Source organism: Pseudomonas sp. P7548, assembly GCF_013386585.1.
Classification (GTDB): domain Bacteria; phylum Pseudomonadota; class Gammaproteobacteria; order Pseudomonadales; family Pseudomonadaceae; genus Aquipseudomonas.
Window position 1 is genome coordinate 55,046 of record NZ_JACARO010000090.1, and the last position, 41,329, is coordinate 96,374.

Below are 41,329 nucleotides of genomic sequence, written 5' to 3' on the forward strand. Positions count from 1 at the left end.
GGCGTTGAAGAATTCACCGGTGCGTTGGCAGTAGGCCTTGATCAGGTCCAGGCTGCGGCGCGACAACGGGTTGGCATAGAGGTTGAAACGGTGAGTGGCGGTGACAGGCAGCGTAAAGCTGGCCTCGGGCAGTTCGGTAATGGCGTTGTGGCTTAGGTTGATGGCCATCGGGCGGTCCTGGGTCAACAAGCCCGGAGGAACTTCTCGCAGGCCGGTGCCTTGCAGCGAAATATCCTTCAAGTGGGCCAGGCGCTGAAAGTCCACCACCAGGCCCAGAGGGTTGTAGGACAGGTCCAGGTGCTCCAGGCGCGTCATCCCCGCGAGTGCATTCCTGCTGGTCTGCGACAGTGTGATGCCGCAGCGCGTCAGGCCCAGGTGCGTGAGCTTGGGCAGGTCGAACACCGAGGCGGGAATGTCCCCCAGCTGTGCGTTCTGGATACTGAGAATGTCCAGTGCAGTGAAGCTCTTGAGAAAGGCCTCCGGCTGCATGGGGGCGCCGTTGCCTTCAAGGCTCAGGTAACCGATGTGGTTGAACTGTGCGCTCAGTGTCGGCAGGTCGCCGGCCAGGGCTGCGGGCAAGTTCAAGGCATGGATCAAGCGCGTATCCTGGGGTGTTTCCCGGCGCCAGCTGTTTTCCAGCACGCGGTGCAGCGACTGACGCCTGGCGTGTTCCAGCCCGGAGAGTCCCGGAGCACTCGACCAGCCTGTCAATTCGCTCTGCAAGGTCTTCAGCTCGTCTGCCAGCCGTGCCAGTTCGCGCCGCCCGGCTTCGATGTCGCCCGGCAGGCTGAAGATGAATTGATTGAGGGCATCATGACTGAGCGAGGGATACAGCAGGCGCGCGTCTCGTTGGTCAACCTCGGCAGCGTCGGCCTCCCAGTGGATGCCATGCTGTTGGTAATAGGCTTTGATGCGCTCCAGTGTGGGCTGCGTAAGCGGGTTACCCGAAAGGTCGAAGCGTTGGCTGGCCGCAGGTGGCAGTTCAAACAGGCTCGGCGGCAGATCGCGCAGTTGGTTGCCGCTCAAAAAGACAGTCTCCAGGTCGGGCAGGTTGAGCAGGCCCACGGGCATGTGCTCAATGCCCGTCTCGGACAGGTCCAGGTCTTGCAGGTCACGCATGGCTTGAAGGTCTGGCACTTGCCCCAAGGGGTTCTGATGCAGGTTGAGCCCCTGCAGGTCGCTCAGGGCGGCCAGGCGCGCGGCGCTGGCGGTGCTGAGAGTGATACGGCAGTTATCCAGGCTCACGATGCGCAGATGAGGCAGGTTGTTGATTGAGGGCGGGAGGTCGCCGAGGGGGATGTCCCTGATTTCGAGGTGGCGCAGGCTTGGAAAGGCCTCGATAAAACGCGCAACCCCCAACGTGCCGTCGGCGCCGATCAACGTCAGGGAGGAGACGTGTATCAGCGGGTGATCGAGCGTCGGCAGTTCGCCGAGGATCGGCCACCTCAAACGCAGCGTGAAGCCGTCGCGCGCCGGGTCCTCGTAGTAGTTGTCAGCCTCGGTTTCCCGACGCCAGCAGCGCCGCAGTTGCTCGGCGATATGCGCGCGGTTTTGTCGCTCATAACGACGCCGGCTCGGGCTCAGCGGTGTGCCAGTGTCGGGATGTTGCGAGGGCAGGGTGCGTTGCCAGGTGGCCAGCGACGTGTCCAGGTCCTGATATTCGGTTTCCAGCAAGGCGAGTGCCGCGCTGGCGTCGCCGGGAGGCGCGGGCAATTGGTCGATCAACTGCTGGGCTTGTTGCTCGTTCAGAATCGGAAACAGGCTGCGAGCGCGTTGCAACGGCGTCGCAGGCTGGGCCGGGGCAGCAGGTTCTGCGGTGTAGCCCTCGGTGTTGCCGAGCAGGCGCAGGGTTTCGAGGCGCACAGGGCGCGATTGAGGGGTGTCCATCTGGGCACGTACCACTTCGCGTGGCAGCGGCTGGTGTGCCAGGCGTCTTCGCAGCTCGGGGCCGTCATGGATGTCGATGTTCAACGCCTGGCGTTGCTTATCAGGCAGGGCGTGGAGGATCGCGCTGTACAGGTCGGTTTCCCCGGATAAGGTTTGGCTGCCGTCATGGGGCACGTACAGGCCGGAACCCAGGCGCACCAGTGTGCGACGGATCGGGGCATCAGCCGGGCCGATGCTGTTCCACAAGGCCCCTTCGTGGCGGTGGTGGCGTGCGTCCAGCCGGACTTGATCCGACCAGCCAGGTTGCAGCCGCAGGGAGTTGAGGATCAGCCGATCGCTGTCGACACTGCGTTGTGAGGTGAGATACAGGCCCTCATAGGCCCGATTGAGGCGCACCTCATCCAGGGCTGCCTGGGCCAGCTCCGCCAGGCGCGCAGGCGTGCGGCGCTGGTCGAGGGTTTCGAGTTCGGCGCCGCTGGCATCGCCTGCCAGTCGCTGCGCTACGCTGGCGGGCAGGCCGGCCGTGGTGTGCTGAATCTGCCGCGCGTCAGGTGTTGGCGCAGAGGGCAGGGCCCCATAGCGGGAGTCGAACAAGGCCGCACGTTGGTGTTCGGCCCTTTGCGCCAGTGTTTGACGCAGTTGCCGGCTGCGAACGTCCAGGCTCAACTGCGGGTCGCCGATGCGTTCGTCGAATTGAACGCGTAGTTCATCCGGGGTGAGGCTCTGGAGGATGGTCTTGAGCAAGTCGCCGTTTTTCAACTGCGCTTCATGGATTTGCACCCGGGGTTTGCGCGTGTCACCAAAGGACCAGGTGACCTGGCCCCGGCTGTCAAGAAAGAGCAGTGACTTGTCTTGCGGCCAGTTGCCGTAAGTGGTCAGCAGTTGCAATGTGTCCTGGGGGTCGATGCTGCCGTATACCGCCGGGTCGTCGCTGCGCAAGCTGTCGATCAGGCGTGTGAGGTCACGGTCTATGCGCAGGCGTGCAAGGCTGTCGTCCAGTAAGGGCGGCAGGGGCAGGCTGTTGACGTGCACCTTGCGCAGGGCGTCTTCCTGTACGCCACTGATGCCCAGGGCCTGTTCACGGTCTACCTGGCTCAACCCCTCGGCCTTGTGGCCCAGGCGCTGCAGCAGGGTGCTGCGGTCCCATTGCAGGGGGCGCTCCAGTTCGGTGTGCCAGATGCCTGCGCCGTTATGCCGAACCAGGGGTTGATAGGCCTCTGGGCGTGTGGGGTGTTTGAGGCGGTAGTGCGTACTGTGTTCAACCGGTTCCACGGCGTACAGCTTGTCATCCAGGGGCAGGATCAATTCGCCACGCACGGTGTGCAAACCGTGTTCGTTGATACCCAGGCGAGGTGGCAAGCTGAGGTCGCGTTGATAGGCGCTGAGGTCGGGTTTCCAGTAACGGCTGTTGCCGTTGGCGAGGGTCACCGGTTTGAAGCGGTCGATGAACGCCACCACCTGTGTCGGTAGCACCTTGCGCAGTTCGGCGATGCCGATCGTGCTGCCCACGCCGAAGGCACCCAGTTCCACCAGGGATTGCAGCACACCCATCAAGTGGGTGAAGGCCTCCCGCGTAGTGTTTTCTGCCCAGTCGATGACGCCCTCGAATACCTCGTCGAGCAGTTGATAGGCCATATAGCCCAGCATCAACTCTCCCAGTCCCGGAATAAACGGGGCGACTATCAGTAAGGCTGCGTTGAGGATGGACGACGCGACATTGACGAACGAGTCCCACAGCGCCCAGCGGGCATTGCGGTCGACGTCGGCCGTCGACACGGCCTGGGTTCGCGCATCGTTGAGAATCTGGTTGAGCCTTTGCTGATAGGCGTGTTGCCACGGCTCACCCTGGATCACGTCTGCGGCAAAGCGCAGCCTGGGGGCATCGGTCGGCTGATTGCGCCACGGCGCCAGGTTGCTGCCACGCTCGGGCGGGTGCCAGGTGACTCGGCCCAGGCGCTGGCTCAGGTCGGCAAAAAAGCGCCCACGCTGGTCATGGGCGACGAAACGGCTGAAAAAAGCCTGGTAATCGGTGCTGCGCAACTGCTGCGTGAGGGCCTGCTTGAACGCCAGTGGCGATGCATATTCCTTGAGCGGATGCTGCGGGTCGTCCGGTATATAGGCCAGCAGGCGCTGCACGGAGCGGATGTGTTCCAGGTCGGGGGCGAGCAGCAGGATGCCGGTCAGCGGCACGTCCATCATCGTTAAAGCGTGGCAGCGCAGCGCCAGGTTACCCAGCTTCAGCGTGGGGCGCCCTTCCAGCAGTTCTTGCACCTGCTGTGCAAAGTCGTCACCGATGTCGCCCCGCGCACGGGCCAGTTGCAGGGCCCCCCGCAAGGCCGCTTTCTGGCTGACGGTTACCTTGTGCTCAAGCACCGCTGCGCTGACAGGTTCGTCGAGGCCCAGTTGCTCGCGCAAATAGCGTTGGTAGCGCGCGCCGATATCCAGTTCGCGGCACAGGCGGGTGAAGGTGCTCACACTGATTTTTTCGCGGATCCCGGGCAGCGTGTCGAACTGGCCGGTATCGGAGGGTGTGGTGATGAACGTCGAGGCGGGTTCGAAGGCGCCTTCAAGGGTTTCGTCGTGTTCGAAGTTATGCAAGGCCGCGTCCAGCAACGACACGGTCCAGGTGCGCGCAGCCCCGGAAGGGATCGAAAACCAGGGGACGTGCTGGGGGATGTACAGGCGCAGAAACACGGTTTCACTGTTGAGGTTCAGGCCGTGGCGCGTTTTCAGGGCCTGTTCAAGTACCTGACGGGCAAAGTCCTTGGGACCTTTGACGTGTTTGAGTGCGTCATCCACTGCATTTTGAGCGTTCCAGTGCTCCGCGTTCAGGCGCTTGAGCGCGGCGTTGGCGGGCAATGGCCGGGGTTGGGCGCGGGCCAGGGCGTGCTGTTTGGCGCTGGAGGCCTTGCCTATCCAGCTTGGGATGGCGTTTCGGAGAAGCTGGTAGTGGCTGTCGGGCTGGCGGGAGGAGGAGGGTGTGCTCATGCTCAATCTCTGATGGCAGGAAAGCACATCAGTAGATCAGCGTGTTTCACCCCGTCGGCTCTAGATAGTTAGTTTAAACTGCGCCATTGCGATGGTATTTGTCGCATTGGCGTAAACCCGCCAAAATCGCGGGTTGGCGCTATAAGAAGTTGTCGCTTGGCGACAAGGCTGCACTGAAAACTGTCCTTACAATCCCTGCATCGCCCGCCAGTTCCAGGCAGGCGTTCCTCTTCAGGAGACTCCGATGTCCGTTGAGCAAGCCCCGGTGCAACGTGCCGATTTCGACCAGGTCATGGTGCCTAACTACGCACCTGCCGCCTTCATCCCCGTGCGTGGCGAAGGTTCTCGTGTATGGGACCAGGCGGGGCGCGAGCTGATCGACTTTGCCGGCGGCATCGCGGTCAACGTGTTGGGCCACGCCCATCCGGCGCTGGTCGGCGCGCTGACCGAACAGGCCAACAAGCTGTGGCACGTCTCCAACGTCTTCACCAATGAGCCGGCCCTGCGCCTGGCCCACAAGCTGATCGACGCCACCTTTGCCGAGCGCGTGTTCTTCTGCAACTCCGGCGCCGAGGCCAACGAGGCCGCGTTCAAGCTGGCCCGTCGCGTTGCGTTCGACCGCTTCGGTACCGAGAAGTACGAGATCATCGCCGCGCTGAACAGCTTCCACGGCCGTACCCTGTTCACCGTCAACGTCGGTGGCCAGTCCAAGTACTCCGATGGTTTCGGCCCTAAAATCACCGGCATCACCCACGTTCCTTATAACGACCTGGCGGCGCTCAAAGCCGCTGTGTCGGACAAGACCTGCGCCGTGGTGCTGGAGCCGATCCAGGGCGAAGGCGGCGTGCTGCCGGCCGAACTGGCTTACCTGCAAGGCGCCCGTGAACTGTGTGATGCCAACAACGCGCTGCTGGTGTTCGACGAAGTGCAGACCGGCATGGGCCGCAGCGGCCACCTGTTCGCCTACCAGCATTACGGCGTAGTGCCAGACATCCTCACCAGCGCCAAGAGCCTGGGCGGCGGTTTCCCGATTGCGGCCATGCTCACCCGTGAAGACCTGGCCAAGCACCTGGTGGTCGGCACCCACGGCACCACCTACGGCGGCAACCCGCTGGCGTGCGCGGTGGCAGAAGCGGTGATCGACGTGATCAACACCCCTGAGGTATTGGCCGGCGTGAACGCCAAGCACGACCTGTTCAAGGCGCGCCTGGAACAGATCGGCAAGCAATACGGCATCTTCACCGAAGTGCGCGGCATGGGCCTGCTGCTCGGTTGCGTGCTGAGCGATGCGTACAAGGGCAAGGCCAAGGACGTGTTCAACGCGGCCGAGAAAGAAAACCTGATGATCCTGCAAGCCGGCCCGGACGTGGTGCGTTTTGCACCAAGCCTGGTGGTGGAAGAGGCGGACATCAAGGAAGGCCTGGACCGTTTTGAACGTGCTGTAAAAGCGCTGACGCAAGCTTGATACACCGTTTGGCGTCCGAACGATCGGGCGCCGAACACACATTCAAAAGGCCGGACTGGATCAAATGTGGGAGCCGCTTGTGTGGCGAGGGAGCAAGCTCCCTCGCCACACAAGCCCGCTCCGAATCAGAATCTGTCCGGCATTTTTTCCTCTGCAAGTTTTCGAGTTAAGGAGTGACACCATGCTGGTGATGCGCCCCGCGCAAATGGCTGATCTGGGCGAGGTACAGCGTCTGGCTGCGGACAGCCCGATTGGTGTCACCTCCTTGCCGGACGATGTGGAACGCCTCAGCGACAAGATCGCCGCCAGCGAAGCGTCCTTCGCGGCCGAGGTGAGTTTCAACGGTGAAGAAAGCTATTTCTTCGTGCTCGAAGACACCGAGAGCGGCAAGCTCGCCGGCTGCTCGGCCATCGTCGCTTCGGCCGGTTATTCCGAGCCGTTCTACAGCTTTCGTAATGAGACCTTCGTGCACGCCTCCCGCGAGCTGAAGATCCACAACAAGATCCACGTGCTTTCCCAATGCCACGACCTCACCGGCAACAGCCTGCTCACCAGTTTCTACGTGGTGCCCGAGCTGGTCGGTTCGCCGTGGTCGGAACTCAATTCCCGTGGCCGCCTGCTGTTCGTCGCCAGCCACCCCGAGCGCTTTGCCGACTCGGTGGTGACCGAGATCGTCGGCTACAGCGACGAGAACGGTGACTCGCCGTTCTGGGACGCCATCGGCCGCAATTTCTTCGACCTCAACTACGCCGCCGCCGAGCGCCTGTGTGGGCTGAAAAGCCGTACCTTCCTCGCCGAGCTGATGCCGCATTACCCGATCTACGTGCCGCTGCTGCCGGACGAAGCCCAGGAAGCCATGGGCCAGGTGCACCCGCGTGCGCAGATCACCTTCGACATCCTGATGCGCGAAGGCTTCGAGACCGACCACTACATCGACATCTTCGACGGTGGCCCGACATTGCACGCACGGGTCTCGGGCATTCGCTCCATCGCTCAGAGCCGCGTGGTGCCGGTGAAGATCGGCGAGATGGTCAAGGGTGCCGGCCGCCAGTACCTGGTGAGCAACGGGCAGTTGCAGGATTACCGCGCGGTGATGCTGGAGCTGGACTACGCGCCGGGCAAGCCAGTGACCCTGGACCTGGCCGCCGCCGAGGCCCTGGGTGTTGGCGAAGGCGCGAGTGTGCGCCTGGTCGCGGTTTAAAGAATTGAGTGTCGCGGGTGGCTGCCAGGCAGCGGCCCGTCTGAGGAGATAGCATGATCGTTCGTCCCGTACGCAGCAGCGATTTACCGGCCCTGATTGATCTGGCGCGCAGCACTGGCACCGGCCTCACCACCTTGCCGGCCAACGAAGAGCGCCTGACACACCGGGTTGGCTGGGCGGAAAAAACCTTTCGCGGCGACGCCGGGCGTGGCGATGCCGACTACCTGTTCGTGCTGGAAAACGACGAAGGCCGCGTAGTGGGCATTTCCGCCATCGCCGGTGCCGTCGGCCTGCGTGAGCCCTGGTACAACTTCCGGGTGGGCCTGACCGTCAGCGCCTCCCAGGAACTGAATATCTACCGCGAGATTCCGACGCTGTTTTTGGCCAACGACCTCACCGGCAACTCCGAGCTGTGTTCGTTGTTCCTGCACGCCGATTACCGCACCGGCCTCAACGGCCGCATGCTGGCCAAGGCACGCCTGCTGTTCATCGCCGAATTCCCGCAGCTGTTTGGCAACAAGATCATCGCCGAGATGCGCGGTGTGTCCAACGACGCGGGGCGTTCACCGTTCTGGGAAAGCTTGGGCCGTCACTTCTTCAAGATGGAGTTCAGCCAGGCCGACTACCTCACCGGTGTGGGCAACAAGGCGTTTATCGCCGAGTTGATGCCGAAGTTTCCGCTGTACAGCTGCTTCCTGTCCGAAGACGCGCGCAACGTGATCGGCAAGGTGCATCCGGACACCGAGCCGGCGCTGAGCATGCTCAAGAGCGAAGGTTTCAGCTACCAGGGCTATGTCGATATCTTCGACGCCGGCCCGGCCGTGGAGTGTGAAACCACCAAGATCCGTGCGGTGCGCGACAGCCAGTCGCTGGTGTTGGCCATCGGCACGCCGGGGGATGACGCCACGCCGTTCCTCATCCACAACCGCAAACGCGAAGAGTGCCGTATTACCGCCGCACCGGCCCGCCTGGCAGCGGGCACTTTGGTGGTCGATCCGCTGACCGCCAAGCGCCTGCAACTGGTGGTGGGTGATCAAGTGCGTGCCGTACCGTTGTCCGCTGCTCGGGAGTCCAAGTAATGAATTCGCTGTATATCGCAGGTAGCTGGCTGGCTGGCCAGGGTGAACTGTTCGAATCGCGCAACCCGGTGACCCAGCAGGTGCTGTGGGCGGGCAATGGCGCCACGGCCGAGCAGGTTGAATCCGCCGTGCAGGCCGCGCGCCAGGCATTCCCGGCCTGGGCCAGGCGCCCGTTGGAAGAACGCATCAGTGTGCTGGAAACCTTCGCTGCTACCCTGAAACAACGCGCCGATGAAATCGCCCATTGCATCGGTGAAGAGACCGGCAAGCCGCTGTGGGAGTCGGCCACCGAAGTCACCAGCATGGCCAACAAGATCGCCATCTCGGTGCAAAGCTACCGCGAGCGTACCGGCGAGAAGAGCGGCCCCCTGGCCGACGCCACTGCCGTATTGCGCCACAAGCCCCACGGCGTGGTGGCGGTGTTTGGCCCCTACAACTTCCCGGGTCACTTGCCCAACGGGCACATCGTGCCGGCGTTGCTGGCGGGTAACACCGTGCTGTTCAAGCCCAGCGAGCTGACCCCCAAGGTTGCCGAACTGACCGTGCAATGCTGGATCGAAGCCGGTTTGCCAGCGGGTGTGTTGAACCTGCTGCAGGGCGCGCGGGAAACCGGTATCGCCCTGGCGGCCAACCCGGGTATCGACGGGTTGTTCTTCACCGGTTCCAGCCGTACCGGCAACCATCTGCACCAGCAGTTCTCGGGGCGTCCGGACAAGATCCTGGCCCTGGAGATGGGCGGCAACAACCCGCTGGTGGTGGATGAAGTGGCTGACGTGGATGCGGCGGTCTATACCATCATCCAGTCGGCGTTCATCTCGGCAGGCCAGCGTTGCACCTGTGCGCGCCGCCTGCTGGTGCCGGAAGGCGCGTGGGGCGATGCGCTGCTGGCGCGCCTGGTGGCGGTCAGCTCGACCATTGCAGTGGGCTCGTTTGACCAGCAACCCGCGCCGTTCATGGGCTCGGTGATTTCCCTCGCGGCAGCCAAGGCACTGATGGAAGCCCAGGAATTGATGTTGGCCAACGGCGCGGTCGCGTTGCTGGAAATGACCCAGCCCCAGGATCAGGCGGCGTTGCTGACCCCAGGCATCATTGACGTGACCGGCGTGACCGAGCGTGAAGACGAAGAGCTGTTCGGCCCGCTGCTGCAAGTGATCCGCTACACGGGTTTCGAAGCGGCGATTGCCGAGGCCAACAACACGCAATACGGCCTGGCGGCGGGCTTGTTGTCGGACTCCGAGGCGCGCTACCAGCAGTTCTGGCTGGAAAGCCGGGCGGGGATCGTCAACTGGAACAAACAGCTGACCGGCGCCGCCAGTACCGCGCCGTTTGGTGGGGTAGGGGCCTCGGGCAACCACCGCGCCAGTGCGTATTACGCGGCGGATTATTGCGCGTACCCGGTGGCGTCGTTAGAAACCCCAACCTTGGCGGTGCCAGCAACCCTGACCCCTGGCATTACGCTGATCTAAAGGTGGGGCTGATTTGTGTGGGAGCAGGCTTGCCTGCGATTGCATCACCCTGGTCCAACTGACGGACCGAGGTGTCTGCATCGCCGGCAAGCCAGCTCCTACAGTTGATTGGGTTTACAGATAGAGAGTTGCGGTGATTTAAGCGTCGCAGCTGATGCCTATAAAAACAGATGTTCGTGGAGCCTCGCCGATGAAATCCTATGAAGTCAATTTTGACGGTCTAGTGGGGCCGACCCATAACTATGGCGGTTTGTCCTTCGGCAACGTCGCGTCCCAGAGCAACAGCCAGCAGCATTCCAACCCCAAGGAAGCGGCGTTGCAGGGCCTGCAGAAAATGAAAGCCCTGATGGACATGGGCTTTGTGCAAGGCGTATTGGCGCCCCAGGAACGTCCTGATGTGGCCGCCTTGCGCAGCCTCGGTTTCAGCGGCAGCGACGCCCAGGTGATCCAGCAGGCCGCCAAGCAAGCCATGCCGCTGCTGGTGGCGAGCTGCTCGGCGTCGAGCATGTGGGTGGCCAACGCCGCCACGGTCAGCCCGAGCGCCGACACCTTTGACGGCCGCGTGCATTTCACCGCCGCCAACCTCAACTGCAAATACCACCGCAGCATCGAGCACCCGACCACCAGCCGCGTGCTGGGCGCGATGTTCGCCGATGGGAAGCACTTCGCCCATCACGCCGCCTTGCCGGCCGTGGCGCAGTTTGGTGACGAAGGCGCCGCCAACCACACGCGTTTCTGCCGTGAGTACGGCGAGGCGGGCGTTGAGTTTTTCGTGTTCGGCCGCAGTGCGTTCGATCCGCGCTACCCGGCGCCGCAGAAGTACCCGGCGCGCCAGACCCTTGAAGCGTCCCAGGCCGTTGCACGCCTGCACGGGCTCAAGGACGACGGCGTGGTCTACGCCCAGCAGAACCCGGCGGTGATCGATGCCGGCGTGTTCCACAACGACGTGATCGCGGTGGGCAACGGCGAAGTGCTGTTCTATCACGAGGACGCGTTCCTCAATACCGAACAGATGCTGGGCGAACTGCACGCCAAGTTGGGCAAGCTGGGCGGCAACTTCCAGTCCGTTTGCGTGCCGCGCGCCCAGGTCAGCGTCGAGGACGCCGTGCGTTCGTACCTGTTCAACAGCCAGTTGCTCAGCCGTGCCGACGGCTCGATGCTGTTGATCGTGCCGGAAGAATGCCGCGCCAACGAGCGCGTCTGGCAGTACTTGCAGGGCCTGACCGCTTCCGGTGGGCTGATCCGCGAAGTGAAGGTGTTCGACCTCAAGCAAAGCATGCAGAACGGCGGCGGCCCGGCGTGCCTGCGCTTGCGCGTGGCGTTGAATGAAACGGAACTGGCGGCGGTGAATCCAGGCGTTATCATGACGGCGCCATTGTACGAAACACTGACCCAGTGGGTAGGCAAGCATTACCGTGACAGCCTGCGCGAAAGCGACCTGGCTGACCCGCAGTTACTGCTTGAATGCCGGACGGCACTGGATGAACTGACGCAAATCCTTAAACTGGGCTCGGTTTATCCTTTCCAGATCAATTAACGCCATACGGCTGAGAACTATAGTTATGACCACCGACACCCTGAAGCTGATCCTTGAAGACACCGACGGCACCCAGCTGGAAACTTCCTGCACCCGCGTCGCCGTGGTGTGGCAGGGCAAGGAGATCTGGATCCAGCACGACGGCCGTGGCCAACTGCTGATCGGCGTGGACGTGGAAGAAGGCGACGCCGAGTACGCCAACCTGCTGATGCGCCCGCTGGCCACCAACCTGATGAGCCTGCAACTGGAAATGGAACCGGCCGACGTTGAAGGTGACGACGATCACGTCCACGGTCCAGGCTGCAACCACTAAGGAAGCTGCTTATGCTCGCCCTCGGCAAACTGCTTGAACTGACCCTCGCCGGTCGTGAACCGGCGCAAAAAATTCAACTGACTGTCGACGGCGTGCAGATGCGCTGGCTCAGCGAGGGCGCGCTTGAAGTACGCCCGCCGCAGGGCCGCGACAACGGCAGCGACCTGCTGCTGTCGTCTGGCATCCATGGCAACGAAACCGCGCCGATCGAACTGCTCGACCGCCTGTTGCATGGCATTGCCCGTGGGGAGATCAAGCCCCGCAACCGCATCCTGTTCCTGTTCGGCAACCCCGAGGCCATGCGTCGCGGCGAGCGTTACCTGGAACTGGACGTCAACCGGCTGTTCAACGGCCGTCACGAACAAAACATCGGCCCGGAGGCCATGCGCGCCGCCGAGCTGGAGCAACTGGCCCGCACCTTCTTCAGCCTGCCGGGCCGTTCGCGCCTGCATTACGACCTGCACACGGCGATTCGTGGTTCGAAGATCGAACAGTTTGCGCTGTACCCGTGGAAGGACGGGCGCCAGCATTCACGCCGCGAACTGGAACGCCTGCGTGCCGCCGGCATGGAAGCGGTGTTGTTGCAGAACAAGACCTCGATCACCTTTACCGCATTCACCTACGAGCAACTGGAGGCCGAAGCCTTCACCCTGGAATTGGGCAAGGCGCGGCCGTTCGGGCAGAACCAGGGCGTGGACGTGTCCCGCCTGGAAACCCGCTTGAAGCAGATCATCGAAGGCACCGAACCTGAGGTGTCCAGCCTGGATGGCCTGCAACTGTTTGCCGTGTCCCGTGAAGTCATCAAGCACAGCGATGCTTTCCTGATGCACTTGCCGGCGGATGTGGAAAACTTCTCTCCGCTGGCCAAGGGGTATCTGCTGGCGGAGGACGTGGCCAAGACCCGCTGGGTGATCGAGGAGGAAGGCGCGCGGATCATCTTCCCCAACCCGAAGGTCAAGAATGGCCTGCGGGCAGGGATTCTGATTGTGCCTTGCTCGGATGCGGCGCTGGGCTAGTCGCCTTTCTTGCTCGAAAAGTAGCTGCTGCGCAGCGGCAGTCCGAACTCCTTGCGAATGCCATTTTCGGTGAAGGCTTCGGGGTTTGTCTGTGTGGGCGGCGTCGCAGGGTTGAAGTCGAAGTCAAAAGGCTCCATGGCAATGGGCAGGCCCACGGCCTGACGCTCTCGGTTGGGCGTCTGTACGGTTTTGCTCCCTTCTGTTTCTGCGGTCTCGCCAGGGACTGCGGTGCCGGTCACAGCGTTGTAGGCGTGACACAGCTCGTGATACAGCCCGATGATCGGCAGCAGACCTGACGGGCTGAAGTTCGGGTTGTATTTCACCAACCCCCCGTAGGCCGGGGTGCCAGGTTGGCCGTTGCGAAGGACGGGTTCCTCTGTTGTGGAGGACAGCGTGAACGACGCGTTCGCCATTTCAAAGAACTCAATTCGCACCGGTTGCCCGCCCTTTTGTGCCGCAGTATCCAGCGCCAGCAACAGCTGTTGCCCATTGGGTGAGAGGCGAAACAGTGCAAGGTCTGCCTCTACGCGCGCGATGAAATCCGCCGTGCCCTCGACCCGTACGCCGGTTTTACCGGCGTCACTGGCAGCCACCAGCGTGTGATTGACGGCATTGGGATCGTCAGGCATCAGCACCGCCATGATCTGTTCGACACTGGGTAAAGGCAGGGTGTTGAGTTTTTCCAGCATCCACTCACGGCGTTGAGCATTGCTGATGGCGACCATTTTCGTATCCGGCTGGCTGTATACCGTGTCGATCGGTTTTAGCCGACTGACAAGGTCATGCCCCTGGCCGGGGTAGATGACATGGGTGCCAGTGCCGGCATTGATGGCGTCGTTGCCGTCACCCCCACTGAGAATGTTATGCCCGCTGCCGCCGGTGATGACATCATCGCCGGGGCCGCCGTCGATGAAGTTCAACCCGCTGCCTGCTTGAACACGGTCGTCGCCCAGGCCGGCATAAACCCGGGTGTTCTCAGCGCTGGAAATGTGGATGCTGTCATCGCCGCTGCCGGCGTCCAGGTTGCAGATGCCCGAGGTGACTTTAACGGTATCGTTACCCTCGCCGGTCAAGAGGGTAGTATGCCGACCGCCGACATTCAGGTAGTCATCTCCGGAACCTGAGTTGATAACGACGGGGTTTTCTATGCCATCGTCCAGGTGCAACGTGTCTGCGCCCTCACGGGTAGTGAGGATGAGGGTCTGTTGTCTGGATGAAGGGATGATCCGGTAGAGCGTGTTGGCCACATGGAGATGTAACTGATCGCCCTCGGTGGTGAGCCAGAGCGAGTTTTGCTCGGCCTTGAAGGTAAACCGCAGCAGGTCGTCCAGCGGGGGCTTGCGGTTAAGCGTGCGCAACCTGACGCGCACGACGTTCAGGTGATTGTCCTGGTAGACCATTTTTTCCGACGATAAAGGCAGGATGGGCTCCAGTCCCAGGTCGTTGAGGGACGGGCAGCCACCGTATATGGCATAGGTGTCGCTGGGGGTGTCAGGCACAAAGTGGGGGCGAGTCATGGTTGTGCAGGCCTCATGTGAGTGGCAGGCTGGGGATCAGCCGGTGGCTCACTAGACCGCATCTACCTGGAACGTCGGTGGTAGATGCTTCAATGAAAACGCCCCGGTCACGGGGGTGAGCGGGGCGTTTTTGACGCGGCCTGGATTCAGACCGCCAGCTTCTGCTCGCTGCGGCGGATTGCACGTACCTTGTGCAGGGTATCGGCACAGGTGCGGGCGGCTTCCTGGCCCTTGTGCACGAAGTGATCGAAGAAGAAGGTGTGGTGTTCGCTGCCCGCGTGGAAGTGGTGCGGGGTCAGGGACACCGAGAACACCGGTACTTCCGTTTCCAGCTGCACTTGCATCAGGCCGCTGACCACCGATTGGGCGACGAATTCGTGGCGGTAGATGCCGCCGTCCACCACCAGCGCGGCGGCGACGATGCCGGCGTAACGACCGGTCTTGGCCAGCAGCTTGGCGTGCAGGGGCATTTCAAAGGCGCCGCCGACTTCGAAGAAATCGATGTCCGATTCCTGGTAGCCCTGGGCGATCATTTCGGCGAGGAAGCCTTTGCGCGATTGGTCGACAATATCCTTGTGCCAGCAGGCCTGGATAAACGCGACGCGCTCGCCGTGGTGGTGCTTGATTTTGCTGTCGATTGCGGTGGGTTGCATGTTCTGACTCCTGTTTAAGAAAAAAACAGGGCGTTATGAATCGAATGGGATTTAAGGGTACGGACAGCTTCGTCATGCAAGCATGAGGTCGGCGCGCGGCCCTTAGGTGCCAATCCCGTTCTCTCTTCATCCGGACTATGACCGTCGGCCCCGGGATCACACCGGGTCTGCTGACCTTGTCGCCGTCCTGCGTGAGCAGTTCGAGGCGCCAAGCGCTCGCGGGCTATGCACATTGCGTGCAATTACCGCCGGTGGGGAATTGCACCCCGCCCTGAGAACGTTGCCGCCAGAACCCTGGCGGCGGAGAGTTTTTAACACGGTTTTTCAAAAACTGCACCACCGCTGTATCGATAAGCTATATCGGTTTGTTTGGTTGGTATTCGATTGAAGGGGTTTGGGGCTTGATATTCCGTGGCTTTGCCCGCAGTAATCTGTTTCAAAAGGAACTTACTCATCCCTCAGAGGCTTGTTTCATGTCTGTGATCGACCTGCGCAGCGACACCGTGACCCAACCCACCCCCGGCATGCGGGACGCCATGGCCAATGCGGCCAGCGGTGATGACGTGTACGGCGAAGACCCCAGCGTCAACCATCTGGAAGCCGAACTGGCCAAACGCCTGGGGTTTGCTGCCGCGTTGTTCGTGCCCACCGGCACCATGAGCAACCTGTTGGCGTTGATGGCGCACTGTGAGCGTGGCGAGGAATACATCGTCGGCCAGCAGGCCCACACCTACAAGTACGAAGGTGGCGGCGCGGCGGTGCTCGGTTCGATCCAGCCCCAGCCACTGGAAGTGCAGGCGGACGGCTCGCTGGACCTGGACCAGGTGCTGGCGGCGATCAAGCCTGATGACTTCCACTTTGCCCGCACGCGTCTGCTGGCGCTGGAAAACACCATGCAAGGCAAGGTGTTGCCGCTGGAGTACCTGGCGAAGGCGCGGGCGTTTACCCGTGAACACGGCCTGGCCCTGCATTTGGATGGCGCGCGGCTCTACAACGCGGCGGTCAAGCTGGGCGTGGATGCGCGGGAAATTGCCCGGCATTTCGATTCGGTGTCGGTGTGCCTGTCCAAGGGCCTCGGCGCGCCGATTGGTTCGGTGCTGTGCGGCTCCACGGCGTTGATCGCCAAGGCGCGTCGCCTGCGCAAGATGGTCGGCGGTGGCATGCGTCAGGCCGGTTCGCTGGCGGCAGCGGGGCTGTATGCCCTGGATCATCAGGTGCAGCGTCTGGCCGAGGACCACGCCAACGCCCAATGGCTAGGGGATGAACTGCGCAAGGCCGGTTTTGAGGTCGAGCCGGTGCAGACCAACATGGTCTACGTGCAGATCGGCGACCGGGCGCAGGCCCTGAAGGCGTTTGCCGCCGAGCGCGGCATCACGTTGAGCGCCGCACCGCGCCTGCGCATGGTCACGCATCTGGACGTGAGCCGGGCGCAGATGGAGCAGGTGCTGCAGACATTTGTCGAGTTTTCCCGAAAATGACAGTGCAGACCGTCTAATTGACTGTTTCTATCGCATAAACACGCTGTACCACCGGCAAAGGGCCGATATAATGCGGCCCTTTGCCGTCGCTCCGTCTGATGATGTTGCGCACTGGCCTTTGGCCGCAGCCTCCGTGGAAGAACCTAATGAAAAGCGCAGAAATCCGTGAAGCCTTCCTTCGCTTCTTCGAAGAGCAAGGTCACACCCGTGTAGCCTCCAGCTCCTTGATCCCAGGCAATGACCCCACCCTGCTGTTCACCAACGCGGGCATGAACCAGTTCAAGGACTGCTTCCTGGGTCAGGAAAAACGTGCCTACACCCGTGCTGTCAGCAGCCAGAAGTGCGTGCGCGCCGGTGGTAAGCACAACGACCTGGAGAACGTCGGCTACACCGCCCGTCACCACACCTTTTTCGAAATGCTCGGCAACTTCAGCTTTGGCGACTATTTCAAGCAGGACGCGATCAACTTCGCCTGGACCTTCCTCACCGGCGTGCTGAAGCTGCCGAAGGAAAAACTCTGGGTGACCGTCTACGCCAGCGATGACGAAGCCTACGACATCTGGACAAAGCAGGTTGGCGTACCGGCCGAGCGTATGGTGCGCATTGGCGATAATAAAGGCGCGCCGTACGCGTCCGACAACTTCTGGACCATGGGCGACACCGGCCCGTGCGGCCCTTGCACCGAGATCTTCTACGACCACGGCGCCGACATCTGGGGCGGCCCTCCGGGCTCGCCGGAAGAAGACGGCGACCGTTACATCGAGATCTGGAACAACGTGTTCATGCAGTTCAACCGCACCGCCGATGGCGTGCTGCATCCACTGCCAGCGCCGTCGGTGGACACCGGCATGGGCCTGGAGCGGATCAGTGCGGTGATGCAGCACGTGCATTCCAACTACGAAATCGACCTGTTCCAGAGCCTGCTGGCCGCGGCTGCCAAGGCCATCGGTTGCGCCAACGAAGAGCAGGCTTCGCTCAAGGTGGTGGCTGACCACATCCGTTCCTGCGGTTTCCTGATTGCCGACGGCGTGCTGCCGTCCAACGAAGGTCGTGGTTATGTGCTGCGCCGCATCATCCGTCGCGCCTGCCGCCACGGTAACAAGCTGGGTGCCAACGGCAGCTTCTTCTACCAGATCGTCGCGGCCCTGGTGGCCGAGATGGGCGACGCGTTCCCTGAGCTGACCCAGAACCAGGCGCACATCGAGCGCGTGTTGAAGGCCGAGGAAGAGCAGTTCGCCAAGACCCTGGAGCAGGGCCTGAAAATCCTCGAGCAGGACCTTGCCGGCCTGCAGGGCACCGTGGTGCCGGGCGACGTGGTGTTCAAGCTCTACGACACCTATGGTTTCCCGATGGACCTGACCGGCGACATCGCCCGTGAGCGCAACCTGACCCTCGACGAGGAAGGTTTCGAGCGCGAGATGGAAGCCCAGCGCGTGCGCGCACGTTCGGCCAGCTCGTTCGGCCTGGACTACAACAGCCTGGTCAAAGTTGACGTGGCCACCGAGTTCACCGGCTACACCGCCACCCAAGCCTCGGCCAAAGTGGTTGCCCTCTATAAAGAAGGCCAGTCGGTCGACGTCTTGAATGAAGGTGACGACGGTGTTGTGGTGCTGGACCAGACCCCGTTCTACGCCGAATCCGGTGGCCAGATCGGCGACTGCGGCTTCCTCAAGGCTGCTTCCGGCCGTTTTGACGTGCGCGACACCACCAAGACCGGTGGTGCGTTCCTGCATCACGGCGTGCTGGCTTCGGGCAGCCTGACCGTAGGTTCGCCGGTAGACGCGCATGTGGACGCGGACGTGCGTCACGCCACGTCGCTGAACCACTCGGCCACTCACTTGCTGCACGCTGCACTGCGCCAGGTACTGGGCGAGCACGTTCAGCAGAAAGGTTCGTTGGTGGACAGCCAGCGCCTGCGTTTCGACTTCAGCCACTTTGAAGCGATCAAGCCTGAGCAGATCAAGGCGCTGGAAGACATCGTCAACGCCGAGATCCGCAAGAACACCGCAGTGGAAACCGAAGAGACCGATATCGAGACCGCCAAGGCCAAGGGCGCCATGGCGCTGTTCGGCGAGAAGTACGGCGACAGCGTGCGCGTGCTGAGCATGGGCGGCGATTTCTCGGTGGAACTGTGTGGCGGTATCCACGCCAACCGTACCGGCGATATTGCCTTGCTCAAGATCATCAGCGAAGGCGGCGTGGCCTCCGGTGTACGTCGTATTGAAGCGGTGACCGGTGCTGCGGCCCTGGCCTACCTCAATGCGGCCGAAGAACAACTCAAGGAAGCGGCCAGCCTGGTCAAGGGCAGCCGCGACAACCTGATCGACAAACTGTCCGCTGTGCTGGAGCGCAACCGTGCGCTGGAGAAACAGCTGGAACAGTTGCAAGCCAAGGCAGCCAGTGCGGCGGGTGACGATTTGTCTGCTACCGCGCTGGACGTCAAGGGTGTGAAAGTCCTGGCTGCGCGCCTGGATGGCCAGGACGGCAAGGCGTTGTTGGCCTTGGTCGATCAGTTGAAGAACAAGCTCGGCCGCGCAGTGATCCTGCTCGGCGGTGTCCATGAGGATAAGGTCGTTCTGGTTGCCGGTGTAACCAAGGACCTGACTGGCCAACTCAAGGCCGGTGATTTGATGAAGCAAGCCGCTGCGGCAGTGGGCGGGAAGGGCGGTGGTCGTCCGGACATGGCGCAAGGCGGTGGTGTAGACGCAGGCTCCCTGGACGCGGCCCTGGCCCTGACCGTGCCGTTTGTCGAGGCAGGCATTTAAGGCACTGTTAATGAGCCTATGGTCTAGTCATGGGCTCGCTGCGGTGCTGGAAGATTTGTTTATTGGGCGCCCCTTTACGGGCTGAGGCGGCTTAGAAATGGCTTTGATCGTACAGAAATTTGGAGGCACCTCGGTCGGCTCTGTCGAAAGAATCGAGCAGGTCGCCGACAAGGTTAAGAAATTCCGCGATGCCGGCGACGACCTGGTGGTGGTGCTGTCGGCCATGAGCGGTGAGACCAATCGCCTGATCGACCTGGCCAAGGCAATCAGCGGTGATCAACAGCCGCTGCCGCGTGAGCTGGATGTGATCGTGTCGACCGGTGAGCAGGTGACCATTGCCCTGTTGGCCATGGCGCTGAACAAGCGTGGCGTGCCCGCGGTGTCCTACACTGGCAGCCAGGTACGTATCCTGACCGACAGTGCGCACACCAAGGCGCGCATCCTGCAGATCGACGATCAGAAGATTCGTGCGGACCTGAAGGAAGGTCGAGTGGTCGTTGTCGCCGGTTTCCAGGGCGTTGACGAGCAAGGCAATATCACCACCCTCGGGCGTGGCGGTTCGGACACCACTGGCGTAGCGTTGGCAGCGGCCCTGAAGGCCGATGAATGCCAGATCTACACCGATGTCGACGGCGTCTACACCACTGACCCGCGTGTGGTGTCCGTGGCCCAGCGCCTGGACAAGATCACCTTTGAAGAGATGCTGGAAATGGCCAGCCTCGGTTCCAAGGTGCTGCAGATTCGCGCGGTGGAGTTCGCCGGCAAGTACAACGTTCCGCTGCGCGTATTGCACAGCTTCAAAGAGGGTCCGGGCACCCTCATTACTATTGATGAAGAGGAATCCATGGAACAGCCGATCATTTCCGGCATCGCTTTCAACCGCGATGAAGCCAAGCTGACGATCCGTGGCGTGCCAGACACCCCGGGCGTGGCCTTCAAGATCCTGGGCCCTATCAGTGGCGCGAACATTGAAGTCGACATGATCGTGCAGAACGTTTCGCACGATAACACCACCGATTTCACTTTCACCGTGCACCGCAACGAGTACGATGCGGCGGAGCGGATCCTGCAGAACACCGCGCGCGAGATCGGCGCACGTGAAGTGGTCGGCGACACCAAGATTGCCAAGGTGTCGATCGTGGGTGTGGGCATGCGTTCCCATGCCGGCGTTGCCAGCCGCATGTTCGAGGCCCTGGCCAAGGAAAGCATCAACATCCAGATGATCTCCACGTCTGAGATCAAGGTCTCGGTGGTGATCGAAGAGAAGTATCTGGAGTTGGCTGTGCGCGCCTTGCACACCGCTTTTGAGCTCGACGCTCCGGCCCGACAGGGCGAGTGATGCAGTGCCAGGAAGGCGCGGTTTACCGCGCCTTTCCTTTTTTTGTGGGGCGCATGTTCTTTTGCGTGGGCTCGACAATACTTAGGCGGGTAGGGCTATGACCTTTTTGGTTGTAGGTCGAAGGCCTTTTTTTTGCAGACTGTTGTTCCTGAACTGAAATGCGTGAGGAGAAAGGTATGCTGATTCTGACTCGTCGGTGCGCAGAAAGCCTGATTATCGGTGATGGCGAAATCACCGTGACCGTGCTCGGCGTCAAAGGCAATCAAGTACGTATCGGGGTTAATGCTCCGAAAGAGGTAGCGGTCCACCGCGAGGAAATCTACCTGCGGATCAAGAAAGAGAAGGACGAAGAACCAAGCCTTTAATTTTTATCGTTTTTTATGTTTGCAAACGGGGATGAACGTGGTTAATATACGCCCCGTGTTGCGGAGAGCTGGCCGAGTGGCCGAAGGCGCTCCCCTGCTAAGGGAGTACACCTCAAAAGGGTGTCGGGGGTTCGAATCCCCCGTTCTCCGCCATTATTTGCTTAGTACGTTGCAATCTGGTTTTTTCGCTAAGTTGTTGAAATTAAACGAAAAAATAGCTTTACATAGAGATTGAACGGCCTATAATGCGCGGCAACAAATGCACTCGTAGCTCAGCTGGATAGAGTACTCGGCTACGAACCGAGCGGTCACAGGTTCGAATCCTGTCGAGTGCACCATTTAAGAGTTAGTTGCAGCGATGCAGGTAGCTTGGCTTCAACCAGTTGTGATCTGGTCTAAAAACACAAACTGCACTCGTAGCTCAGCTGGATAGAGTACTCGGCTACGAACCGAGCGGTCACAGGTTCGAATCCTGTCGAGTGCACCATACAAACAAAAAGCCCGCCGAGTGCGGGCTTTTTGCCGTCTGGGGTTTGTGTAGGATTTCATCTTTTTCTCCTGCCTTCATGTGTTTTCCTTCTCCGCTACGTCGTCGCAGTTCATAGATGCAGCCGATGCTCAGCTTTGGCTCGCAAGCGCTTGTTCTTTCCAGTTTTTTGACGTTAAAAGCGCGCGCAGCGTGTATCATTGCGCCCGTCAGCCCCGCCGGGGCTTGTGGAATACCTCCATGGACTTACCCAGTAGTTACTCAGTACCCCGCTTTACCAATCATGAATTGACTGATTGATCCTTCCGGCGTGCCCCGCTGCTGGGAGTGGAGTTCGCCTATGACCGAAGTAGAAGTAAAGAAAACACAAGAAAGCCTGCAGGATCGTCTGGCTCAAGTCATCGAGCTGCTGCAGCGCCAGCGCGTGGTCGAAGACCTCACGCACCGCCAGGAAGGTCCGAACCACGACCGCGTCGAAAACCTGGTCCATCGGCAAAACCTCGTCGAGCTGCAACGCAAGCTTGATGACCTGCACTCCGCCGACGTCGCCTACATTCTTGAAGCCTTGCCGCTTGATGATCGACTGACTCTCTGGCAGTTGGTCAAGGCGGACCGCGACGGCGACATCCTCCTCGAAGTATCCGATTCGGTTCGCGAAACCCTGATCGCCGACATGGACGATCACGAGCTCCTGGCTGCCGCCAAGGAGATGGACGCCGACGAACTGGCAGACTTGGCCCCTGAGCTGCCGCGTGACGTTGTCCATGAGCTGATGGAGGCCCTCGACGGCCAGCAGCGTGAGCGCGTGCGTTCCGCCTTGTCTTACGACGAGGATCAGGTTGGCGCCCTGATGGACTTCGAGATGGTCACCATCCGTGAAGACGTCAGTCTGGAAGTGGTTCTGCGCTACCTGCGCCGCCTCAAGGAGCTGCCGGGGCACACCGATAAGCTGTTCGTGGTCGATTACGAAGGTATCCTCAAGGGTGTGCTGCCGATCAAGCGTCTGCTGGTCAATGACCCCGAGAAGAAAGTGGCGGATGTCATGGCCAGTGATCCGGTGAGTTTCCACCCGGACGAAGACGCCTATGATGCCGCCCAGGCCTTCGAGCGTTATGACTTGATTTCGGCCCCGGTGGTCGACAAGAACGGCAAGCTGATCGGCCGACTGACCATCGACGAAATGGTCGACCTGATTCGTGAAGAGAGCGAAACCGAAGTCCTCAACATGGCGGGTCTGCGTGAGGAGGAAGATATCTTCGCCTCGGTCTGGCGCTCGCTGCGTAACCGTTGGGCGTGGCTGGCGATCAACCTGATCACGGCGTTCATCGCGTCTCGGGTCATCGGCTTGTTCGAAGGCTCGATCGAGAAATTGGTGGCCCTGGCGGCGCTGATGCCGATTGTGGCCGGTATTGGGGGTAACTCGGGTAACCAGACCATCACCATGATCGTGCGGGCCATGGCCCTGGACCAGGTGAACACCGGCAATACATCACGCCTGATGCGCAAGGAGTTGGCGGTTGCGTTGATCAATGGCGTGGTGTGGGGCGGGGTGATCGGTATCGTGGCCTACTTGCTGTACGGCAGTTGGTCGCTTGGCGTCGTCATGACCGCCGCCATGACGCTCAACCTGCTGCTGGCCGCATTGATGGGGGTGTTGATCCCCATGACCCTGGCGCGCCTTGGGCGCGACCCTGCAATGGGTGCCAGCGTGATGATCACGGCCATGACCGACAGTGGCGGCTTCTTCATCTTCCTGGGCCTGGCCACGATCTTCCTGCTTTGATCCCTCAAGGCAAACCAGCTCCCCGTAGGAGCTGGCTTGCCAGCGATCGCATCCCTTCGGTCTAACTGACAGCCCACGTCGCCCGGATCGCCGGCAAGCCGGCTCCTACAAAAAAACGCGCAAAAAAAAGCCAGCACATGGCTGGCTTCGGCTTTCAGTTGCAGATCAGTCGGCTTCTGCGGCCGCTTCAACGTCGTGCGCAATAAGCGAGACGAGAGCATTTTGCTGGCGGTGGGAGAGCTGACGAAAACGCTGCAGCAGTTCGCGTTCGTGCAGTGACAGCTCGGGGCTGTCCAGGCGCATGCTCAACTCTTCGCCCAACGCACCTTCCTGAATGAGGCTCTGTTCCAGGCGCGCGATGATTTCGGAGTTCATGCTGCGGTGATGATTGCGAGCCACCTCGGCAATGCGTTCCCGCATTCCGTCTGGCAGACGTACGACGAACTTGTCAGCCGTACGGCTGGAATAAATTGCCTGTTTCAATGGGCGCATATATTTAACCGGTTAGTTCAGGGGAGCGGTTTTTGGAATTGGCCGCAAGATGAGTGTTAAGACAAGACTCACGACCAAAGTTCAACCCGAATTGCAAAGAGGCCGCATCATGCCTCAGATTTGACAGTTCCTTGGCGTCAATTCTGTGACAAATATTGAACTGCCTAAAGGCTTTATGCCAGCACTGATTTGCATTTTTGCGGACTGGTTGGAAAACTTTTCCACGAGTGATTCCGCAAGGGAACTTCCCGTAAGTCCAGGCCACCACAGGGTTTGAGGCCGCACATCCTATAGCAATATGGCCTTTTGCCCTTAATTTTAAGACTAGTGGCAATTTGCCGATTTACTAGGGCTAGGCGACATAAGGTAGCGGTGGGGGGGCTGCAGGAGGTGTCAGCGCAACACCGGGTCAAATTTGAATCGGCGGCCAACGATGAGCGATAGCACCAGCAGGCTGGCAAATACCCCGGTAGCGATGAATGCAGTGGTCTGCCCGTCCTGGGCGGATGTGTTCAGGCCAAAAATGCCTGCGCCGAGGGTCAGGCACAGCAACAGCCAGGCAGGTTTGTTCATGGCCGCCACCTCAGAAAATCCAGTGTTCGGAGGCAGGTGTCGCCTGGGTATTCACGCGAATCGGTGATTGCGCACCGGGCGTCATCACAGCCAGTTGTGGGCGCTGTTGCAGGTGATGAGGCACCGCCTGGCTGATTTGCTCTGCGTCTTCGGAGTGGGCGGATTGGAAATGAAACATGACCAGTGCCGCCAAGGCTGCAGCATTAAGGGTCAACAGAAGGGCGCTGTTCATGTTCTTGTGCTCCGCAGTGGCTGGGCCGGATGAGTTTTGTAGGATATGTGTTGCAGGCCTCGTGCCAACCTTTTAAGTTAATAAAATCAAATGGTTAGGCGTAATTTAAAGTGCGGGCTCGTTGCATTTTGCAAGACGGGCAATTCGCAGGATTGCATTTTGCACGATGCCGCCAAGTGCCCGGCATTGCTGGGTGAAACGTGGATCTATTGGCTAAGGTGCGGCCTACACTCAAAAAGCCTACGGACGACATGACAAACGCCAACCTGGCCGTTAACATGCACGCCGTCCGTCGCCGCCCGCTTGGCAGGCGCCTGTCATTTGTCCCAGTAGCTCAATTGGATAGAGCATCCCCCTCCTAAGGGGAAGGTTGGCCGTTCGAACCGGCCCTGGGACACCAGATTCAAAGCCCCGCTCAGACTGTTCTGGCGGGGCTTTTTTGTGGGCGGGTGCCCACATCGCGTCGAACCTTGCGGGCGATCAGGGTTCACAGCCAATGCGCTATGTATTTGTTGCAACCGGTGTACCTCCCGGGCGATCAAGCAGCGTCTGAGCTATTAAGCAAAAAATTCCCCGGAAACAGCCGATACCGCCTGTCCGGATCCGGCAACCCCGGACTATCATGCCGATAGCCCTGTCTCTCACTGCAAGGAGCCGCTCGGAACGCCGATGCGCCAGATCTGGAAATCTTTTCGAGCCCTTTATTTCGCCTCCTTGATGATGCTGATCGGCTCCGGCCTGCTCAGCACTTACCTGGCCCTGCGCCTGGCCGCCGACCATGTCGACAGCCTGTGGGTGGGTGCGTTGATGGCCGCCAACTACTTTGGCCTGGTGCTGGGCGGCAAGATCGGGCACCGCCTGATCGCCCGGGTCGGGCATATTCGCGCCTACGCCACCTGTGCCGGCATCGTCGGTGCGGCGGTGCTCGGCCACGGGTTGATCAACTGGCTGCCGGCCTGGATCGTGCTGCGTACGATCGTGGGTTTGGGGATGATGTGCCAGTACATGGTCATTGAAAGCTGGCTCAACGAGCAGGCAGACGCCAAGCAACGTGGCGTAGTGTTCAGTGGCTACATGATTGCGTCCTACCTGGGCCTGGTGTTGGGGCAATTGATTCTGGTCATGCACCCCCAGCTTGGACTTGAACTGCTGATGCTGGTCGCGGTGTGCTTTGCCCTGTGCCTGGTGCCGGTGGCCATGACTCGACGCATCCACCCCGCGCCGCTGCACCCGGCGCCGATGGAGCCGCGTTTCTTCATTAAACGGGTACCGCAGTCACTGAGTACGGTGCTGGGAGCAGGGGTGATCGTGGGTTCGTTCTACGGTTTGGCGCCGCTCTATGCGTCACAGCAAGGGCTGACGACCGAACAGGTCGGCCTGTTCATGGGCTGCTGTATTTTTGCCGGCCTGCTGGTGCAGTGGCCGTTGGGCTGGTTGTCGGACCGCTATGACCGGGCTTTGCTGATTCGCTGCTTTGCGTTGTGCCTCGCGGTGGCGGCATTGCCCCTGGCGATCCTGTCGCAGGTGCCGCTGGAGGTATTGTTCGTCGCCGGTTTCCTGTGTTCGCTGGTGCAGTTCTGCCTGTACCCGCTGGCCGTGGCGTTTTCCAATGACCACGTCGAAGGTGATCGCCGGGTGTCGCTGACCGCCATGTTGCTGGTGACCTACGGCATTGGCGCCAGCATCGGGCCGCTGCTGGCGGGTGTGGCGATGAAGCTGTTTGGCAGTCACATGCTCTATGCGTTCTTCAGCCTGTGTGCGTTGATCCTGGTGTGGCGTATCCGGCCGAAGGCGGTGACCAACTTGCATCAGGTGGACGACGCGCCGCTGCACCACGTGGCGATGCCTGACAGCATGTCCAGCTCGCCCCTGGTGGCTTGCCTTGACCCACGGGTGGACGAGGCGGTGGTGCAGGAACAGATGCAGGCCACGCCCGTGGATCCCGCGCCCGAAACCGATCCGGCGCCGGTGGTGGATGAGTCCGTTGTCGAAGGGCCGCCGCCGCTTCTGGACCCGGATGACCACCCTCACGACCTGAGCCGCGCGCGGCCCTGAAAGCAAAAACGGGCAGATCCCATCAGGATCTGCCCGTTTTTTATTGCGCTCGAAAAAGCTTAGAAGTCGTCGTCTTTATCGAAACGACGCGCTTCGCGCTGCAACTGGTACACGAAGCGCTCAACCTGGCGCTGCACCAGGCCGCTCATGTTGTGGAAACGCACGCCGGCAAAGGTGGTGTTGATCTTCTCTTCAAAGTGCAGGTAACGCAGCTCTACTGAGGTGGTCATGCTGCCAAAGGGCAGGGCCGCGATAAAGCGATCGTAGACCTGGCCCAGTTGCAGACGCTCGGAGATATCACCCTCAAAGCGCAGTTTGCAGCCGGTGGCGGAAATGTCGAGCAACTTGCCGCTGATCGGCGCCTTGAGCTTCTCGCCACCCAATTCGATATTGACCAGTTGGGCCAGCTTCAATGCGGCGCGGAAGGCATTGCGGCGCTGATGGTAGACCACCTCGTCGGGCATACTGCCGGTGTAGATGCGATGGCCGTCTTTTTCGCTGACGGTCAGGGTGCCCTTGCTTTCCCAGGCAACACGCACGCCGTCATGGAAACCCTCGATGCGGAACGGTTCGCCATTTTCGAGGTGGCGCTCACCGTCGCGCGGGATCATTTCGTCCAGGGCCAGCGTCCCGCTGTCCCGGTCAACGTCCACCAGGTAGCTTTGGAAGCGCTGGCTGCGTTCATGGAAAGTGATGATCAACGGATCATGGCTTTCTTGCAGCATCCGCAAAGTGCCGGCGATTTCCAGAGGCGTGGTGAGGACCTTGGGTGGCTGCGGGGCATCTTCCGCATTGAGGGCGTTGAACACGGTTCTTCCATCTCCAGACAAAATACGACTTCACGCAAGAACAGGCATTTTGCCAGCATGTAGCGCGCCTTGGATAGGGCGCGCTGAAAACCGGCGTCAGGCTTGGCTGCGAGTGCTTGGCTTGACCAGGCGCGAGGTGGAGCCTTGGGCGTTGTAGAGGGCCGGAGGCTCTCCGCCGTGGAGTATACGCAACTGGTTGGCGGTCGTGGCTTGCTGAAGCTGGATCGACTGACCGTTGAGCAGGTTGGCTTCCTGGCACTGGGCGAGCAATAGATTGAGGGCGTTGCTCTGTGCCAGCAGTTGGTCGCCGACCGAGGAGTGACTGGCCAGCTGTGCGAGGCCGTCGTGATCAGCCGGCAGGCCCAGGCTGATGAGAATCTGGCTGCGCTTCTTGCCATGCTGTTCCAGCAGCACAATCAGCGACTGCTTGCGTGCGAGGATTTCCTCCAGCAAGCGCATGTCCCGGCCGTACAAGGCCAGGGACTCTTCTTTGAGCAGCTCGAGCAAATGTTGCGTCGGCGCCAGATCGTCAATGATCAGTTGAAGCAAATGTTCGTCGTGGTGCATGGCTGGCCTTGGGTTTTAAGCGTCCAAAAGCCCTGCGCAGGCCTTTGCCTAGCGCTCGGCTTCGAAGTTAAGCAGCTTGCTGGCTACACGGTTGCTGTCGACTTTATAGCTGCCATCGGCGATCGCCTGTTTCAACTCGGCCACACGGGCTTTGTTGACTACCGGTTGATCGCGCAGCGAGTCAGTGACCTTCTGCAACTGTTGAGCCTCATTGCTCAGGTGTACCGATTCCCCGCTTTGGCTGGCACCGGCCTGCTCTGCCTTGGCGGGCAGGGGCTGGGACTTGGCATCTACGCTGTCCTTGGCACCGCTGGTGCGCGTAGAACCGGGCAAAGCCTGGGCGTTATTCAAACGGCTGAAATCAATGACCATAATAAAAAAACCTCTGGGTATTTGGACGCTTGCCATGTTTTCGGCCATACCCGGACAAACTTTAGGCTCGATTGACAATAAACCTGTTTGCGCGAACGTCTGGCGCACAGTGTAGGAAAAGCTGGCGTCCGATACCAGTGATCTATAAAGCCACCTCGACTTGACCGGGGGCTGTCACCCGCGCCTTGATCACGCGGTTGGAATTCAGGTTTTTCACGCGGATCTGCTCGCTCATGCCGCCGTTGGACAGCGCCTCCCCGGGCATTTTCACGTTCAGCGCGCCGCTGCTGGCAGAGATCACCACCTGATCGCCCTTGCGCACAACCTCGGCCTGCTCCAGATGCACCAGGGTTATCACTTGGTCAGTGACCATTGGTCGGGTCAATTTCTGCCCGATGGCCTGGTCCAGCGAAGTCAGGTAGCCCTGGTTGATCAGGCTGATATCCCGTTCACGTAGGGCGACGTCCTGGTCACCAATGATGCCGGTGCGCTTGAGCGGGCGGGTCACAACCACCACGTCACGGAACAGCTTGACCTGCGCCGGCACGAACACCGTCCAGGGCGAGGCACCTTCACAGCGTACTTTTACCGTCACGCGGCCAATCGGCTGGGCCGGGCTTTCCAGGGTGGCTGTCAATTCCTTGTCGCACGCCGGCATGCGCAGGCGGGGGTCCAGCTGGTTGACCTGGATTTCGTAGCGTCCGGGCGTCTGGGTGGTCGCCAGATAATCTTCTACAGTGAACTCAAGAAAGCCTTGGGTGACGCCGATAAGTAGATCAGGCAAGGTGACGTTATCTGCGCGGGCCGTGGCCCCTGTGCCCACGGCAAGCAATGCCAGCGACGCGCAGAGCAGGCTACGTAGTCGTTGGGGAGCAAGGCGTCGGGAAACTGTCGTTTTAAGGTTCATGACCAATAAAAAGCAAAGCTCGTGCCGTTTAATGTTGGGTACGCGTCGTACCCCTTAGGTTTTAGCGTAGGAGTCTGGGCATGGCAGGTGTAATGGATTCAGTAAACCAGCGCACACAGCTGGTAGGGCAGAATCGCCTGGAGTTGTTGCTTTTTCGCCTGGACGGCAAGCAGCTATATGGCATCAACGTGTTCAAGGTGCGGGAAGTGCTGCAGTGTCCCAAGCTGACGATCATGCCCAAGTCCAGCCCGGTGGTGTGTGGCGTTGCCAACATCCGCGGGGCGACGATCCCGATTCTTGACCTGGCCATGGCCACCGGTTCTGCCGGTTTGCAGGACCGTGAGAGCCCGTTCGTGATCATCACCGAGTACAACACCAAGACCCAGGGCTTCCTGGTGCGCTCGGTGGAGCGCATCGTCAACATGAACTGGGAAGAGATCCATCCGCCGCCCAAGGGCACCGGCCGCGATCACTACCTCACGGCGGTGACGCGGGTCGACAACCAGTTGGTGGAAATCATCGACGTGGAGAAGATCCTCGCCGAAGTGGCGCCGACCTCGGAGAACATCTCGGTGGGTGTGGTCGATGCCGAAACCGCGCACAAGGCTGTATCGCTGCGGGTGTTGACCGTGGATGACTCCTCCGTGGCGCGCAAACAGGTCACTCGTTGCCTGCAAACCGTCGGGGTGGAAGTGGTCGCGCTCAACGACGGCCGCCAGGCCCTGGATTACCTGCGCACGCTGGTGGATGAGGGCAAGAAGCCCGAAGAAGAATTCCTGATGATGATTTCCGACATCGAGATGCCGGAAATGGACGGCTACACCCTCACGGCCGAGATACGCAACGATCCGCGCATGCAAAAACTACATATCATCCTGCATACTTCGTTGTCGGGTGTATTCAATCAGGCGATGGTCAAGAAGGTCGGCGCCGATGACTTCCTGGCCAAATTCCGCCCTGATGACCTGGCATCCCGGGTAGTCGACCGGATCAAGGCAGCAGATCACGGCTAGGGGATTTCCCCTGGCGGTCACACGATTTAAGAGGCGGTATCATTGTCTACGGGTAATTTGGATTTCGAACAGTTCCGGGTCTTCCTGGAAAAAGCCTGTGGCATATTGCTCGGTGAAAACAAGCAGTACCTGGTATCCAGCCGTCTCAACAAACTGATGGAACAGCAGGGCATCAAGTCGTTGGGTGAGCTGGTCCAGCGCATCCAGGGTCAACCGCGCAGCGGGCTCAAGGAGATGGTGGTCGATGCCATGACCACCAACGAAACCCTGTGGTTTCGGGATACCTACCCCTTCGAGGTGCTCAAGAGCAAAGTGCTGCCCGAAGCCATCAAGGCCAGCCCGGGCCAGCGCCTGCGCATCTGGTCGGCGGCGTGCTCCTCGGGGCAGGAACCGTACTCGATCTCGATGGCTATCGACGAGTTCGAACGGACCAACATGGGCCAATTGAAGGCCGGTGCGCAAATCGTTGCCACCGATCTGTCCGGCACCATGCTCACCAACTGCAAGACCGGCGAGTACGACAGCCTGGCCCTGGGCCGTGGTTTGTCCCAGGAACGCCTGCAGCGTTACTTTGACCCGAAAGGGGCAGGGCGCTGGGCGGTCAAGGCGCCGATCAAGAACCGGGTGGAGTTCCGCTCGTTCAACCTGCTCGACAGCTACGCCAGCCTGGGCAAGTTCGACATGGTGTTCTGCCGCAACGTGCTGATCTACTTCTCGGCCGAAGTGAAGAAAGACATCCTGTTGCGCATCCACGGCACGCTCAAGCGTGGCGGCTATCTGTTCCTTGGTGCTTCCGAAGCGCTGAACGGTCTGCCGGATCATTACCAGATGGTGCAGTGCAGCCCGGGGATCATCTACCAGGCCAAGTAAGAGTTACGCGGTTAACAATGTGGGAGCGGGCTTGCTCACGAATGCGGTTTGTCAGTCAGATATAAATTGACTGACCTGCCGCATTCGCGAGCAAGCCCGCTCCCACATTTGTTTTGCGGCAAGGTAAATGAAGGCGGCAACTCACCATTGCCGCTTTACTGGCGCCACGCGGAAACCCGTTGCCGCTTTTCTGGCATTGCCACCGGCAAACCCCTCGCAAACCCTTGAGTTACGGCCTTTTCGTTAATTGGCATGCGCCTTGCTATAACCCAGTTACGAAAAGCAGGTCAGCCTAAAGGTTTCCGCCATGAGCATCAGCTTCGATAAAGCGCTCGGTATCCACGAACAAGCCCTGGGCTTCCGCGCCCAGCGTGCTGAAGTCTTGGCCAACAACATTGCCAACGCCGACACCCCGAACTACAAGGCTCGGGATTTGGACTTCTCCGCCGTGCTCGCTGCACAGCAGGACAAGACCAAGAACGGCACCTTCGCCTTGAACGTGACCAATACCCGTCACATTGAAGCGCAAGGCCTGGGCAATGGTGACGAGTCGCTGCTGTATCGCACGCCGATGCAGCCGTCGATCGACCAGAACACCGTCGACGCCCAGCTGGAGCAATCGGCCTACGCCGAGAACTCGGTGAACTTCCAGGCCAGCTTCACCCTGCTCAACAGTAAATTCAAAGGGCTGATGTCAGCCCTGCGTGGAGAGTAAGCCATGTCCCTAGCCAGTGTTTTCAATATTGCCGGCAGTGGCATGAGCGCGCAGACCACGCGTTTGAACACCGTCGCCAGTAACATCGCCAACGCCGAGACCGTGTCTTCGAGCATTGACCAGACCTACCGCGCCCGTCACCCGGTGTTCGCCACCATGTTCCAGGGCGGCCAGAGCGGCGGCAGCGATTCGCTGTTCCAGAACCAGGATGCCGCCGGCCAAGGCGTGCAGGTGCTCGGCGTGGTTGAAGACCAGAGCAACCTGGAAGCCCGCTACGAGCCGAACCACCCGGCCGCGAACGAAAAAGGCTACGTGTACTACCCGAACGTCAACGTGGTCGAGGAGATGGCTGACATGATCTCTGCCAGCCGCTCGTTCCAGACCAACGCGGAAATGATGAACACCGCCAAAACCATGATGCAGAAGGTCCTGACCCTGGGTCAGTGATAAGGGGCGCCAAATAATGGCCATTGTTGATACCACTTCTACCAACACGGCGGTTCAGGACCTTTTCAACTCGAAGGTCAAGTCCGCGACAGACAACAGCAGCGTCGGTGATGCTTCCAAGGCGGCGACGGGCAACCAGTCGCTGGGCAAGGACGCATTCCTGCAACTGCTGGTGACCCAGCTCAAAAACCAGAACCCGCTGTCGCCTCAGGACAACGGCGCGTTCGTGGCGCAACTGGCGCAGTTCAGCAGCCTGGAAGGGATCAACACCCTGAACGATTCGGTGAACGCGATCTCCAGCAACTTCAGCTCGTCGCAAGCGCTGCAAGCGTCGTCGCTGGTGGGGCGTTCGATCATCACCCAGACCGACAAGGCCATGGTTGATACCAGCAAGAGCATGACCGGTTCGGTGGCGGTGACGGCGGCGACGGGTAACGTCTCCGTGAAGATCACCGACAAGGACGGCAACGTGGTGCGCACCATCGACATGGGTGCCCAGAGCGCTGGCGATGCGAGCTTTATCTGGGATGGCAAGAACGACAAGGGCGAAGTCGCCCCTGCCGGTACCTACACCTTTGCCGCCACCACGAAGAACGACAAGGGTGACTCGGTTGCCTTGGCCACTTCGCTGCCGGCAACCGTTACCAGCGTGACGCTGAGCAAGACCGGCGGCGAAATGCTGTTGAACCTTGCAGGCGGCATGGGCAGCGTCAAGCTGTCGCAAATTCAGACTATCGGTACATAGAGCCGGCTAAATACGGCAGAAGGAGAGAAACATGTCTTTTAACATCGGCCTGAGCGGCCTCTATGCGGCCAACAAACAACTGGACGTGACCGGCAACAACATCGCCAACGTCGCGACCACGGGCTTCAAGTCGTCCCGTGCGGAATTCGCGGACATCTACGCGGCCTCCAAACTGGGCACCGGCCAGAACAGCATCGGCAACGGTGTGAACCTGGCGGCTGTGTCCCAGCAGTTCACCCAGGGTGACGTGAACAACAGCGGCGGCATCCTGGACATGGCGATCCAGGGCGGCGGCTTCTTCGTGCAGAAGGCCAGCGACGGTTCGCTGGAATACACCCGTAGTGGTGCCTTCCGTGCCGACAAAGACGGCTACATCACCAACAACACCGGCACCTCGCGCCTGCAAGGCTACGCGGCGGACGCCGATGGCAATATCATCAAGGGCGGCCTGACCGACCTGCAACTGAACCTGTCGAACCTGCCGCCGAAGGCGTCCACCAAGGTGGATTCCACCAGTAACCTGAACTCTTCAGAAGCGGTGATCAACCAGACGACCAAGCCGTTTGACCCAAGCGACACCAGTACTTTCACCACCCAATACAGCACCACCTTGTACGACAACCAAGGTAACGCTCACCCGATGGTGCAGTACCTGGTCAAGACCGACAGCAACGTCTGGAAATCCTACACGCTGATCGATGGCCGTAACCCGGACGGCACACTGCCAACGGGCACAGGCGCAGGCACTGCGCCACCTGCTGCGACGACGCTGACCTTTGATGGTTCCGGCAAGCTCACCAGTGTTGCTGGGACAGGCGTGACCGGTAATACCCTGACCATCACCGGCTGGGTGCCGGGTACCGTGACCAACGGTGTGTGGAAGGCAAACGGTGCGACTGCCAACCCTACCGGCATCGCGATCAACATGGGCAACATCACCCAATACAACTCGGCCACCTACCGCAACCCGCCGACCACCGACGGTTATGCGACTGGCCAGATCACCGGCCTGAAAATCGACGGCAGCGGCGTACTGTTCGCCACGTTCAGCAACCAGCAGAGCAAGGCCATCGGCCAGATCTCCCTGGCCAGCTTCAACAACGAACAAGGCCTGCAGCCAGCGGGCGGCACCACCTGGAGAGAGACCTTTGCATCGGGCCAGCCGGGTTACGACACTCCGCAAGCCGGCACCCTGGGTTCGATCGTGGCCAACTCCCTGGAGAACTCCAACGTTAACCTGACCAACGAGCTGGTGGACCTGATCAAGGCCCAGAGCAACTATCAGGCAAACGCCAAGACCATCTCCACCCAGAGCACCATCATGCAGACCATCATTCAGATGACCTGATGAGTTAACGCTCCACAAAAAAGCCCCTCACTCGAGGGGCTTTTTTGTGGCGGCTATATTCATAGCCGACATCGGCGACCTTGTAGTGAGCGGGCTTGCCCCGCGCTGGGGGGCGAAGCCGCCCTAAACCCAAGCACCTCGGTCTTTGCGAAACACCACGGCGCTCTGGTTGGGGCGGCTTCGCCGCCCAGCGCGGGGCAAGCCCGCTCACTACAGGTGGACCTCTGCCCGGAAGAGATAATCGCCAGGCAAAAGAAAACCCCGGCAAACCCAGGGGGGCTTGGCGGGGGTTCTTAGATAGGCGCCTTTACGCGCCTACCGGCTCAGCTTATTGGCAAGCTTCGCAATCCGGCTCGTCGATCGCGCAGGCCTTAGGCACAGGGGCCGGACCGGCTGGAGCGGCGAGAACCGAGTCGTCACCGTGGTTGCCGCCGCTGGAAACAGCGTTCAGCTTACCGGTGTTGATGGTCGACTTCTCGGTGCTGGTCGCAGCCAGGGCACGGAGGTAGTAAGTGGTTTTCAGGCCACGGTACCACGCCATGCGGTAGGTCACGTCCAGCTTCTTGCCCGAAGCGCCGGCGATGTACAGGTTCAGGGACTGGGCCTGGTCGATCCACTTCTGACGACGGCTGGCGGCGTCAACGATCCACTTGGTGTCCACTTCGAAGGCGGTCGCGTAGAGCTCTTTGAGTTCTTGCGGGATGCGCTCGATCTGCTGCACGGAACCGTCGTAGTACTTCAGGTCGTTGATCATGACCGAGTCCCACAGGCCACGGGCTTTCAGGTCGCGAACCAGGTACGGGTTGATCACGGTGAATTCGCCCGACAGGTTCGATTTCACATACAGGTTCTGGTAGGTCGGTTCGATCGACTGCGACACGCCGGTGATGTTGGCGATGGTGGCGGTCGGTGCGATGGCCATGATGTTGGAGTTACGAATGCCTTTCTGCACACGGGCACGTACCGGTGCCCAGTCCAGGGATTCGTTCAGGTCAACGTCGATGTACTTCTGGCCACGGGCTTCGATCAGGATCTGTTGCGAATCCAGCGGCAGGATGCCTTTGGACCACAGCGAACCCTGGAACGTCTCGTAGGCGCCGCGCTCGTCGGCCAGGTCGCAGGACGCCTGGATCGCGTAGTAGCTGACCGCTTCCATGGACTTGTCGGCGAACTCGACCGCAGCATCCGAACCGTAAGGAATGTGCTGCAGGTACAGCGCGTCCTGGAAGCCCATGATGCCCAGGCCAACCGGACGGTGCTTGAAGTTGGAGTTCTGCGCCTGTGGCACCGAGTAGTAGTTGATGTCGATCACGTTATCGAGCATGCGAACCGCGGTGTTGACGGTGCGTTGCAGCTTGGCGGTGTCCAACTGGCCGTTGACGATGTGGTTCGGCAGGTTGATCGAGCCCAGGTTGCAAACGGCGATTTCGTCCTTGTTGGTGTTCAAGGTGATCTCGGTGCACAGGTTCGAGCTGTGGACCACGCCCACGTGCTGCTGCGGGCTGCGCAGGTTGCACGGGTCCTTGAAGGTCAGCCATGGGTGGCCGGTTTCAAACAGCATGGACAGCATTTTGCGCCACAGGTCTTTGGCCTGGATGGTCTTGAACAGCTTGACCTTGCCTGGGTACTCGGTGAGGGCTTCGTAGTACTCGTAGCGCTCTTCGAAGGCTTTACCGGTCAGGTCGTGCAGGTCCGGCACTTCGGATGGCGAGAACAGGGTCCACTTGCCGTCATCGAAGACACGCTTCATGAACAGGTCAGGGATCCAGTTGGCGGTGTTCATGTCGTGGGTACGACGACGATCATCACCGGTGTTCTTGCGCAGCTCGATGAACTCTTCGATGTCCATGTGCCAGGTTTCCAGGTAAGCACACACCGCGCCTTTGCGCTTGCCACCCTGGTTCACGGCTACAGCAGTGTCGTTCACCACTTTCAGGAACGGTACAACGCCCTGGGACTTGCCGTTGGTGCCCTTGATGTACGAACCCAGTGCGCGCACCGGTGTCCAGTCGTTGCCCAGGCCGCCGGCGAATTTGGACAACATGGCGTTGTCGTGGATCGCGTGGTAGATGCCCGACAGGTCATCCGGCACGGTGGTCAGGTAGCAGCTCGACAGCTGTGGACGCAGGGTGCCGGCGTTGAACAGGGTCGGGGTCGACGACATGTAGTCGAAGGACGACAGCAGGTTGTAGAACTCGATCGCACGGTCTTCTTTCTGCTTCTCTTCGATCGCCAGGCCCATGGCCACGCGCATGAAGAACACTTGCGGCAGTTCGAAGCGGATACCGTCCTTGTGGATGAAGTAACGGTCGTACAGGGTTTGCAGGCCCAGGTAGGTGAACTGCTGGTCGCGCTCGTGGTTGATGGCCTTGCCCAGTTTTTCCAGGTCGAAGGTGGCCAGGACCGGGTTCAGCAATTCGAATTCGATACCCTTGGCGATGTAGGCCGGCAGGGCCTTGGCGTACAGGTCAGCCATCTCGTGGTGAGTGGCGCTGTCGGCGACTTTCAGGAAGCCCAGGCCTTCGGCACGCAGGGTGTCCATCAGCAGGCGCGCGGTCACGAACGAGTAGTTCGGCTCGCGTTCAACCAGGGTACGGGCGGTCATCACCAGGGCGGTGTTGACGTCGGTCAGGGCCACGCCGTCGTACAGGTTCTTCAGGGTTTCGCGCTGGATCAGGTCACCGTCGACTTCTTCCAGGCCTTCGCAGGCCTCGGTGATGATGGTGTTCAGGCGGCCCAGGTCCAGCGGAGCAAAGCTGCCGTCGGCCAGGGTGATGCGGATCGATGGGTGAGCTTGTACGGCAGCTTCTTCGGCCGGGGAGCGCACGGCACGTTCCTTGGCGCGCGAGTCGCGGTAGATCACGTAGTCGCGGGCTACTTTCTGCTCGCCGGCACGCATCAGGGCCAGTTCGACCTGGTCCTGGATTTCTTCGATGTGGATGGTGCCGCCCGACGGCATGCGACGCTTGAAGGTCGCGGTGACTTGTTCGGTCAGGCGGGCAACGGTGTCGTGGATGCGCGACGAGGCAGCAGCGGTGCCACCTTCAACTGCAAGAAACGCTTTGGTGATGGCGACGGTGATTTTGTCATCGGTGTAAGGAACGACAGTGCCGTTACGCTTGATCACTCGCAATTGGCCGGGTGCGGTGGCGGACAGATCCAGGTTCGAATCGGCGGCCTGCGGCACGGAGCCTTGCGGGTTCTCGCGAGTTGTGTCGGTTTGCATGGGGGGTTGTCTCCACATTCTATATTTATTTGGGCACCATCACGGTGCCCACCGTTCCGTCCTGAAGCACTTACAACAGGCCAAGGGCCTGGCATAACAACTTCGGGACAGGAGGAAGGGAGCTGTTCGCGCCGCTTCCATGCCGAAGTCTTCGGTTCGGGGCTGAAAAGCCCTTGACCGTATTCCTGGTGGGTGACAGTTGCCCGCTTCAAGCACTGCAACACCCGTACCGTTTTCTGCCCGTTGGGCTGGAAAACGCTTGCCATCCGCGTGCGCGGTTTGGGCTTTCAAAAAATGCTTTGGTTCAACCAAACGGGCGCAAGAAACCTCTTGAATTTCTTGTCTGATCTGTGTTTGGTTTTTCGCTTAAAACCCTACATGTAGGGTTTTTTTAGCGCCGAGGTACAAGATAATGCGTTTTCGGGGGCTTAGCAACGCACTACCTGTGGATAACGCTGTGGGTAAAATGTGTATGAAACGTGGAACACCCGTGTAGGCCGCACTACTGCTGGATTCGGCCGTTTGTCACTGAATATTCCAAGGTAAAAACAGCCGGTTGGATTTTTGAGGGCGCGAACCCTATCACAAAAAAACGCGATCACCGAATGGATTTCCAGGCTTGTGTCAGGGGGCTGGCCCGTGGCTACAATCGACATCCTTTATGCCCTCAAAACATTACAAATAAGGTAGGCCGGGCGAAGATCAAGCCTGTGGGAGTTCGCTTCCACACGAAAGAATCTCTTATAAAAACAAGGAGCCCCCGTGGAGCAAGAAGCCTGGCAAATACTGATCGTCGAGGACGACGAGCGACTGGCCGAGTTGACCCGGGATTACCTGGAGAGCAACGGCCTGCGCGTTTCGGTGGAAAGTGACGGGGCGCGGGCGGCGGCACGCATCGTCGCCGAACAGCCGGACCTGGTGATCCTCGACCTGATGCTGCCCGGGGAAGATGGCTTGAGCATCTGCCGCAAGGTGCGCGAACGCTACGACGGGGTGATCCTGATGCTGACCGCGCGCACCGACGACATGGACCAGGTCCTCGGCCTGGACATGGGCGCCGACGACTACGTGTGCAAACCTGTGCGCCCACGCCTGTTGCTGGCGCGTATCCAGGCTTTGCTGCGGCGCAGCGAACCGGCCAGCGTGGAAAACCAGCGCCGCCTGCAATTCGGCCCGTTGGTGGTGGACAACGCCCTGCGCGAAGCCTGGTTGCATGAAGGCGGTATCGAATTGACCAGCGCCGAATTCGACCTGTTGTGGCTGCTGGTGGCGAATGCCGGGCGCATCCTCTCCCGCGAAGAAATCTTCATCGCCCTGCGTGGCATTGGCTATGACGGCCAGGACCGCTCCATTGATGTGCGTATCTCGCGTATCCGGCCCAAGATCGGCGACGACCCGATCCATCCACGCTTGATCAAGACCATCCGCAGCAAAGGCTACCTGTTCGTCCCCGAAGCCGCCGCTGACCTGTCGCTGTGAACTCGATCTTCCTGCGCATCTATGGCGGCATGTGCGCCGCGCTGATCCTGGTGGCACTGCTCGGTGTGCTGGCCTTGCACCTGCTCAACGAGGTGCGCAGCGGCCAGTACCGCGAGCGCCTGGCCCACGGCACCTTTGCCTTGATGGGCGACAACCTGCAACCCATGAGCGCCATCGAACGCCAGCGCGCCTTGGCGGTGTGGGAGCGCTTGCTGGGGATTCCTCTGGAATTGCGCCCCCTGGCCGATGCGCAACTGGACCTGAGCCAGCGCAGTCGCCTGCAACGTGGACAGGTGCTGGTGGAGCAGACCGGGCCTCATGCGGCGCGGGTATTGCGTCTGGTCAGCGAGGGGGAACAATGGGTGCTCACCGGTGAAGTGCAGCAAATCAGCGAGCAACTGGCCCGCGCCACTATTTACTTGCTGGCTGACGAATTGGTGCGCTTTCCCGTCGCCGAGCAGCCGCAAAAGCTGGCGGACATAAAAGAGGCCAAAGGCTTTGGTTTTGACATGCACCTCATGACCCCGGATGAGGCCGACATGGACGACGACCAGCGTCGCCGCGTATCGGAGGGCGATACGGTGATGGCCCTGGGCAAGGGCGGCGATTCGATCCGCGTGTTTGCCGGCATGGTCGGCACGCCGTGGGTGCTGGAGATCGGCCCGCTGTACCAGATGAACCCGTACCCGCCGCAATGGTTGATCCTGATCGCGCTGATCAGCCTGACCCTGATTGGCCTGATCGTCTATTTACTGGTGCGTCAGCTCGAACGGCGCCTCAGGGGCTTGGAGGCGGCGGCCACCCGCATTGCCAAGGGCAACCTGGAAGTACGCGTACCGGCCCGGGGCGCTGATTCGGTAGGGCGCCTGGCGGCAGCCTTTAATGGCATGGCCGAGCATTTGCAGCAATTGCTGGCGATCCAGCGCGAATTGGTGCGCGCGGTGTCCCACGAGTTGCGCACACCGGTAGCCCGCCTGCGCTTCGGCCTGGAGATGGTCGGCGACGCCACCACCGCCGAAGCGCGGCGCAAATACCTGGAAGGCATGGACAGCGATATCCAGGACCTCGATGGCCTGGTGGATGAAATGCTCACCTATGCCCGCCTGGAGCAGGGGGCGCCGGAGCTGAATTTCCAGCGCGTCGACCTCAGCGCGTTGCTTGATCAGGTGATCGGCGAATTATCGCCACTGCGTCCGCAGGTCAGGGTGAGTCGCGGTATCTGCCTGTCATCGGCGCATTGGGATGACGCGTGGGTCGACGCCGAACCGCGTTACCTGCACCGCGCCTTGCAGAACCTGGTGAGCAACGCCATGCGTCATGCCCAGGGCCAGGTGTTGATCAGTTACCAGGTGGGCCAGGTGCGTTGCCGCATCGATGTGGAAGACGACGGCCCCGGCGTGCCGGAAAGCGCGTGGGAGCGCATCTTCACGCCGTTCCTGCGCCTGGACGACAGCCGCACGCGGGCCTCTGGCGGGCACGGGCTGGGCCTGTCGATTGTGCGGCGGATCATTTATTGGCATGGCGGAAGGGCGTTGATAGGCAAGAGCAACAATTTGGGTGGGGCGTGCTTCAGCCTGAGTTGGCCGCGGGATCAGGATAAAACTTGATACTGCTTTCGCGAGCAAGCCCGCTCCCACATTCGACCGAGTTCCAGCGTTGGAATGCAGTCAACTGTGGGAGCGGGCTTGCTCGCGAAAGCACTCTATCAGGCGCCAACAGCCACCAAACTCAACAACTGCTCCCCGTCCACCGCAAACTGCCCCACCAATTCCTTGCCATGGCACCATTCTTCGGACAAGTCCGTCAGTAGCCGCAACCGCACCCGGCCATCCTCCGACCACTCCACCACCTCGGCATGCTCAAAGTAAAAGCGTTTCTGCACGATAGGGTAGAGCGCCTTGAACAAACTCTCCTTTACTGAAAACGTCAGTGTCACCCCTAAAGCAATCTGCTCACGCGGCACGGTGGCCATGCGTTGCAGCTCATCAACCGTGAGGATTTCCCCGGCCAGGCGCTCCGCCCGTTCCAGGCTCAGCACATTCTCCAGGTCCATCCCCAGCCCGCGCCACTGCGCCTTGTGCCCGACAATCGCTGCCGCATGCCCGGTGCTGTGGGTGATGGAGCCGCTGATATGCGCCGG

The 41,329-nt window shown here is 60.6% G+C and carries 33 protein-coding genes, 4 tRNA genes and 1 riboswitch (1 of these 38 only partly in view); of the genes, 25 read left to right on the forward strand and 12 right to left on the reverse strand.

Annotated features, from left to right (window positions below):
• Positions 1-4,875: the 5' portion of a dermonecrotic toxin domain-containing protein gene (locus HX803_RS28630; RefSeq protein WP_178925472.1), read on the reverse strand. Its footprint begins 993 nt before the window's first position; only the first 4,875 of its 5,868 coding nucleotides appear in the window; it begins with the start codon at positions 4,873-4,875; its stop codon lies off the left edge, out of view.
• A gap of 244 nt (positions 4,876-5,119) precedes the next feature.
• Here HX803_RS28630 and HX803_RS28635 point away from each other — a divergent pair, with 244 nt between their 5' ends.
• The 7 genes from HX803_RS28635 to astE all read left to right on the forward strand — a co-directional run bounded on the left by HX803_RS28635 (position 5,120) and on the right by astE (position 12,952).
• A complete protein-coding gene (locus HX803_RS28635) occupies positions 5,120-6,340 on the forward strand; it encodes an aspartate aminotransferase family protein (RefSeq protein WP_178925474.1) in 1,221 nt (406 codons plus the stop codon).
• A gap of 181 nt (positions 6,341-6,521) precedes the next feature.
• Positions 6,522-7,541 (forward strand): arginine/ornithine succinyltransferase subunit alpha, encoded by a 1,020-nt coding sequence (gene aruF, locus HX803_RS28640; RefSeq protein WP_176997960.1) that lies wholly within the window; start codon positions 6,522-6,524, stop codon positions 7,539-7,541.
• Between the two features lie 53 nt (positions 7,542-7,594).
• Positions 7,595-8,620, forward strand: coding sequence for an arginine N-succinyltransferase (gene astA / locus HX803_RS28645; RefSeq protein WP_178925476.1), 1,026 nt, complete (start codon positions 7,595-7,597; stop codon positions 8,618-8,620).
• Positions 8,620-10,086, forward strand: a complete 1,467-nt coding sequence (gene astD, locus HX803_RS28650; protein ID WP_178925478.1) for a succinylglutamate-semialdehyde dehydrogenase — start codon at positions 8,620-8,622, stop codon at positions 10,084-10,086. The genes astA and astD overlap by 1 nt, the downstream gene beginning before the upstream one ends.
• Positions 10,087-10,276: 190 nt before the next feature.
• Positions 10,277-11,623, forward strand: coding sequence for an N-succinylarginine dihydrolase (gene astB / locus HX803_RS28655; protein WP_178925480.1), 1,347 nt, complete (start codon positions 10,277-10,279; stop codon positions 11,621-11,623).
• 25 nt (positions 11,624-11,648) lie between these two features.
• Positions 11,649-11,936, forward strand: a complete 288-nt coding sequence (locus tag HX803_RS28660) for a topoisomerase II (protein ID WP_177013231.1) — start codon at positions 11,649-11,651, stop codon at positions 11,934-11,936.
• Between the two features lie 11 nt (positions 11,937-11,947).
• Positions 11,948-12,952 (forward strand): succinylglutamate desuccinylase, encoded by a 1,005-nt coding sequence (astE, locus tag HX803_RS28665; protein ID WP_178925482.1) that lies wholly within the window; start codon positions 11,948-11,950, stop codon positions 12,950-12,952.
• Here astE and HX803_RS28670 read toward each other — a convergent pair.
• Both HX803_RS28670 and HX803_RS28675 read right to left on the reverse strand, forming a co-directional pair.
• A complete protein-coding gene (locus HX803_RS28670) occupies positions 12,949-14,469 on the reverse strand; it encodes a M91 family zinc metallopeptidase (RefSeq protein ID WP_178925484.1) in 1,521 nt (506 codons plus the stop codon). The two genes, astE and HX803_RS28670, sit on opposite strands and share 4 nt — an antisense overlap.
• A gap of 146 nt (positions 14,470-14,615) precedes the next feature.
• Positions 14,616-15,122, reverse strand: a complete 507-nt coding sequence (locus HX803_RS28675; protein WP_178925486.1) for a 6,7-dimethyl-8-ribityllumazine synthase — start codon at positions 15,120-15,122, stop codon at positions 14,616-14,618.
• Between the two features lie 113 nt (positions 15,123-15,235).
• Positions 15,236-15,405, reverse strand: a riboswitch (FMN riboswitch).
• A gap of 190 nt (positions 15,406-15,595) precedes the next feature.
• Here HX803_RS28675 and ltaE point away from each other — a divergent pair.
• The 8 genes from ltaE (at position 15,596) to mgtE (ending at position 23,339) form a co-directional block, all read left to right on the forward strand.
• A complete protein-coding gene (ltaE, locus tag HX803_RS28680; protein WP_178925488.1) occupies positions 15,596-16,600 on the forward strand; it encodes a low-specificity L-threonine aldolase in 1,005 nt (334 codons plus the stop codon).
• A gap of 146 nt (positions 16,601-16,746) precedes the next feature.
• Complete coding sequence (gene alaS, locus HX803_RS28685) at positions 16,747-19,365, forward strand: alanine--tRNA ligase (RefSeq protein WP_178925490.1); 2,619 nt, start codon at positions 16,747-16,749, stop codon at positions 19,363-19,365.
• A gap of 97 nt (positions 19,366-19,462) precedes the next feature.
• Positions 19,463-20,704 carry an aspartate kinase gene (locus tag HX803_RS28690; RefSeq protein ID WP_178925492.1) on the forward strand — a complete coding sequence of 414 codons (1,242 nt, stop codon included), beginning with the start codon at positions 19,463-19,465 and terminating at the stop codon, positions 20,702-20,704.
• 176 nt (positions 20,705-20,880) lie between these two features.
• Entirely contained in the window at positions 20,881-21,069 is a 189-nt protein-coding gene (gene csrA / locus HX803_RS28695; RefSeq protein ID WP_003175645.1) for a carbon storage regulator CsrA, read from the forward strand.
• Between the two features lie 62 nt (positions 21,070-21,131).
• Positions 21,132-21,222, forward strand: a tRNA-Ser gene (locus HX803_RS28700).
• Between the two features lie 108 nt (positions 21,223-21,330).
• Positions 21,331-21,407: transfer RNA gene (locus HX803_RS28705), tRNA-Arg, on the forward strand.
• A 72-nt stretch (positions 21,408-21,479) separates the two neighbouring features.
• Positions 21,480-21,556, forward strand: a tRNA-Arg gene (locus tag HX803_RS28710).
• Positions 21,557-21,896: 340 nt separating this feature from the next.
• Positions 21,897-23,339: a magnesium transporter gene (gene mgtE / locus HX803_RS28715; RefSeq protein ID WP_176997952.1), complete on the forward strand. Its 1,443-nt coding sequence runs from the start codon at positions 21,897-21,899 to the stop codon at positions 23,337-23,339.
• Positions 23,340-23,504: 165 nt separating this feature from the next.
• Here mgtE and HX803_RS28720 read toward each other — a convergent pair whose 3' ends face one another.
• From HX803_RS28720 to HX803_RS28730, 3 genes are all read right to left on the reverse strand, one after another.
• Positions 23,505-23,831 carry an Arc family DNA-binding protein gene (locus tag HX803_RS28720; protein WP_024076996.1) on the reverse strand — a complete coding sequence of 109 codons (327 nt, stop codon included), beginning with the start codon at positions 23,829-23,831 and terminating at the stop codon, positions 23,505-23,507.
• A 393-nt stretch (positions 23,832-24,224) separates the two neighbouring features.
• Positions 24,225-24,404: a PA3371 family protein gene (locus HX803_RS28725; protein ID WP_178925494.1), complete on the reverse strand. Its 180-nt coding sequence runs from the start codon at positions 24,402-24,404 to the stop codon at positions 24,225-24,227.
• A 10-nt stretch (positions 24,405-24,414) separates the two neighbouring features.
• Positions 24,415-24,636: a hypothetical protein gene (locus HX803_RS28730; RefSeq protein WP_178925497.1), complete on the reverse strand. Its 222-nt coding sequence runs from the start codon at positions 24,634-24,636 to the stop codon at positions 24,415-24,417.
• A gap of 323 nt (positions 24,637-24,959) precedes the next feature.
• Between HX803_RS28730 and HX803_RS28735 the strand changes: the two genes are divergently transcribed.
• Together HX803_RS28735 and HX803_RS28740 are read left to right on the forward strand one after the other, a co-directional pair.
• A tRNA-Arg gene (locus tag HX803_RS28735) sits at positions 24,960-25,036 on the forward strand.
• Positions 25,037-25,305: 269 nt separating this feature from the next.
• Positions 25,306-26,691, forward strand: coding sequence for an MFS transporter (locus HX803_RS28740; RefSeq protein ID WP_178925499.1), 1,386 nt, complete (start codon positions 25,306-25,308; stop codon positions 26,689-26,691).
• 59 nt (positions 26,692-26,750) lie between these two features.
• Here HX803_RS28740 and HX803_RS28745 read toward each other — a convergent pair whose 3' ends face one another.
• The 4 genes from HX803_RS28745 to flgA form a co-directional block, all read right to left on the reverse strand.
• Complete coding sequence (locus HX803_RS28745) at positions 26,751-27,500, reverse strand: flagellar brake protein (RefSeq protein WP_178925508.1); 750 nt, start codon at positions 27,498-27,500, stop codon at positions 26,751-26,753.
• A 96-nt stretch (positions 27,501-27,596) separates the two neighbouring features.
• Positions 27,597-28,067 carry a flagella synthesis protein FlgN gene (locus HX803_RS28750; protein ID WP_176997947.1) on the reverse strand — a complete coding sequence of 157 codons (471 nt, stop codon included), beginning with the start codon at positions 28,065-28,067 and terminating at the stop codon, positions 27,597-27,599.
• 48 nt (positions 28,068-28,115) lie between these two features.
• Positions 28,116-28,439 carry a flagellar biosynthesis anti-sigma factor FlgM gene (gene flgM / locus HX803_RS28755; RefSeq protein ID WP_176997946.1) on the reverse strand — a complete coding sequence of 108 codons (324 nt, stop codon included), beginning with the start codon at positions 28,437-28,439 and terminating at the stop codon, positions 28,116-28,118.
• A 142-nt stretch (positions 28,440-28,581) separates the two neighbouring features.
• Positions 28,582-29,346, reverse strand: a complete 765-nt coding sequence (gene flgA, locus HX803_RS28760) for a flagellar basal body P-ring formation chaperone FlgA (RefSeq protein ID WP_178925510.1) — start codon at positions 29,344-29,346, stop codon at positions 28,582-28,584.
• An 80-nt stretch (positions 29,347-29,426) separates the two neighbouring features.
• On the opposite strand from flgA, the gene HX803_RS28765 reads away from it, so the two are divergent.
• From HX803_RS28765 to flgE, 6 genes are all read left to right on the forward strand, one after another.
• Entirely contained in the window at positions 29,427-30,359 is a 933-nt protein-coding gene (locus tag HX803_RS28765) for a chemotaxis protein CheV (RefSeq protein ID WP_178925512.1), read from the forward strand.
• Positions 30,360-30,401: 42 nt separating this feature from the next.
• Positions 30,402-31,229: a protein-glutamate O-methyltransferase CheR gene (gene cheR / locus HX803_RS28770; RefSeq protein ID WP_178925514.1), complete on the forward strand. Its 828-nt coding sequence runs from the start codon at positions 30,402-30,404 to the stop codon at positions 31,227-31,229.
• A 307-nt stretch (positions 31,230-31,536) separates the two neighbouring features.
• Entirely contained in the window at positions 31,537-31,944 is a 408-nt protein-coding gene (gene flgB / locus HX803_RS28775; protein WP_178925516.1) for a flagellar basal body rod protein FlgB, read from the forward strand.
• Positions 31,945-31,947: 3 nt separating this feature from the next.
• The gene (flgC, locus tag HX803_RS28780; RefSeq protein WP_016973698.1) at positions 31,948-32,391 is read left to right on the forward strand and encodes a flagellar basal body rod protein FlgC; all 444 of its coding nucleotides are present in this window, start codon (positions 31,948-31,950) and stop codon (positions 32,389-32,391) included.
• Between the two features lie 16 nt (positions 32,392-32,407).
• Positions 32,408-33,136, forward strand: coding sequence for a flagellar hook assembly protein FlgD (gene flgD, locus HX803_RS28785; protein ID WP_178925518.1), 729 nt, complete (start codon positions 32,408-32,410; stop codon positions 33,134-33,136).
• Positions 33,137-33,167: 31 nt separating this feature from the next.
• A complete protein-coding gene (gene flgE / locus HX803_RS28790; RefSeq protein ID WP_178925520.1) occupies positions 33,168-34,484 on the forward strand; it encodes a flagellar hook protein FlgE in 1,317 nt (438 codons plus the stop codon).
• A gap of 328 nt (positions 34,485-34,812) precedes the next feature.
• Here the strand turns inward: flgE and HX803_RS28795 are convergent, their stop codons facing one another.
• A complete protein-coding gene (locus HX803_RS28795) occupies positions 34,813-37,710 on the reverse strand; it encodes a ribonucleoside-diphosphate reductase subunit alpha (protein WP_178925522.1) in 2,898 nt (965 codons plus the stop codon).
• A gap of 762 nt (positions 37,711-38,472) precedes the next feature.
• On the opposite strand from HX803_RS28795, the gene HX803_RS28800 reads away from it, so the two are divergent.
• Together HX803_RS28800 and HX803_RS28805 are read left to right on the forward strand one after the other, a co-directional pair.
• Positions 38,473-39,189: a response regulator gene (locus HX803_RS28800; RefSeq protein WP_178925524.1), complete on the forward strand. Its 717-nt coding sequence runs from the start codon at positions 38,473-38,475 to the stop codon at positions 39,187-39,189.
• Entirely contained in the window at positions 39,186-40,796 is a 1,611-nt protein-coding gene (locus HX803_RS28805; RefSeq protein ID WP_178925526.1) for an ATP-binding protein, read from the forward strand. Before HX803_RS28800 ends, HX803_RS28805 begins: the two co-directional genes overlap by 4 nt.
• A 98-nt stretch (positions 40,797-40,894) precedes the next feature.
• On the opposite strand, the gene HX803_RS28810 is transcribed toward HX803_RS28805, so the two are convergent.
• The coding region (locus tag HX803_RS28810; RefSeq protein WP_178925528.1) for a 4'-phosphopantetheinyl transferase at positions 40,895-41,329 on the reverse strand (435 nt) is incomplete at its 5' end.

Excerpts from the sequence above, each read along its gene's own strand:
- flgM (WP_176997946.1), bottom strand. The coding sequence starts at position 28,439 with ATGGTCATTGATTTCAGCCGTTTGAATAACGCCCAGGCTTTGCCCGGT.
- HX803_RS28750 (WP_176997947.1), bottom strand. The coding sequence starts at position 28,067 with ATGCACCACGACGAACATTTGCTTCAACTGATCATTGACGATCTGGCG.
- HX803_RS28660 (WP_177013231.1), top strand. The coding sequence starts at position 11,649 with ATGACCACCGACACCCTGAAGCTGATCCTTGAAGACACCGACGGCACC.
- HX803_RS28765 (WP_178925512.1), top strand. The coding sequence starts at position 29,427 with ATGGCAGGTGTAATGGATTCAGTAAACCAGCGCACACAGCTGGTAGGG.
- HX803_RS28740 (WP_178925499.1), top strand. The coding sequence starts at position 25,306 with ATGCGCCAGATCTGGAAATCTTTTCGAGCCCTTTATTTCGCCTCCTTG.
- flgE (WP_178925520.1), top strand. The coding sequence starts at position 33,168 with ATGTCTTTTAACATCGGCCTGAGCGGCCTCTATGCGGCCAACAAACAA.
- astA (WP_178925476.1), top strand. The coding sequence starts at position 7,595 with ATGATCGTTCGTCCCGTACGCAGCAGCGATTTACCGGCCCTGATTGAT.
- aruF (WP_176997960.1), top strand. The coding sequence starts at position 6,522 with ATGCTGGTGATGCGCCCCGCGCAAATGGCTGATCTGGGCGAGGTACAG.
- HX803_RS28675 (WP_178925486.1), bottom strand. The coding sequence starts at position 15,122 with ATGCAACCCACCGCAATCGACAGCAAAATCAAGCACCACCACGGCGAG.
- flgA (WP_178925510.1), bottom strand. The coding sequence starts at position 29,346 with ATGAACCTTAAAACGACAGTTTCCCGACGCCTTGCTCCCCAACGACTA.
- flgB (WP_178925516.1), top strand. The coding sequence starts at position 31,537 with ATGAGCATCAGCTTCGATAAAGCGCTCGGTATCCACGAACAAGCCCTG.
- alaS (WP_178925490.1), top strand. The coding sequence starts at position 16,747 with ATGAAAAGCGCAGAAATCCGTGAAGCCTTCCTTCGCTTCTTCGAAGAG.
- HX803_RS28795 (WP_178925522.1), bottom strand. The coding sequence starts at position 37,710 with ATGCAAACCGACACAACTCGCGAGAACCCGCAAGGCTCCGTGCCGCAG.
- csrA (WP_003175645.1), top strand. The coding sequence starts at position 20,881 with ATGCTGATTCTGACTCGTCGGTGCGCAGAAAGCCTGATTATCGGTGAT.
- HX803_RS28670 (WP_178925484.1), bottom strand. The coding sequence starts at position 14,469 with ATGACTCGCCCCCACTTTGTGCCTGACACCCCCAGCGACACCTATGCC.
- flgD (WP_178925518.1), top strand. The coding sequence starts at position 32,408 with ATGGCCATTGTTGATACCACTTCTACCAACACGGCGGTTCAGGACCTT.
- astE (WP_178925482.1), top strand. The coding sequence starts at position 11,948 with ATGCTCGCCCTCGGCAAACTGCTTGAACTGACCCTCGCCGGTCGTGAA.
- flgC (WP_016973698.1), top strand. The coding sequence starts at position 31,948 with ATGTCCCTAGCCAGTGTTTTCAATATTGCCGGCAGTGGCATGAGCGCG.
- HX803_RS28730 (WP_178925497.1), bottom strand. The coding sequence starts at position 24,636 with ATGAACAGCGCCCTTCTGTTGACCCTTAATGCTGCAGCCTTGGCGGCA.
- ltaE (WP_178925488.1), top strand. The coding sequence starts at position 15,596 with ATGTCTGTGATCGACCTGCGCAGCGACACCGTGACCCAACCCACCCCC.
- mgtE (WP_176997952.1), top strand. The coding sequence starts at position 21,897 with ATGACCGAAGTAGAAGTAAAGAAAACACAAGAAAGCCTGCAGGATCGT.
- HX803_RS28635 (WP_178925474.1), top strand. The coding sequence starts at position 5,120 with ATGTCCGTTGAGCAAGCCCCGGTGCAACGTGCCGATTTCGACCAGGTC.
- astD (WP_178925478.1), top strand. The coding sequence starts at position 8,620 with ATGAATTCGCTGTATATCGCAGGTAGCTGGCTGGCTGGCCAGGGTGAA.
- HX803_RS28720 (WP_024076996.1), bottom strand. The coding sequence starts at position 23,831 with ATGCGCCCATTGAAACAGGCAATTTATTCCAGCCGTACGGCTGACAAG.
- HX803_RS28690 (WP_178925492.1), top strand. The coding sequence starts at position 19,463 with ATGGCTTTGATCGTACAGAAATTTGGAGGCACCTCGGTCGGCTCTGTC.
- astB (WP_178925480.1), top strand. The coding sequence starts at position 10,277 with ATGAAATCCTATGAAGTCAATTTTGACGGTCTAGTGGGGCCGACCCAT.
- HX803_RS28725 (WP_178925494.1), bottom strand. The coding sequence starts at position 24,404 with ATGAACAAACCTGCCTGGCTGTTGCTGTGCCTGACCCTCGGCGCAGGC.